At 63.3% G+C, this 56945-nt stretch carries 50 protein-coding genes (1 of these 50 running past the window's edge); 34 read left to right on the top strand and 16 right to left on the bottom strand.

Going from position 1 to position 56945, the window contains the following annotated elements; translation table 11 throughout:
- Positions 1-908, bottom strand: the 5' portion of a protein-coding gene (locus HNP98_RS10005) for a YpdA family putative bacillithiol disulfide reductase (protein WP_173809934.1). 61 nt of this gene lie to the left of the window's left edge; the window shows 908 of its 969 coding nt (coding positions 1-908); its start codon is at positions 906-908; its stop codon lies off the left edge, out of view.
- 129 nt (positions 909-1037) lie between these two features.
- On the opposite strand from HNP98_RS10005, the gene HNP98_RS10000 reads away from it, so the two are divergent.
- Positions 1038-1952 carry a class I SAM-dependent methyltransferase gene (locus tag HNP98_RS10000; protein ID WP_173809933.1) on the top strand — a complete coding sequence of 305 codons (915 nt, stop codon included), beginning with the start codon at positions 1038-1040 and terminating at the stop codon, positions 1950-1952.
- 101 nt (positions 1953-2053) lie between these two features.
- Here the strand turns inward: HNP98_RS10000 and HNP98_RS22330 are convergent, their stop codons facing one another.
- A complete protein-coding gene (locus HNP98_RS22330) occupies positions 2054-4123 on the bottom strand; it encodes an alkaline phosphatase (protein ID WP_173809932.1) in 2070 nt (689 codons plus the stop codon).
- A 194-nt stretch (positions 4124-4317) separates the two neighbouring features.
- Here HNP98_RS22330 and HNP98_RS09990 point away from each other — a divergent pair, with 194 nt between their 5' ends.
- On the top strand, positions 4318-5367 hold the full coding sequence (locus tag HNP98_RS09990; RefSeq protein ID WP_173809931.1) for a hypothetical protein: 1050 nt from the start codon (positions 4318-4320) through the stop codon (positions 5365-5367).
- A gap of 196 nt (positions 5368-5563) precedes the next feature.
- Here HNP98_RS09990 and htpG read toward each other — a convergent pair whose 3' ends face one another.
- The 5 genes from htpG to HNP98_RS09965 form a co-directional block, all read right to left on the bottom strand.
- The gene (htpG, locus tag HNP98_RS09985) at positions 5564-7399 is read right to left on the bottom strand and encodes a molecular chaperone HtpG (protein ID WP_173809930.1); all 1836 of its coding nucleotides are present in this window, start codon (positions 7397-7399) and stop codon (positions 5564-5566) included.
- Positions 7400-7488: 89 nt separating this feature from the next.
- On the bottom strand, positions 7489-7947 hold the full coding sequence (locus HNP98_RS09980) for an STAS/SEC14 domain-containing protein (protein ID WP_173809929.1): 459 nt from the start codon (positions 7945-7947) through the stop codon (positions 7489-7491).
- 166 nt (positions 7948-8113) lie between these two features.
- On the bottom strand, positions 8114-8581 hold the full coding sequence (locus HNP98_RS09975; RefSeq protein WP_173809928.1) for a hypothetical protein: 468 nt from the start codon (positions 8579-8581) through the stop codon (positions 8114-8116).
- A 244-nt stretch (positions 8582-8825) separates the two neighbouring features.
- On the bottom strand, positions 8826-9266 hold the full coding sequence (locus HNP98_RS09970; RefSeq protein WP_173809927.1) for a Fur family transcriptional regulator: 441 nt from the start codon (positions 9264-9266) through the stop codon (positions 8826-8828).
- A gap of 50 nt (positions 9267-9316) precedes the next feature.
- Entirely contained in the window at positions 9317-9805 is a 489-nt protein-coding gene (locus HNP98_RS09965) for a hypothetical protein (protein WP_173809926.1), read from the bottom strand.
- A 713-nt stretch (positions 9806-10518) separates the two neighbouring features.
- On the opposite strand from HNP98_RS09965, the gene HNP98_RS09960 reads away from it, so the two are divergent.
- Entirely contained in the window at positions 10519-10872 is a 354-nt protein-coding gene (locus HNP98_RS09960; RefSeq protein WP_173809925.1) for a hypothetical protein, read from the top strand.
- A 252-nt stretch (positions 10873-11124) separates the two neighbouring features.
- On the top strand, positions 11125-13590 hold the full coding sequence (locus HNP98_RS09955; protein ID WP_173809924.1) for a TonB-dependent receptor: 2466 nt from the start codon (positions 11125-11127) through the stop codon (positions 13588-13590).
- Here HNP98_RS09955 and HNP98_RS09950 read toward each other — a convergent pair.
- Positions 13583-14044 (bottom strand): GNAT family N-acetyltransferase, encoded by a 462-nt coding sequence (locus HNP98_RS09950; protein WP_173809923.1) that lies wholly within the window; start codon positions 14042-14044, stop codon positions 13583-13585. The two genes, HNP98_RS09955 and HNP98_RS09950, sit on opposite strands and share 8 nt — an antisense overlap.
- Before the next feature lie 162 nt (positions 14045-14206).
- On the opposite strand from HNP98_RS09950, the gene HNP98_RS09945 reads away from it, so the two are divergent.
- The 4 genes from HNP98_RS09945 (at position 14207) to HNP98_RS09930 (ending at position 16682) form a co-directional block, all read left to right on the top strand.
- Positions 14207-15187, top strand: a complete 981-nt coding sequence (locus HNP98_RS09945; RefSeq protein WP_173809922.1) for a cation diffusion facilitator family transporter — start codon at positions 14207-14209, stop codon at positions 15185-15187.
- A gap of 200 nt (positions 15188-15387) precedes the next feature.
- On the top strand, positions 15388-15816 hold the full coding sequence (locus HNP98_RS09940; protein ID WP_173809921.1) for a hypothetical protein: 429 nt from the start codon (positions 15388-15390) through the stop codon (positions 15814-15816).
- 91 nt (positions 15817-15907) lie between these two features.
- Positions 15908-16348 (top strand): DUF6526 family protein, encoded by a 441-nt coding sequence (locus HNP98_RS09935; RefSeq protein ID WP_173809920.1) that lies wholly within the window; start codon positions 15908-15910, stop codon positions 16346-16348.
- Positions 16349-16379: 31 nt separating this feature from the next.
- On the top strand, positions 16380-16682 hold the full coding sequence (locus tag HNP98_RS09930; RefSeq protein WP_173809919.1) for a DUF4286 family protein: 303 nt from the start codon (positions 16380-16382) through the stop codon (positions 16680-16682).
- 125 nt (positions 16683-16807) lie between these two features.
- On the opposite strand, the gene HNP98_RS09925 is transcribed toward HNP98_RS09930, so the two are convergent.
- Positions 16808-17239: a hypothetical protein gene (locus HNP98_RS09925; RefSeq protein WP_173809918.1), complete on the bottom strand. Its 432-nt coding sequence runs from the start codon at positions 17237-17239 to the stop codon at positions 16808-16810.
- A 156-nt stretch (positions 17240-17395) separates the two neighbouring features.
- Here HNP98_RS09925 and HNP98_RS09920 point away from each other — a divergent pair, with 156 nt between their 5' ends.
- The 3 genes from HNP98_RS09920 to HNP98_RS09910 all read left to right on the top strand — a co-directional run bounded on the left by HNP98_RS09920 (position 17396) and on the right by HNP98_RS09910 (position 22579).
- Positions 17396-19441, top strand: coding sequence for a M13 family metallopeptidase (locus HNP98_RS09920; protein WP_173810064.1), 2046 nt, complete (start codon positions 17396-17398; stop codon positions 19439-19441).
- Between the two features lie 112 nt (positions 19442-19553).
- Positions 19554-20945, top strand: coding sequence for a magnesium transporter (gene mgtE / locus HNP98_RS09915; RefSeq protein ID WP_173809917.1), 1392 nt, complete (start codon positions 19554-19556; stop codon positions 20943-20945).
- A 221-nt stretch (positions 20946-21166) separates the two neighbouring features.
- Positions 21167-22579, top strand: a complete 1413-nt coding sequence (locus HNP98_RS09910; protein ID WP_217425721.1) for a carbohydrate porin — start codon at positions 21167-21169, stop codon at positions 22577-22579.
- A 29-nt stretch (positions 22580-22608) separates the two neighbouring features.
- Here the strand turns inward: HNP98_RS09910 and HNP98_RS09905 are convergent, their stop codons facing one another.
- Positions 22609-24762, bottom strand: a complete 2154-nt coding sequence (locus tag HNP98_RS09905; RefSeq protein ID WP_173809915.1) for a hypothetical protein — start codon at positions 24760-24762, stop codon at positions 22609-22611.
- A 199-nt stretch (positions 24763-24961) separates the two neighbouring features.
- On the opposite strand from HNP98_RS09905, the gene HNP98_RS09900 reads away from it, so the two are divergent.
- The gene (locus HNP98_RS09900; RefSeq protein ID WP_173809914.1) at positions 24962-26095 is read left to right on the top strand and encodes a DUF3667 domain-containing protein; all 1134 of its coding nucleotides are present in this window, start codon (positions 24962-24964) and stop codon (positions 26093-26095) included.
- A gap of 11 nt (positions 26096-26106) precedes the next feature.
- Here the strand turns inward: HNP98_RS09900 and HNP98_RS09895 are convergent, their stop codons facing one another.
- Positions 26107-26583 (bottom strand): hypothetical protein, encoded by a 477-nt coding sequence (locus tag HNP98_RS09895; RefSeq protein ID WP_173809913.1) that lies wholly within the window; start codon positions 26581-26583, stop codon positions 26107-26109.
- Positions 26584-26859: 276 nt separating this feature from the next.
- Between HNP98_RS09895 and HNP98_RS09890 the strand changes: the two genes are divergently transcribed.
- Both HNP98_RS09890 and arfB read left to right on the top strand, forming a co-directional pair.
- Positions 26860-27807: a 3-oxoacyl-ACP synthase III family protein gene (locus HNP98_RS09890; RefSeq protein ID WP_173809912.1), complete on the top strand. Its 948-nt coding sequence runs from the start codon at positions 26860-26862 to the stop codon at positions 27805-27807.
- Between the two features lie 84 nt (positions 27808-27891).
- On the top strand, positions 27892-28305 hold the full coding sequence (gene arfB / locus HNP98_RS09885; RefSeq protein WP_317171088.1) for an alternative ribosome rescue aminoacyl-tRNA hydrolase ArfB: 414 nt from the start codon (positions 27892-27894) through the stop codon (positions 28303-28305).
- A 67-nt stretch (positions 28306-28372) separates the two neighbouring features.
- Here arfB and mgtE (HNP98_RS09880) read toward each other — a convergent pair whose 3' ends face one another.
- Entirely contained in the window at positions 28373-29734 is a 1362-nt protein-coding gene (gene mgtE / locus HNP98_RS09880) for a magnesium transporter (protein WP_317171087.1), read from the bottom strand.
- Positions 29735-29919: 185 nt separating this feature from the next.
- Here mgtE (HNP98_RS09880) and HNP98_RS09875 point away from each other — a divergent pair, with 185 nt between their 5' ends.
- Both HNP98_RS09875 and HNP98_RS09870 read left to right on the top strand, forming a co-directional pair.
- Positions 29920-30729, top strand: coding sequence for a cyanophycinase (locus tag HNP98_RS09875; RefSeq protein WP_173809911.1), 810 nt, complete (start codon positions 29920-29922; stop codon positions 30727-30729).
- A 66-nt stretch (positions 30730-30795) separates the two neighbouring features.
- Complete coding sequence (locus HNP98_RS09870) at positions 30796-31806, top strand: toxin-antitoxin system YwqK family antitoxin (RefSeq protein ID WP_173809910.1); 1011 nt, start codon at positions 30796-30798, stop codon at positions 31804-31806.
- Positions 31807-31867: 61 nt separating this feature from the next.
- Here HNP98_RS09870 and HNP98_RS09865 read toward each other — a convergent pair whose 3' ends face one another.
- The gene (locus HNP98_RS09865) at positions 31868-32227 is read right to left on the bottom strand and encodes a YraN family protein (protein WP_173809909.1); all 360 of its coding nucleotides are present in this window, start codon (positions 32225-32227) and stop codon (positions 31868-31870) included.
- 148 nt (positions 32228-32375) lie between these two features.
- On the opposite strand from HNP98_RS09865, the gene lipB reads away from it, so the two are divergent.
- The 10 genes from lipB (at position 32376) to porN (ending at position 42876) form a co-directional block, all read left to right on the top strand.
- Positions 32376-33140, top strand: coding sequence for a lipoyl(octanoyl) transferase LipB (gene lipB / locus HNP98_RS09860; RefSeq protein WP_173809908.1), 765 nt, complete (start codon positions 32376-32378; stop codon positions 33138-33140).
- A 78-nt stretch (positions 33141-33218) separates the two neighbouring features.
- Entirely contained in the window at positions 33219-33638 is a 420-nt protein-coding gene (locus HNP98_RS09855; RefSeq protein WP_173809907.1) for a hypothetical protein, read from the top strand.
- A gap of 47 nt (positions 33639-33685) precedes the next feature.
- Positions 33686-34780: an MraY family glycosyltransferase gene (locus HNP98_RS09850; protein ID WP_246275072.1), complete on the top strand. Its 1095-nt coding sequence runs from the start codon at positions 33686-33688 to the stop codon at positions 34778-34780.
- A 16-nt stretch (positions 34781-34796) separates the two neighbouring features.
- Positions 34797-35996 carry a DUF4271 domain-containing protein gene (locus tag HNP98_RS09845; RefSeq protein ID WP_173809906.1) on the top strand — a complete coding sequence of 400 codons (1200 nt, stop codon included), beginning with the start codon at positions 34797-34799 and terminating at the stop codon, positions 35994-35996.
- An 80-nt stretch (positions 35997-36076) separates the two neighbouring features.
- The gene (locus tag HNP98_RS09840) at positions 36077-36874 is read left to right on the top strand and encodes a uroporphyrinogen-III synthase (RefSeq protein WP_173809905.1); all 798 of its coding nucleotides are present in this window, start codon (positions 36077-36079) and stop codon (positions 36872-36874) included.
- Between the two features lie 185 nt (positions 36875-37059).
- On the top strand, positions 37060-38055 hold the full coding sequence (locus HNP98_RS09835) for a PorP/SprF family type IX secretion system membrane protein (protein WP_173809904.1): 996 nt from the start codon (positions 37060-37062) through the stop codon (positions 38053-38055).
- A gap of 241 nt (positions 38056-38296) precedes the next feature.
- Positions 38297-39316, top strand: coding sequence for a T9SS ring complex lipoprotein PorK/GldK (porK, locus tag HNP98_RS09830; RefSeq protein ID WP_173809903.1), 1020 nt, complete (start codon positions 38297-38299; stop codon positions 39314-39316).
- 99 nt (positions 39317-39415) lie between these two features.
- Positions 39416-40192, top strand: coding sequence for a type IX secretion system motor protein PorL/GldL (gene porL, locus HNP98_RS09825; RefSeq protein WP_246275071.1), 777 nt, complete (start codon positions 39416-39418; stop codon positions 40190-40192).
- A gap of 55 nt (positions 40193-40247) precedes the next feature.
- A complete protein-coding gene (gene porM, locus HNP98_RS09820) occupies positions 40248-41834 on the top strand; it encodes a type IX secretion system motor protein PorM/GldM (RefSeq protein ID WP_173809901.1) in 1587 nt (528 codons plus the stop codon).
- 61 nt (positions 41835-41895) lie between these two features.
- Positions 41896-42876, top strand: coding sequence for a type IX secretion system ring subunit PorN/GldN (porN, locus tag HNP98_RS09815; RefSeq protein ID WP_173809900.1), 981 nt, complete (start codon positions 41896-41898; stop codon positions 42874-42876).
- Between the two features lie 126 nt (positions 42877-43002).
- Here porN and uvrC read toward each other — a convergent pair whose 3' ends face one another.
- The 3 genes from uvrC to porW all read right to left on the bottom strand — a co-directional run bounded on the left by uvrC (position 43003) and on the right by porW (position 50606).
- Positions 43003-44814 carry an excinuclease ABC subunit UvrC gene (gene uvrC / locus HNP98_RS09810; RefSeq protein WP_173809899.1) on the bottom strand — a complete coding sequence of 604 codons (1812 nt, stop codon included), beginning with the start codon at positions 44812-44814 and terminating at the stop codon, positions 43003-43005.
- 172 nt (positions 44815-44986) lie between these two features.
- Positions 44987-47335: a penicillin-binding protein 1A gene (locus tag HNP98_RS09805; protein WP_173809898.1), complete on the bottom strand. Its 2349-nt coding sequence runs from the start codon at positions 47333-47335 to the stop codon at positions 44987-44989.
- Positions 47336-47546: 211 nt separating this feature from the next.
- Positions 47547-50606 carry a type IX secretion system periplasmic lipoprotein PorW/SprE gene (porW, locus tag HNP98_RS09800; RefSeq protein WP_173809897.1) on the bottom strand — a complete coding sequence of 1020 codons (3060 nt, stop codon included), beginning with the start codon at positions 50604-50606 and terminating at the stop codon, positions 47547-47549.
- Positions 50607-50793: 187 nt separating this feature from the next.
- Here porW and HNP98_RS09795 point away from each other — a divergent pair, with 187 nt between their 5' ends.
- The 8 genes from HNP98_RS09795 to atpG all read left to right on the top strand — a co-directional run bounded on the left by HNP98_RS09795 (position 50794) and on the right by atpG (position 56805).
- Complete coding sequence (locus HNP98_RS09795; protein ID WP_217425719.1) at positions 50794-51039, top strand: AtpZ/AtpI family protein; 246 nt, start codon at positions 50794-50796, stop codon at positions 51037-51039.
- 13 nt (positions 51040-51052) lie between these two features.
- A complete protein-coding gene (locus tag HNP98_RS09790; protein WP_173809896.1) occupies positions 51053-51460 on the top strand; it encodes a hypothetical protein in 408 nt (135 codons plus the stop codon).
- Positions 51461-51616: 156 nt separating this feature from the next.
- Positions 51617-52588, top strand: coding sequence for a F0F1 ATP synthase subunit A (gene atpB / locus HNP98_RS09785; RefSeq protein ID WP_317171086.1), 972 nt, complete (start codon positions 51617-51619; stop codon positions 52586-52588).
- A gap of 68 nt (positions 52589-52656) precedes the next feature.
- A complete protein-coding gene (gene atpE, locus HNP98_RS09780) occupies positions 52657-52917 on the top strand; it encodes an ATP synthase F0 subunit C (RefSeq protein ID WP_173809894.1) in 261 nt (86 codons plus the stop codon).
- Between the two features lie 179 nt (positions 52918-53096).
- Complete coding sequence (locus HNP98_RS09775; protein WP_173809893.1) at positions 53097-53591, top strand: F0F1 ATP synthase subunit B; 495 nt, start codon at positions 53097-53099, stop codon at positions 53589-53591.
- A gap of 83 nt (positions 53592-53674) precedes the next feature.
- On the top strand, positions 53675-54235 hold the full coding sequence (gene atpH / locus HNP98_RS09770; protein ID WP_173809892.1) for an ATP synthase F1 subunit delta: 561 nt from the start codon (positions 53675-53677) through the stop codon (positions 54233-54235).
- A gap of 9 nt (positions 54236-54244) precedes the next feature.
- Positions 54245-55825: a F0F1 ATP synthase subunit alpha gene (gene atpA / locus HNP98_RS09765; RefSeq protein WP_173809891.1), complete on the top strand. Its 1581-nt coding sequence runs from the start codon at positions 54245-54247 to the stop codon at positions 55823-55825.
- Between the two features lie 95 nt (positions 55826-55920).
- Positions 55921-56805 carry an ATP synthase F1 subunit gamma gene (gene atpG / locus HNP98_RS09760; RefSeq protein ID WP_173809890.1) on the top strand — a complete coding sequence of 295 codons (885 nt, stop codon included), beginning with the start codon at positions 55921-55923 and terminating at the stop codon, positions 56803-56805.
- Positions 56806-56945: the final 140 nt, after the last annotated feature.

Genomic DNA, 56945 nt, shown 5'->3' with positions numbered 1-56945 from the left:
TCGATGAACCAGCGGCTGGTGGCGCGGCCGCCGCACACGGTACCGGCCACGAACACGCCGGGATTCGTCGTTTCGTGGGTGGCGGGGTCGAAGAGGGGCGCGCGGGCCTCGTCGGCGGGGTCGGGCTCGATGCCGAGTCGGCCGAGCAGGGCCTCGTCGGGGTGGTAGCCGGTGAGGGCGTACACGAAATCGGTGGGCACTTCCCGGGGGCCCTCGGGCGTCAGAATTTCCACCGCGTCGGGCCGGATGGCGGCGATGGTGGTGTTGAAGTGGGCGGTGATTTTACCTTCCTTGATGCGGTTCACCAGGTCGGGCCGAATCCAGTATTTCACGGCGTCGCTCACCTCGGGGCCCCGCACGAGGAGCGTGACCTGGGCCCCGGCGCGGGTGAGCTGCAAGGCCGCTTTGGCCGACGAGTTTTTGGCCCCGATGACCACCACGCGCCGCGCCACGTGCTGGTAGGGCTCGCGGTAGTAGTGGCTCACGTGGGGCAGGTCTTCGCCCGGCACGCCCAGCGGGTTGGGCAGGTCGTAGAAGCCGGTGGCCACCACCACGTTGCGGGTTGGGATTTGCCCTTTATCAGTCGTCACCACAAAGTTGCCTTGCTCGCCGGTCAGGCTCAGCACCCGCTCGTGCAGGCGCAGGGCCAGGTTTTCGGCGCGGGCCACGCGCTGGTAGTAGTCCAGGGCGTCTTCGCGCAGGGGCTTGTAGTGGAAGGTGGGAAAAGGGTAGCCGCCGATTTCGAGCAGCTCGGGCGTGGAGAAAAACTCCATGTTGTAGGGGTAGCCCACGATGGAGTTCACCAGGGCCCCTTTTTCCACTACGGCCACTTGCAGGCCGCGGCGCTGGGCTTCAAGGGCGCAGGCCAGGCCCACGGGGCCGGCCCCAATCACGAGGACGTCAAGCATATGCGGGGGGCCAACGCGCGGTTGGCAGTTCATTAAGCGAAGTAGCGCGAACTTTGCGGCTCGCGTCCTCCGCGTGGTTGTATCGAGTGAATGTACAGCGACCCGGCCCACAAAGTTCGCGCAATTGCCATGCGTACCTGCGACTTGTGCGGCAGCCCCGATTTTAAGAAGCTGCCGTTTTACTACGAATTCGAGGGCCAGCGGCTGCAAGGCACCCGGTGCCGCCGCTGCGATTTGATGTTCCTCGACCCCCAGCCCACCCCGGCCCAGCTGGAGCGGCTCTACGGCAAGGCGTACTTCACCGAACGCCCCAACTACGACCGCACCCAGCCGGACGTGCAGTTCATCGAAGAAGGCCAGAAGAACGAAGCATTGAATCAACTCCGGCCCGACAAGTTCACCGACTACATCCTGGCCCGCTACCCGGGCCGGCCGTTCCGCTACCTCGAAGTAGGTTGCGGCCCCGGCTACACCCTCAAAAGCCTGCAAGCCCTGGGCTGGACCACCCACGGCCTCGAAATATCCGCGCACGCGGCCGAGTTTGCCCGCCGCGAGCTACACCTGCCCGTGGTGACCGGCAACATCGAAACCACCGAGGATTTCCACGCCGACCAGTTCGACCTGGCTTACATGGGCGACGTGCTGGAGCACCTGCTCTCGCCGAGTGCCACGCTGGCCAAGTTCCACCGCATCCTGGGGCCCGGCGGGCTGCTGGTGCTGGCCCTTCCCTCGGTGCTGAACCTGCCCACCGTGCGCCTGGGCTTCGCCGCCTACGGGGCCCTGGGCAAGGAGCGCAAGATGGACCTGCCGCCCTACCACCTTTTCGAGTTCACGCCCGACACCATCACCAAAATGCTGAAAAAAGAGGGATTTGAGGTGGTAGAATTGCTGAACCCGGTGAAACCCCCGAAGCACATCCGCCTGGGCGGCAGCGTGGTAGAGAAGGTGAGCAAGCTGGCCGGCCAGTACCCCACCTACTACCTGAACAAGCTGACGGGAAGGTTCGGGGACCGAATGTTCGTGGTGGCCAAGAACGTGAAGTAGGTATAGATTCCTACGGATTGGAGGCGAACTAGAATCCAACGAGGCCGTCATGCTTCGGCAAGCTCAGCATGACGGCCTCGTTGGCAGGTAAGCGTCCTGCCTTACAGCTTGATGGTTTTCTGCGAAACTACCTGGCCGTTCACCGTGACGGCGGCCACGTAGAGGCCGGTTTTCAGGCGGGAGCCGTCCACGGCCACGGCGTGGGGGCCGGTGCCGAAGGCTTTGTCGGCCACCACGGTTTGCACCTTCTGGCCGATTTCGTTGAACAGCTCCACCGTGACGGCCCCGGCGGCAACCAGGGTGAAACCCACCTGGAACCGGTCGGCAAACGGCACCGGGCTGAGCACCAGGCCCGTGGTGGCGGCCGGCAGGGCCCCGGGGCGGGCGCTGAGCGTGGTGGCGAACATCGTCAACTGCATGAAATCGGCCATGATGGGCGTAAGGGAGGTATTGTCGAGCAGGCCGCGGCCGGTGATTTGCGAGGCGTGCGTGTTGGTGTTATCCTCCGCGGCCACCCAAATGTCCTGCGGGGTGTGGTTGCCCACCGCCCCGGTCACATTGGTCCCGTTGCCGTTGGTGAGCGGGTTCGAGGCGTAGGCCACCACGATGCGCTTGGCCGTGGCCGAGGCCGGCTGGGGGTAGTCTTTGCCCTGGAAGCTGGCCAGCACGTAGTCCGGGAACCAGCCGTTGGCCCCGCCGTCGCCGCGCGAGAGGCCGGTGGGCACGGCCCCCGCGGTGGCCCCGGCGGCCTTGGTAATCTGGCCGGCGTAGGTGCGGATCTTGGTGGCGTTCTTCGCAAAATCCGCCTCGTCGTGCAGGCCCGTCACGGCGAAGCCGCCGCACTCGTGGTCGGAAGTGCTGAAAATCAGAGTTTTGCCGCTGCTGGGCGTCGCCAGCAGGGCCCGGCCCTCGGCCACGGCGTAGTCGAAGGCCAGCACTTCCTTAATCATGTAGTCGGAGCCGTACACGTTGGCGGTGCGGGCGGTAGTAGGCGTGGCCCCCACGCCGGCGTCGCCGCCGCCCACGTAAGCCGGCTTGTCGGCGTCCACGGCGTACTGGTTGGCGGCGCTGGTGCCGGCCACCACCGAGATGCCGCCGGTGTTGGAGTGCTCCAGGTGGTCGATGCGGCCGGCCTCCACCATCAGGAAGAAGCCTTTGCCGTTGCTTTTGGCCTGCAATACTTTGATGGCCATCGCCGTCATGTCGGCCAGCGAGGGCTCCCAGGCGGCGCTCGTCTGCCGGTCCTGCTCGTAGTTCACGTGCGAGGCGTTGAAGAGGCCGAGCAGCTTCTTGCCGCCGGGGCCGTACTGCGCCAGGTCGATGTTGAGCAGGGCGTCGCGGCTGTTCACGTACTGGTAGTTGCGCTGCTCCACGGCGTACTTCACCAGGTCGATGTCGTCGGCGCGGGTGCCCTTGAGGGTCACGGCCGTGCCGGCCGCGTTCAGGATGGGAGCGCCGGTGCGGTCCACCACGGCCTCGTAGGGGCTGGCAACGGTGCGGGTGTTGGGCATGAAGTGGCGGGCCCCGCCGCCGAGCAGCACGTCCAGCTCCACGCCCACTTTCTTATCGGGCAGCACCCAGTCGCGGGCGGCGGTGTAGCGGTAAGACGCCGTGGGGCTGGCGTTATAAATGGCCTCGTACTGGGCCTCGGTGGAGGCGATGTACTGGGCAGAGATGTAGTCTTCCAGGTCGCGGAACCAGATGTGGCTGGCAAACGCGGCCGGTGTGGCGTGCGTGATGCGGGCCGTGCTCACGAGGCCCACCGCGTAGCCCTGCTTTTTGGCGGCTTCCAGAATGGTTTCGAGCGGGGCCCCGCTGGCCGGGTTCAGGGCCAGCACCTCGTTGTCCTGCTTGCCGGCCTTGCCGCAGGCGTACACCGAGGCCCCGGGGGCCGAGTCCGTAATCCACGAGTTGAGCGAGTGCGTGGTGACGGTGGCGTTGTACTTCATCTTGTCCAGGTTCAGCACCTGGAAGCCGGCGTCGGTGGCGAAGCGCTTGCCGTCGCGGCCCTGGCCCAGGGCCATGCGGGTGGCCGTTTTGGGGGCCAGGCCAAAGCCGTCGCCGATGTAGAGGATGACGTTCTGGTTGGTGGAAGCGGCTTGGGCGCGTACTTCCTGCCGGGCGGCAACGGAAATCAGCAGGCCGCCAGCGAGTAAAAATTTACCGTTCATAAGTGGTTGGTGGAATGAGGGTGAGCCGGTAGCAAAATTCAGCGGCGGCCGTTAGCCCGGTATTTCCCCTTCATCACCCCTTCATTATGAATCGGAAAAACAATATTTAGTATGGTAATGGTAACATAATCTATTCCCGGCGGACCCGGCAATTATCTTTGCGGGTACGGCTAAAGTGCCGTTCAATCAGCCCCATGCCTACCCTTTTTCGCTGGTCTTTCGGCCTGTTGCTGTGCGGCTCGCTGCTGGCCCCCAACCCCTCATCGTGGGCCGGCCCCCGGCCCCGCTACGCCCTCGACGGCCACGAGCGGCCCGTGGCGCTGCTGCGCACCGGCAAGGCCACGTACCTGGTCACGCAGCGCAGCGTGTTCCGCCTCGAAGGCAAGCAACTTGTGCGCAAGTACCGGGGCAGCGCCCCGATTCAGTGCGCCGCGGCGGCCGACACCGTGCTGTGGCTCGGCACCCACCAGGGCCTGCTGGGCCTGAACACGCGCACCTTTGGGGCCCACCCGCTGGCGCTGCCCGGGCCCGAAGCCGCGCCCAACATCACGGCCGTTTTCCGGGACTTGCGCGGGGCCCTGTGGGTGGGGGCCAACGGCTACGGCGCGTTCCGCTGGGCCAACGGGGCCTTCGCGCCCGAGCTGGGCGTGGCGTCCATCAACGGCGGCGTGGCCACGACCGACAGCTCGGTGTGGGTGGCCACCAGTGTCGGCCTCAACCGCAAGCGGGGCGCGGAGTGGATTCGCTACAACGAGGAAGGCGTGGGCAACCGCGAAATCCCCGACAACATCGTGGAAAAGCTGCTGCCCGACAACGCTGGCAACCTGTGGGTGGTCATGTCCGACGCCATCTGCGTGTTCGAGGCCGGCGGCACCCGCGGCGAGGCCGAGCTGCCCACCGTCAGGTTCCTGGGCCGGCCCGGCAACGAGCTGTACGGCGTGGCCAGCGTGCGCGGCGAGGGCCGCCTGTTCGCCACGGGCATGGGCCTGCTGCTGCTGCCCAACGAGCCGGCCGACCGCCTGACCAGCTTCGACGCGCCCGCCACCGATAAAGTAGCGCCCGCGCGGCTGCTCCGGCCGGTACCGGCCCCGGCCGGTGCGGCCAACCCCGTCTTGCTTCAGGTGGACGACCACCAGCGGCTGTGGCTGGTGAGTGAAGCGGAAGTAGTTGTGCTGACAACCAAAGAGTTTCACCGGCTGGCGGCGGGCCTGGCCAAGCCGGCCGGGGGCACCGCCAAGCTGTAGTTCAAAGAAAAGAACCTAGCAAAATTGAACGTCATGCCTCGGCTGCGCTCGGCATGACGTTCAATTTTGAACTTCCCCACCTTCTGAACAACTCCAAAGCACGGAGCTGTTCAAGCAGAGAAAGGCCTGAAGCAACGCGTGCTTCAGGCCTTTCTTCATTCAAAAAACAGTGCAGCGCGAAGCGCGGCTTCCGACCCTAGAGCAGCTCGGTGCTACGCTTCACGAAGGCCGTAAGGGCCTCGCCTTTCAGCATGCCCTGGGCCAGTAAGGCCAGGTCGAAGGCTTGCTTGGCCAGCTTCTCGCCGGTTTCGCCATCGGCCAGCACGCGCTGGGCGAGGGGGTGGTTGGCGTTCACGGTCACGTCGAACGAATCGGGGAAGGCCCCGAACATCTGCATGCCGCCCCCGCCGCCGGTGCGCTGCATGTCCTTCATGCGGCGCATGAACTCGTTTTGGGTAATGACCACCGGCGCGTCCTGCGGGCTCAGGGCCGCTACTTTCACGTGCATGGCCTCGTTGTGGATGGCCGTTTTGAAGGCCTCCGCCAGCTTGGTCTGGTCGTCTTCGCTGAGCACGCTTTCGGTGGTGCCGTCCTTCTCGATGAGCTTGCCGATGGTGTCGGCGTCCACGCGCTTGAAGCTGGTTTTTTCCAGCTTTTGCTCCAGCTGGCCGATGAAGTGCGAGTCGAGCACCTGGTCGAGGTTCAGCACGTCGTAGCCGCGCTCCTGGGCGGCGGCCACGTAGCCGTGCTGGGCCTCGGCATCGTTGGTGTACAGCACCACGGTATTGCCGTCCTTGTCCTGCTGATTGGCCTGGATGTGCTCGGTGTACTCGGTGATAGTGAACAGTTTGCCAGCCACATTCTTCAACAACACGAAGTCTTTGGCCCGCTCGTAAAACTTCTCATCCGACAACATGCCGTACTTCACGAACATGCCGATATCAGTCCATTTCTCCTCGTAGCCGGCGCGGCCTTTTTTGAACAGGTCGTTCAACTTATCGGCCACCTTGCGCGTCACGTAGGTGTTGATTTTGCGCACCGCCGCGTCGGCCTGCAAGAAGCTGCGCGACACGTTCAGCGGAATGTCGGGCGAGTCGAGCACGCCGTGCAGCAGCATCAGGAATTCGGGCACCACGTCCTTCACCTCGTCGGTGATGAACACCTGGCGCGAGTACAGCTGAATCTTGTTGCGCTGGAACTGCAGCTCGTCCTTCACCTTCGGGAAGTACAGGATGCCCGTCAGGTTGAACGGGTAGTCCACGTTGAGGTGAATCCAGAACAGCGGCGCGTCCATCGACATCGGGTACAGCTCCTGGTAAAACTTCAGGTAGTCATCGTCGGTCAGCTCGCTGGGCTGCTTGGTCCAGATGGGCGTGGTGTCGTTGATGAGCTGGCCTTCCAGCTCAATGGGCACCGGCAAAAATTTGCAGTACTTGGTGAGGATGGTGCGCAGCCGCTCCACTTCCAAAAACTCGTCCGAGTCGTCGGCCACGTGCAGCACCACGTCGGTGCCGCGCTCGGCCTTGGCGTGCTCGCCGGTGGGCTCGTCGAGGGTGAACTGGGTGCTGCCGTCGCAAATCCAGTGGGCCGTCAGCGTGTCCTCCTTGTACGACTGCGACCAAATCTCTACTTCCTTGGCCACCATGAAGGCGGAATAGAAGCCCAGGCCGAACTGCCCGATAATCTGGTCCTTAGCCGTAGCATCGGTTTCTTTGTACTTCTCCACAAACTCGGTGGCCCCGGAGAAGGCAATCTGGTTGATGTACTTCTTGATTTCTTCGGCGCTCATGCCCAGGCCGTGGTCCGAAACCGTGATTTTACGGGTTTCTTTGTCCACGGTCACGCGCACTTTCAGTTCGCCCAGCTCGCCCTTAAATTCGCCCTGGCGGGCCAGGCTTTGCAGCTTTTGGGTGGCATCAACGGCGTTCGAGACCAGCTCACGAAGGAAGATTTCGTGGTCGGAGTACAAGAACTTCTTGATGATGGGGAAGATGTTCTCGGTGTGGATGGAGATGGAGCCGGTTTCCTGCATGGCGATAAATAGGTTGGGTGCGTGGGAAGGCCCGCGCGTGGCGGGACCCCCGCCCGCCCCCAAAAGCTGCGCCACGCGGCCGGGCGCTGTCAGGTTGGCAGCGGGGCGGGGGGCGGGCCGGCGGCCCACTCGGCCTGCAGGCGCTGGGCCGCGGCGCGGCCCGTCAGCCAGTCGAGGGCAGCAGGCACCTCGTCGAACACCTGCACCTGGAAGCGCATCAGGTGACGGGCCACCCAAAACATGGCCTCGGTGGTCATCTGGTTGTGCAGGTGCTCGGGCCGCAGCACCAGGGCCACGCACCGCAGCGACTGGCCCGCAATGCGCGGAAACCAGTAGGTCGACATCCACAACTCGTCCTTGATGCCAATGGGCGGCAGGCCCTCAAAATCCACTAATACGTGGGTGGGCTGGTGGGCCACCACCAATTCGAGGCCGCGCTCGAGCGCGGGGCGCAGGCGGTGGTTGGCCAAATCAAGCCACTGGAACCGCAGCAGGCGCAGGCCCGCGTCGTGCTGCACCTGCAAGGCATCAAAAAGTGGGAAAAGCATAAAACGGAGCCCTGGGGGAGCGTGGGCAACCCCAAAGGAACAACCCGCGGCTCCGAAAGCCCAAGGAGCAAAACCGGAATTTTAGCGTGGCCGAGAAGAGGGCATACGGTGGCCCTGGCGGCGAGCTGGTAAACAAGTTGCCCTGCCAGGTTGTCAGCGCGAAGGGCTACGCCTGGTCATAGCCGTAGCTGGCCCGCTGCTCGGCGGCATTGCCGGTGCCCGGGGCCAATCCGGCAGGCCCGAAAGCCGCGTCCCACTCGGCGAGCAGGCCGGGCACGAGGGGCGAATAGTCGCTAATCCAGCGCAGGGCGGGTATCGACTGCGAGAAGAACTGCACGTCGAAATGGATGAACGGCCGCGCCATAAACAGCAAGCCTTCCACCACTTGGTGGTTGTAGATGCGGCGGGGCGAAAGCACGATGACCACCTGCTCCAGGGGAAGCTCGACGGCCCGGGGCATCCACTGGGTGGCCAGCCAAGCCTGGTCGTAAGGCGAAATGTCGGGCAAAGCGTCCAGTTCGAGCACGACCCGGCTCGCCGCCACGCGCCGGGCCACTTCCAGCACCCGCTCAAAAGTGCTGCGGAACCGGCTCATATCGCGGCCGGCGGCCCAGCTCACACGCAGCAAACTCAACGGCGCACTGTGTTGAATTAACAGTTCGCTGATTTCTTGGATAATCATATGATGGGTAGAGGCAGTAACGCCTAACGGCGTGATAACGGCCAACTGGCTGCAATGATACGTTCGAAAGGAGGTAAAATTGTGTGCTTTAACCGCCGGGCCCAAATACTAAAGTGCCGGTACGTTCGGATTTAGGGGGCCGGTGAATCAAGCGGAAAACCCGGCCAATGGTGCCGCTTACCCGGTGGCCGGGTTCTCAGGGAGTGGGCTGGCACAGCTGGCACGTGCCCGAAAGCAGGTAGTCGCGCCGCTCGGCCCGGAAGCCGCCGGGTAGGGCCACGGCTGGGATGGCCACCTGGCTCAGGCAATACGTGTGGGCACACACGCCGCACTTGAAATGCACGTGGTTATCGAAATGCGCGTCCGCGCTGCACTCGATGGAGCAGGCCGCGTAGCGCAGCACGTCCGAGTCGTCGATGACGCGGTGGATAAGGCCGCTCTGTTCGAAGCTTTTAAGCGTGCGGTACAGGGTGATGCGGTCGGTGCCGGGGCCCGTCTCCAACTCAATCTCGGCCCCGGTGAGGGCGTAGCCCTTGCCCGCCAAGGCGGCCAGCACGGCGCGGCGCACGGGCGTCTGGCGCAGGCCGTGGCGAACGATGGTTTGGGCGAGGCGGTCGGGGGCAACGGCGGGGGGCATGGGGCAAAAGTAAGCAGCGGGCGCGCCGGAGACCGGGGCCGGTGGGGAAACTAAGGGGTGGGCGGCCACCGGCGAAATTCTACCTGCTGGCCGATGCGCAATGAATCGGCCCACATGGGCCGTTCCAGCACCAGCTGCCGCCGGCCCAGGCGCACGATGCGCCAGCGGGCAAACGACGAACCCTCGGCCGCGCCGGGGCTCTGGGCTTCGACAACGCTTTTACCTACGGTGTAGGTGCCCGTTTCGGTACGCGCCGGCGCGCTTTTGCTTTTCTGCGCGTAGCGGTAGGTGCCGTCGGCCCGGAACTCGACGACCTGCTCCAGCGTGTGGTGCCGCAACTCAAAGTTGGTGACGGCCAGGGCCGAATCGTTCATGCGCTCCTGGAGCGCGTGCGACACCACGTGGTTGGCCACGAGGCTGATTTGCAGGGCCTGCCAATGGCCCGCCAACCGGGCGGGTGCTTGCGCCGCCGCTTCCCGGGGGCCCCCGGCCAGCGCGGCGGCCAACAAGAATCCGCGGAAGGCCGAGAGGTGCTGCATAGGGACCCATGACGCGGCCGCGCCGCAAATAGTTTGCCCGGCCTAGTAGCCGCAAGCCTGCCGGCGGCAGCGGCGCTGGTTGAGGAGGTGGGCAACAATGAGGCCGGCGGAGGCGGCGTGCTGTACCAACTGCCAGCCCAGTCAGCGCCCTTCCAACAGGCCTGCCACCACAATCCGAACGGCCCCAAAAGGGCTCTCCGCAGCCCGGCCGGCGACGGCCGGCAGCCGCCACCGGCGCCCTGCTCAACGCCAGGAAGCCCAACTCCCAGCGAGCGGCGACGGCCCTGAGGTTGCGGGTGCCCCACCAGGCCAGCAGCAGCGGGCCGGCCGCGCAGCGCACCCGCACGGCACGGCGTTCAGGGGGCCCCGCCATAATCGGCGGCCCAGCCTAGGGCGGGCCACCTGTGTGGTTCAAAATCGGGCACGGCAAATACAAAGCGGCGGGCATGGCCGCAAGGAATGAAAGCAAAGCAACAGGCGGAGGGCAAAATAATAAACGCAACTTAGTTGCAAATAGTAATTAATTTGGTTTGAATTACCGCCAACCAGCATCTAATAATTACAAGTAAAGCATTGATTGTGTTGATTTGCTGATATAAATAATTCATATGACAGTCTGGCAACCCGCGCAATTGTGCTGCATTAGCTATTTCTGTCCCTTGGGCAACCTCCGACGAGCGGCTTTCGTAAGCCGCCGCGTTGCCTGCTAACCCGTGTTGCCCGTGCTGCTGCGCCGCCAAACCCTTGCCGTCTTCCTGCTGCTCTGCTTTGTGCGGGTGCTGCTGCCGGAGGCATGGGTGCTGGCCCTGCACCCGCACCGCCACACCGCCGAGGCAGTCCCCCGGGCCCGCGCCGGGGTTGCCAAGGGCAATGCCCTGCTGAGCGGCCAGCACAAGCACTGCCACGAAGAAGCGCTCTACCGCGCAGCGTTTCAGCCGGCCGCGCCGGTGGCGGTGCCCGGGCCGGCGGGCCCGGCCGTGGTGGGCCTGCGCGCGCCGTTCGCGGCGTCGGGGTGGGCCGAGGCCGTGGCGGCGCAGCGCTGCCTGCGGGGCCCCCCGCGGGCCTAGCGCCGGGTGCCGTCTGGGTTGATTTAAGGCTTCTTCGTGGCCTGTGGCCGTTGTGGGCGGGTCGGCGGGGGCGGCCCCAGCCCACCTTTTTTTCAGGTAAAAATTTTCAGCCGCGGGGTTCCGCGGCCGGGGGTACCTTCCGTTTGGCGCTGAAGAAACCGGGGGAACGCCCTGGCCGGCAGCCGGGAACAATGCGCTGCGGAAGTGCCCCTATTTCTTGCACTGCGGCTTTGCCGTTTCCAACTTTTTGTCATGCGTCAACTGCTAATCATTGTTTCACTGGGCATACTGGCCGGGGCTGCCCGGGCCCAAACGGCCCCCGGGCCCCCCCGGGCCCGCGCCGCCGCGGCCTTCACCGGCCGCGTGACGGACGCCACCACCGGCGAGGCCGTGCCGGGGGCCACCGTGCTCTTCACCGACCTCAAGCAGGGCGCGGCCACCGACGCCGCGGGCACGTTCAGCTTTGCTGACCTGCCCCGGGGGCGCTTCGGGGTGCAGGTGCGCTCGCTGGGCTACACCACCGTGAGCCTGACGGTGGACACCGGCAGCGGCCAGCCGCTGGCCGTGAAGCTGAGCCCGGCGGCCACCGAAATCGGCCAGGTGGTGGTCACGGGCGTGTCGGCGGCCACCGAGGCCCGCCGCTCGCCCATCCCCACCACGGTGGTGGACCACACCCGCCTCAACCAAACGTCGGGCACCAACATGATTGACGCGCTGGCCCACACGCCGGGCGTGAGCCAGATTACCACCGGGGCCGCCATCAGCAAGCCCGTGGTGCGCGGGCTGGGCTACAACCGCGTGACGACCCTGAACAACGGGGCCAAGCAGGAGGGCCAGCAGTGGGGCGACGAGCACGGCATCGAAATCGACGAGTTCAGCGTGGACCGGGCCGAAATCATCAAGGGCCCCGGCTCGCTGCTCTACGGCTCCGACGCCATGGCCGGCGTCATCAACCTGCTGGCCCCCGAGCCCATTGCCGACGGCCACATCACCGGCTCGGCCACGGCCAACTACCAGACCAACAACCGCCAGCAGGGCTACTCGCTCGAAAACGCGGGCAACATCAACGGCCTGAACTGGCTGGTGCGCGGCACCCGCAAGGTGGCCGGCGACTACCAGAACCGCTACGACGGCCGCGTTTTTAACTCGGGCTTCAACGAGTGGGACGCCAACGGCTACGTGGGCCTGAACAAAAGTTGGGGCTACTCGCACCTCAACTTCAGCACCTTCAACCAGCAGCTGGGCCTGGTGGACGGCGGGCGCGACTCGCTCACGGGCCGCTTCGTGAAGGACTTCGCCATCGGCCCGACCATTGCCTCGGTGCCGGTGCCAAATACCGGCTTTAGTGGCTACGGGCTGGAAATTCCGCGCCAGCAAATCAACCACCTGCGCTTTGGCACCGACAACAGCTTCATCCTGGGCGACCAGGGGGCCCGGCTGGCCGTGCAGCTCAATTACCAGCAGAACCTGCGCCGCGAGTTCGGCAACGTGCTCGACCCGGCCGAAACCAACCTCTACTTCCAGCTGCGCACCCTCGACTACGCCCTGCGCTACTACCTGCCCGAAATCAACGGCTGGAACGTGACGGTGGGCACCAGCGGCCTGCACCAGCAGAGCCGCAACCTGGGCCAGGAGTTCCTCATCCCGGCCTACGTGATGAACGAGGCCGGCGTGTTCGGGGTGGTGAAGAAGTCGTTCGGCAACCTCGACCTGGGCGGGGGCCTGCGCTACGACGTGCGCCGCATCGGGGCCGACCCGCTGTTTCTGGACGGCGACGAGCACCCCACCGATGCCGCCACGGCCGGGGCCGAAACCAAGTTTGGGGGCTTCCGCAGCACGTTCCAGAACTACAGCGGCAGCCTCGGCGGGGCCTATAATGTGAGCGACAAGCTCACGCTGAAAGGCAACGTGTCGCGCGGGTTCCGGGCCCCCAACATCGCCGAGCTGGGCTCGAACGGCCGCCACGAGGGCACCATTCGCTACGAAATCGGCCGGCCCGACCTGAAGGCCGAAACCAGCCTGCAGCTCGACGGCGGCATCAGCTACGCCACCGACCACGTGCGCCTGAGCGTGGACGCCTTCGAGAACACCATCAGCAACTACATCTTCACGCGCCGCCTGCTGAACCACGCCGGCACCGACTCGCTGACCGCGGCTAGCCCCGGCGCGCCCAGTGTGGGCGTGTACGAGTACGGCGCGGGCCGGGCGCAGCTGGTGGGCGGCGAGGCCACCTTCGACGTGCACCCGCACCCGCTGGACTGGCTGCACTTCGAAAACTCGTTTTCGATGGTGCGGGCCCATCAAATCGGGGTGAGCGACGACCAGCGCTACCTGCCCTTCATCCCCGCCGACCGCCTGCAATCGGAGCTGCGCGGCAACTTCCGCCGCCAGGGCCAGCGCCTCACCAACAGCTACGTGCGCTTCCAGCTGGAGCACACCTTTGCCCAAAACCGCTACTTCTCCGCCTTCGACACCGAAACCGCCACGCCGGGCTACACCCTCTTCAACGCCGGCGCGGGCACCGACGTGGCCGACGCCAAGGGCCGCACGCTGTTCTCGCTCTTCATCACGGCCAACAACCTGTTCGACGTGGCCTACCAAAGCCACCTCAGCCGCCTCAAATACGCCGACATCAACTACACCACCGGCCGTATGGGCGTGTTCAACATGGGCCGCACGGTGAGCTTCAAGCTGGTGGTGCCGCTGGCGTTTAAGTAGGTATATTACTTGGGGCGGGCCCCGGGTAGGGGTTGGGGTGCGCGATTTCCAGCCACCGCTCGGCGTGTTTCAGCGGCGTGTAACCCTGTTGCTGATAGAGGCCGTGCGCGTCGAGCGTGGCCAGCAGGTGGCGGCGCAAACCTTGCAAGTCGGGGTGGGCCAGCATCGTGCTGACCAAGGCCTTGGACAGGTCCTGGCCCCGGAACTCGGGCAGCACGAACACGTCGCAGAGCCAGGCGAACGTGGCCCGGTCCGTGACGACGCGGGCGAAGCCGGCCAAGCGCCCGTCGGGGGCATAAAGGCCGAAACAGAGCGAGTGGGCCAGGGCCCGCGCCACGGTGGCGTAGGGGATGTGGCGGGCCCAGTACGACTCCTCGCTGAGGTAGCGGTGCACGGCGGCCACGTCGAGCCGGGCGGGGTCGGTGCTGATGGTGAAGCCGGGAAGCAGGGGCATGGCGAGTAGTAAGCGCGTGAGGAACAACGACGTTGCAGGTGGGGCCCGGCGGGCCGGGCGCAGCCCCCGGCCCGCAAATTTATTGGCCGCCGGCGCCGAACTTCGCCCGGGGCCCCGGTGGTTTACGGGGCGCTACCTGTTTGTACCTAGCTTTTTTGCCTCATGGGCCATTCCCACAGCCACGCCGGCCACGACCATGCCGGCCACGTGCACGCCACCCCGCCGGCCGGCGGGGCTTTCAGTGCGGCCTTTGCCATTGGCATTGGGCTCAACCTGACGTTTGTAGTGGTGGAAGTTATCGGGGGGCTGGCGGCGAACTCGGCGGCCCTGCTCTCCGACGCCGGCCACAACCTGAGCGACGTGCTGGCCCTGGCCCTGGCCTGGGGCGCGGCCTGGCTGGCGGGCCGCCCGGCCACCGCCCGCTACACCTTCGGCTACCGGGGGGCCACCATCCAAGCGGCCCTGCTGAACGCGGCGCTGCTCTACGGTGCGTTGGGCTTCGTGCTCTGGGAAACCATCGACCACCTGCGCCACCCGGCCCCCGTGAACGGGCGCGTGGTGATGCTGCTGGCCGGCCTGGGCATTGCGGTCAACGGCTTCACCGCCTGGTTGTTTCGCAGTGGGCAGAAAGGTGATGTGAACGTGCGCGGGGCTTACCTGCACATGCTCACCGATGCGCTGGTGAGCCTGGGCGTGGTGGTGGGCGGGGCCGTCACCTACTTCACCCACTGGACCTGGCTCGACCCCGTGCTCGGCCTGGGCCTGCTCGGCGTGATTGCCGTGGGCTCGTGGAGCCTGCTGCGCGACACCACACGCCTGGGCCTGCAAGCCGTGCCCGACGGCGTAGATTTTGAAGCCGTGCAGGATTTCCTGCTCCGACAGCCCGAAGTAAGCAGCGTGCACGACCTGCACATCTGGAGCCTGAGCAGCGACGGCCACGACACGGCCCTGATGGCCCACCTCGTGCGCCCCGGCGGGGCCGACGCCGCTTGGCTGGCCGAGCTGTCGGCGGGCCTGCTGCGCGAATTTCACATCCACCACAGCACCGTGCAGGTGGAGGACGGCGAACTGCCCGGCGGCTGCCACAGCGGCTGCGCCGGGGCACTGCCGGGGCCCCGTAAAGCGGCTGCCGTGGCGGTATAAGAAGCCGCGGCGCTGGTGGCCAGCTGGCGGTTATGGCGTTCGCTGGCCGGATTGTTTATTGGTTCCGTTCAGCGGCAGTGGGTGGCGTTGCGCTTTTTCTAAGCCAGCGGCTTTGTCGAACAGTTCGGTACGGTTCTTGAACTTGCGGGGCTCGGTTCCCGTATTGGAGCCACATTTAATCTTGCTGTTTTTACATTGCCATGAAAAAAATTCTTGCTCTGCTGGCCGCCGTAGTCCTCACCGGCACCGCCGCCCGCGCCCAGACCACCACGCCCGCTACCACCACTACCACCACCGAGCAAACCGTTACCCCCGCAACGCCGACGCCCCTGCCCAGCGCGGCCGATGCCAAGGATGCTTACAAGCAGCAGCAGGCCCAGACCGATAACGCCCGCCAGGCCACCCGCGACAGCAAAAACGCCTACAAGGAGCAGGAGCGCAGCCTAAAGGACCAGAAAAGCCAGATGCGCGCCCAGCGGGCCCAGGCCAAGATGGCCAAGGAGCAGATGAAGCAGCAGCAAACGGCCGAAAAAGCCGCCAAAGAGCAGGAAAAAGCCGCCAAAGAGCAGGCCAAAGCGGCCAAGCAGGCCGAAAAAGCCCAGGAGAAGGCCGCCAAAGCCGCGAACTAACCCGGCCCGGCGCCGTAAGCAAAGACCCCGGCTCCGCGCCGGGGTTTTTTATTGCCCATGCCCCGCGCTTTTGCGCTTTTCGCCCCGCCCCATGCCCGCCAAAAACCCCGCTAAATTCTACCCCTGGCACCACTTCGTGCTGCTGCCCCTGGCCCTGCTTGTGGCCGTCTACGCCGTGCAGCACTATACCAAGGTGGCCGGCGACGATGACCAGCTTGCCCGGCTCTGGTTCACGGTGGCGGCGCTGGCCGTGGTGGGCCTGGGCGTGCTCGTGATGCTGCGCCAGCACTACGCCCTCGCGCTGCAGGACCGGATTTGCCGGCTGGAAGTGCGCCAGCGCTATTTTGAGGTGAGCGGCCAGCGCTTTGCCGCACTCGAAAAAGAGCTTTCTTTGAAGCAAATTCTGAGCCTGCGCCTGGCCGGTGACGCCGAGCTGCCCGCCCTGGCCCAGGCCGCGGTTCAAGAAAAACTCTCGCCCCCAGCCATTCAGGCCCGCATCAACGACTTCCAGTTCGACGCCATGCGCGTGTGAGGCCGGGGCACCCATTTGCCGTTTTCCGCTTATGATTCTGTACAACGTGACCACCAGCCTGGAGCCCGCCGCGGCCGACGAGTGGCTGGCCTACATGCGCGAAACCCACATGCCCGAAGTGATGGCCACCGGCTGCTTCATCAAAAGCCAGCTCTGCCGCCTGCTCAACGAGGAAGACGACGGCATCACCTACGCTTCGCAGTACTACTGCATCGGCCTGGAGCAACTGGAGGCCTATCAGGAACATTTCGCCCCGGCCCTGCGGGCCCATATGGACAAGCGCTTCGCCGGCCAGTACGCCTCGTTCCGCACTACGCTCGAAGTGGTGGAATAACCACGGCGGACGAGGTGGGGCAGCTGGTTAATAGTTGAACGGCTTGCCTTTGGGTAGCCGCGCCTGGGGTTGCTCATCGAGGCAACGGACAGCGGGCCGCCCGCATCGGGTACGCGCCAGGGGCCCTACTTCAGCAGCCAGCCCAGCAGTGCCAGCCGGGCCGTCCAGGCCAGGGTGCGCAGCCAGTTGGTGCGCACCAGGCCGTCGATGGTGATGTAGTCGTAGCCATTGGCTTCCAGGCGGTTGTGGAACGGGACGGAAATGAAAAACGTGACGGCCCAGACGAACACCACCAGCCCGAGGCTCCACCAGCCGGCGCCGCGGGGCAGGGCCCCGCGCCCGGCCCAGGCCAGCCACGCCGCCAGGGCCAGCTCCAGCACCATGGGGGCCAGCACCACGTAGCTCATGCGCTGGGTGTGGGCGGCGTGGTAGCGCGGAAACTCGGCCTTGCCCACCAGCGCGAAGCCCGGGTAGTGCACCACCTGCACCGTCCAGATGAGGCCGGTGAGGTAGGCGGCCAGGGCAAAGTTGAGCAGCAGCAGTAAGCGGAGCGACACGGCAGAAACGGAAGCGACGGAAGATGCGCTGTGTACGCAAAACACCAGCGCTTCATCTAACAATAGGCAAACGTGGGGCCCCGGGGCCCGGTTTCGGCTTAACATTGCCGAACCAAAAACCGCGCCCCGCCCGGGGCCCCACGCCGCTGCCCTATGATGCACAAAAACCTCCTGGCCCTGCCGCTGCTGGCGGCCCTGGCCACCGCCTGCAACTCGTCGCCCACCGCGGCCGATGCCGCTGCCAAGCCCGATTTGCTGCGCGCTGCCCTCGACACCACGGTGGCCCCAGGCGACGACTTTTTCAGCTACGCCAACGGGACGTGGATCAAGAACCACCCGATTCCGGCGTCGGAGAGCAACGCGGGCATCGGCATTGAGGTGCAGAAAGAGATTTATGCCCGCCTGCGCGAAACCAGCATCGAGGCGGCCAAGGCCAGCGCCGCGGCCGGCAGTAACCAGCAGAAAATCGGCGACTTCTGGGCCGTGGGTATCGACTCGGTGAAAGCCGATAAGCTGGGGGCCATGCCCATCAAGGCCGAGCTGGACCGCATCGCGGCCATGAAAACGGTGGCCGAGGTGCCGGCCGTCGTCGCCCACGAAATCCAGCTGGGCGTGCGGGCCCTGATCGGGCCCCGGGTGGGCCAGGACGACAAGAACAGCGACAAGATGGCGATGTACTTGTACCAAAGCGGCCTGGGCCTGCCCAACCGCGACTACTACTTCAACACCGACAACCGCACCAAGGGCGTCCGCCGCGCCTACGTGCGCCACGTGGCCAGCACCTTTAAGCTGCTGGGCCAGGACTCGACCGCTGCCAACGCCAACGCGGCGCGGGTAATGGCCTTGGAAACGAGCCTGGCCAAGTCGTCGCGCAAGCTGGAGGCCCTGCGCGACCCCTACAAAAACTACAACAAGATGACCGTCGCGCAGCTCGGCAAGCTGACGCCGGGCATCGATTGGCAAACCTGGTTCGGCCAGCTGGGGGCCCCCCGCGTGGATACCGTGATTGTGGGCCAGCCCGAGTTTTACCAAACGGTGGGCCAGCTGCTGAAAACCAAGCCGGTAGAAGACTGGAAAGCGTACCTCACCTGGCAGGTGGCGCGCGGGTTTGCGCCCACGCTCAGCCGGCCGTTTGTGGACGAGAACTTTAAGTTTTACGGCACCACGCTGAGCGGGGCCAAGGCCATGCGCCCCCGCTGGAAGCGTGTGCTCGACATGCAGGAAAACGCCTTGGGCGACGCCCTGGGCCAGCTGTTTGTGAAGGAATACTTCAAGCCCGAGGCCAAGGCGCGCTACGACACGCTGGTGAAAAACGTGGTGGCCTCCTTCGCCGAGCACATCAAAAACGTGGATTGGATGAGCGCCCCCACCAAAGTGGTGGCCCTCGACAAGCTCCACAAAATCACGCCCAAGGTGGGCTACCCCGACAAGTGGAAAGATTATTCGGCCCTAACCATTGACCGCAGTTCGCTCACGGCCAACGTGATGCGCGCCAACGCTTGGCGCTATAACTACCAGCTGCACAAGCTGGGCAAGCCCGTGGACCGCACCGAGTGGCGCATGACGCCCCAGACGTACAACGCCTCCTACAGCACCAGCAACAACGAGATTGTGCTGCCCGCCGCCGCCTTCGCCATCCCCACGCTGCTCGACGCCGACGCCGACGACGCCCTGGTGTACGGCTACGCCGGGGCCAGCACCATCGGCCACGAACTGACCCACGGCTTCGACGACGAGGGCAGCCAGTACGATGCCCACGGCAACCTGCACGAGTGGTGGAGCAAGGCCGACCGCCAGCGCTTCAACCAGCGCGTAGCCGTGATTGTCAAGCAGTTCAACGGCTACACGCTGCTCGATTCCATGCACATCAACGGCAAGGCCACGGCCGGCGAAAACATTGCCGACCTCGGCGGCATCGTCATCGGCCTCGACGCTTTTAAGAAAACCAAGGAGTACAAAGAGGGCAAGAAAGTGGGGGGCCTCACGCCTTTGCAACGCTACTTCCTGGGCTACGCCCTGGGCTGGCAGGAGCACGACCGCGACGAAGCCCTGGCCTCGCAGCTGCTCACCGATGTGCACTCGCCGGCCCAGTACCGCGTGAACGGCCCCATGGCCGACGTGCCCGCCTTCTACGAAGCCTTTGGGGTGAAGCCGGGCCAGAAGCTGTACCTGCCCGACTCGGCGCGGGTGAAGATTTGGTAGGCAGGAACAAGCTGTTAGCCCTCAGCTGCTAGCTATTAGCTTGTTTTCAAGCAACTTAACGTTTCAGCAACAATGGCTAACAGCTAGCAGCTGATGGCTAACGGCTTACATAATGGCATTTTATACGTTTGCCACGCCCGCCGATAACGTCCGCGAGCTACTGGCCCAGCACGATTTTCGGGCCCTGAAGGGGACGCTGCAAAACTGGCCCGCGCCCGAGCTGGCCCGTTTCATCGCCGAGCTGCCGGAAGCGCAGTTCCTGGTGCTGTTCCGGCTGCTGCCGCTGGCCCAGGCGGCGGCCGTGTTCGGCTACCTGGCCCCGGCCGCCCAAAACCAGCTGCTGGGCCACCTCACGCCCGAGCAGGTCACGGACGTGCTCAACGACATGGCCCCCGACGACCGCACGGGCCTGTTCCAGCGCCTGCCGGCGGCCTTCGTCAAAACCCAAGTTGAGCGCCTCTCGCCCGACGAGCGCCGCGTGACGCTGGAGCTGATGGGCTTCCCGCACGAGAGCGTGGGCCGGCTGATGACGCCCGACTACATCGCCATCGGCGAGGACTGGACCGTGCAGCAAGTGCTCGACTACATCCGCCGGCACGGGGCCAGCGCCGAAACCGTGACCATGCTCTACGTGGTGGACGCGCAGGGCGTCATGCTCGACGACGTGCACATCCGCGAGTTTTTGGTGGCCGAGCCCACGGACTGCGTGGCGGTGGTGCGCAACAACATCTTCGTGTGCCTCGACGCGCTGCAAAGCCAGGAATCGGCCCTGGCCGACTTCCGCCGCCACCAGCGCGTGGCCCTGCCCGTGACCAACGCGGCGGGCGTGCTGCTGGGCATCGTCACGCTCGACGACATCCTGGCCCTGGGCGAGCGCGAAAACACCCGCGAAATGCAGAAGCTCGGCGGCTCCGAAGCCCTGGACGAGCCGTATTTGGAAATTCCGCTGCTGAAAATGGTGAAAAAGCGGGCCGGCTGGCTGGTGGTGCTGTTTCTGGGCGAGATGTTCACGGCCACGGCCATGGGCTTTTTCGAGGGCGAAATTGAAAAGGCGGTGGTGCTGGCCCTGTTCGTTCCACTGGTCATCAGCAGCGGGGGCAACGCCGGCTCGCAGGCCACCTCGCTAATAATCAGGGCCATGAGCCTGGGCGAGGTAACCGTGGGCCGCTGGTGGCAGGTAATGCGCCGCGAGGTGCTGGCCGGCCTGGCCCTGGGCGCGATTCTGGGCATCGTGGGCACCATCCGCATTGCGTTGTGGCAGGGCCTGCACCTGCGCGACTACGGGCCCCACTGGGTGCCGCTGGCCTTTGCGGTGGGCTTTGCGCTGGTGGGCATCGTGCTGTGGGGTTCGCTGGCCGGTTCCATGCTGCCGCTGCTGCTCAAGAAGGTCGGCTTCGACCCAGCCACCTCCTCCGCTCCCTTCGTGGCCACGCTGGTGGACGTGACGGGCCTGGTCATCTACTTCTCCGTGGCCTACCTGTTCTTGCACGGCACCATGCTGTAGCGCGGTGCCCCGCCGGCAGACCAAAAAGAGGGGGCGCTTATTTTTAGAAAAGGCAAAAATAAATTTTAGACTAGTCTAAAATTTATATACTTTTGTGCCGGTTCGCGCAATGCCGGGCCCCGTGGATGGCTTTGTACTGGGCTGACCGGTGCAAAGCGGGCCTTGGGGCCGGGTCTACCTTTGCGAAATCCTGCGCTTCAATTGGTAACCTTTTGTATTTGATGCCACGCTATTCCTCTCTGCGGCTGCCCATGCTGGCCGCCGCGGCCCTGCTGCTGGCGGGCCGCGCCCGGGCCCAGGGCCAGGTCACGCCGCCCGCGTCGGCCACACCTGGCCAACAGCCCGCCGCGGCTTCTGCCCAAGCCCCCGCCCGTCAAAAAACCGATTCGACGGCCAACTGGAGCCTGCATTTCCAGCAAACGGTCATTCAGCAGTGGCATAACGACCTGAGCCCGCGCTACGCTGGCGACCACAGCTTGCAAGCCCGCGAAAATGCCAAGCTCTCGCTCACCACCACGTTGTTTCTGGGCCGGCGGCTGTGGAAAGGCGCGGCGGTGTTTTTCAATCCTGAGGTAGCCGGCGGCAGCGGCCTGAGCGGGGCCACTGGCATCGGCGGGGCTCCCAACGGCGAGACGTTTCGCATCGGTGACCCTTCGCCGCAGGTGTACTTGGCCCGGCTGTATTTCCGCCAACTCTGGGCCCTGGGCCCCGACCGGGAAAACGACGAGGACGACCTTAACCAGCTCAAGGGCAGCCGCCCGGCCCGCTACCTGTCCCTGACGGCGGGCAAGTTCAGCATCGCCGATTACTTCGACCAGAACAGTTACTCGCACGACCCGCGCACCCAGTTTTTTAACTGGAGCCTGATGAGCGCCGGCGGCTGGGACTACCCGGCCAACGTGCGCGGCTACACCGTGGGGGGCGTGCTCGAGTACGTGACGCCCGCCCTGGCCCTGCGCGCCAGCGTCACTTCCATGCCCACCGATGCCAACGGCCCCACGCTCGACCTCCACTACGGCAAGGCCCAGGCCACGACCGTGGAAGTTACCAAGCCCTACGCGCTGCGCGGCCACCCCGGTGCGGTGCGCTTGCTGGGCTTCCGCAACCAGGCCGCGATGGGCAGCTACGCCCTGGCCGTGCGCGACGCGGGCTTTTCCGCGCCGGATGTGACGGCCGCCCGCGCCGAGCGCCGCACCAAGTACGGCTTCATCGTAAACGCGGAGCAGGAAATTAGCAAGGAAATCGGCGTGTTTGGCCGCTTCAGCTACAACGACGGCCACAACGAAACCTGGGCCTTCACCGAAATCGACCAGAGCCTGAGCGTGGGGGCTACCAGCACCGGGGCCCGTTGGCGCCGCCCCACCGACCGCCTCGGCGCGGCCCTGGTGGCCAATGGCCTCTCGGCCGACCACCGCGCCTACCTGGCGGCCGGGGGCTCGGGCTTCATCCTCGGCGACGGCCGCCTGGACTACGGCCTGGAATACATCGGCGAAGTGTACTACAGCATCGACTTCCCCCGCTACCACGCCGCCCTGAGCCCCGATTACCAGATTGTGTTCAACCCCGGCTACAACACCAGCCGCCTGCCCGGGCCCGTGCACATCGCGGCCCTGCGCGTGCACGTCGAATTCTAGGGCCCGCGGCGCTACTCAGCAACAGCAGGTTATTTGCCGGGCAGGGGCCCCTGGTCAGGCTTTTGGCCGAGTTGCTGCGCCAGCTTGGCGGGTACACCGGCGCTGTTGAGCAAGCCAATAATTAGGCCTTGCCGCCACAGCGTGAACACCGAAAAGCGCAGCTCGCGCCGCGTTGCCATGCTGCCCACTACCAGGCGGCCGCTGGGGCGGGGGTTGTTGTCGCGAACAACCAACCCGTTGACCACGCCATTTTTTACTCGGCCGAGCAGGGTCTTTTGCACTTGGCCGTTTTTGTAGCCCGGGAATGCAAACTTCAGCCCCTCGTATTCGGCCCACATGCGGCCGGTAGCCTGCCGGCGGTCGGCATTCAGCGCAAACCGAACGCGGCGCACGTGGCCGCTTTTAAAAGCGAGCAGCCGCGTGGGCACCGTCATGGGGTTGAGGATGCCGAACGGGGCCGGCCCAAAAGTGCCCCACAGGCGGTGGCGGCCCTGGGGGTCGAGCAGCGGGGCCACCAGCTGCGCTTGAATGCGGCAGCTGTCCTGCAAGTAGGCCGTGGCCGAACCGGTAAGCGGGTGCCGGAACGACTGCCTGAGCGGGTCGTTGCTGACGTTGCGCAGCGTCCCATCGATGCGGGTGATGCGCAGCCTGCCCACCAGGGGCGTGCGCGGGCTGCGGTAGTACGTGGAAACGGTGCCACCGCGCAAATCAAGCCGCCGCACGTCCACCACTATCTGGAGGTTGCGCATGGCATCGGGGGTGATGACGGACCGGTGCGGGTTGATGGGGCCGCGCCCGTCGCTGCCCAGCTGCACCCAGGGCCGCACCACCGCCAGCCGGCCCATGCGCACCTGGCTACCGCCGGAGAGGGCATAAAAATCCACTTCTTGGGCCAGCAGCGCGTCGATGCGGGCCCCTAGCTGCGATACCTGGTAGCCGCTGCGCAGGTTAAGCTGGGCGGGCGTGAATGCGGGCCGCACCTGCAGGGCGCTGAGGCGGAGCGTGCGCGCTTCGGTGTTGAGCACCAAATGCTCGGCGCTGACGGGGTACGCCGGGGCATCGAAAACGGCGGTGAGGCGGCCGGTGTGCCCGGCCCAGGCCCGGGCGTACACGATGCGCCGGTCCCCCGCCTGCCCCGCGGCCGAATCGACGCGCAAGCCCCGGGCTTCGGCAAATACGTGCCGCGCCACGGGCCGTTCCTGCACACCGGCCACGGCCAAGTACCCGTTGTCGATGGCCAACCGCCCCAAGTCGGCGCGGCTGAACAGCGGCGCCAGCAGCTGCCAGAGCGGCGGCGGGGCCTGGGCCGGCGGCCGGAAGGTCAGCCGGGGCCCCCGCAAGCGCACCGAATCGGCTTCGAAGCGGTGCTCGTGCTGCCAGGTAGCCGCCTGCAAGCCGTAGAGGGCCAACCGGGGCAGTGCCAGGGCCACCCGCACCGCTCCTGGCTTGCCCTGCCCCGGCCCGGGCGGGGCAACCCGCAGCGAATCAAGAACAAACGAGTGGTTTTGGCTCGAAAAGCTGGCCAGTTGGGCCACCAGGCGGTGCCCGCCCAGCCGCCCCGCGAGCCCGTGCAGCGTGGCTTGCCAAGCCGCCGCAAACGCTAACCGGCGCACGTCGGCCGCGCCCGCCGGGGCGAACAGCACATCGCGGGCGCTGATGTCGGCCGAAAGCAACTGCCCCACCGGGGCCCCCGCCGGCCCAAAGCTGCCGCCCGCGTGCCGCAGCAGCAAGTGGCCCAGCCGCAGCGGTTGGCGCTGGTAGAACGGGGCCCCGGGGTGGGGGGCGGGCCGCCGCGCCAAGGCCTCCACGTTTACGCGCAGCGAGTCGAGCACGAGGCTGTCGATCGGCACCGGTTGGCCCCGTAGCAGTGCCAGAAGCCCCACGCCGCTCAGGTCGAGGCGCGCCAGGCGCAGGTGCAAGCGGGGCAGGGTATCGGCCAGGGTGGGGGCAGCGGGGCGAAGGTCAAGGCCGCGCAAGCGCACGGCGCGGGCCAGCAAATCGACCCGCACGCTGCCAATGGTCAACTGGTACTGCGCGTGCGTTTGCTTGGCCACTCGCCGTTCCAAGGTGCGGCGCAGCCAGGGGGCAAGGCCCAGCCATGCGGCTACCAGGGCCCCGCCCACCAGCAGGGCTCCGCCCGCCAATAGCCAGCGCCCCCACGGGCGGGGCGGGGCAGGCGGCACAGAAATAGCCGGGGAAGCTGCTTTGCGCATGGGGCAAGATTCGGAACCCTGCTACGAAAAATGGGCCGCTGAGGGTTGCCAATGGTCTTGCCCTCGGTACTGCCGCAGCCCTGGGCCAAGTACTTGGCCGAACGATATATTTGCGCAAACGGCCCGGGACGCCCATTTTGCCGGCGGGTCGTATTTTCCGCTCGCGCCCATGGCCCACCACGCTACCAAACAGGCCGCCTGCGCCAATTGCGATTACGCCTTTGTGCCCGGCGAGCCCGACGAGTTTTGCCCGAGTTGCGGCCAGCAAAACCACGCCGTCGAAATCGGCTTTGGCCACGTGGCGGAGGAATTTTTGGAAGGTATTTTCCACTTCGACGGCAAAGTGTTCAGCACCGCCAAGCTGCTGCTGTTTCGGCCCGGCGAGCTGACGCGGCGCTTCCTGGCCGGGCACCGGGTGCCCTACGTGCCGCCCATCCGGCTGTACGTGTTCATCAGCTTCGTCTTCTTTTTGCTGCTGGGCACCCAGCTGGGGCACGAAGATGCCGGGGAGGCCGAAAAAAGGGCGGAGCCAGCGGCCACAAAAAAACTTGCCACAACCCCCGATTCCGACAGCATCTCTTTCTTTCAAGGCCCAAAGGCACAGCGCACGGCCAGGAAAAGCGTTGACCAAGCCATTACGAAGGCTTTTGCCGCCCGAGTGGACAGCCTAGCGGCCGCCCCGGCCACGCCCGGGCAACAGAAAGCCTTGAAAGCCGCGCGGCGCGAACAAGCGCGCCTGGTGGCCGCGGCCCGCGCCGGCGGGGGCTTCCAAATTGCCTTTGCGGAAATAAAACGGCTGCCCGCCCACCCCACCGATGCCCAAGTCGACTCGGTGGTGCGCAGCAAGGGGGCGGTGCCCAGTTTAATGAGCCGGCTGGCGGTGCGCCGCACGATACGCTGGCGCGATTCCACCCGCGAAGAAGTGGTGCACCAGTTGCTGCGGGGCGGCTCCATCATGCTGTTTCTGCTGATGCCACTGGCCGCGCTGCTGCTCAAAGGCGCTTACTTCCGGCAGCACCGCTACTACCTCGGCCACCTGATATTTACCGTGCACGTGCAGTGTTTCCTGTTCATCTTCCTGGGCCTGGTGATGGGCCTGGACAAACTAAACGCGCTGCCCGGGTGGCTCAGCAACCTGCTGCTGCTGGTGCCGGCGGTGTATTTCATCGTGGCGCTGCGCACCTTCTACCAGCAAAGCTGGCGCAAAACGGTGGTCAAGTCGCTGCTGCTGGGCGTGGCCTACAGCCTCACCGCACTGCTGTCGCTGCTCACGGTAGGGGCCATCGGGGTGGCGCTGTTTTAGGCCCCCGGCCGCTATTCGCCCCGCAGGCCCCGGAAGATGCCCCGGGTGCGCTCGCCAATGGTTTTGTTGCGCTGCTTGACGAACACGTAGCGGACAGAAAACGCCGTGGGGAAGCGGGCCCAGTCGCTGCTGTTGATTTCCACGCTGGGCTTGAAATCGTAGCTGAGCACGACGGGCAGGAAAGCCACTTTGTACTCGATGCCCACTATGCCGTCGAACCCGCCGTAGCGGCCCGTGTCTTTGTTGTTGCCCAGGTGGCCGCCCGCCCCGAGGTAGTAGTTCAAGCTGCGCCCTAGAATGCCGAAGTGGTACTCGGCCAGCACCGTGCCGCTCACCTCGCGGGCGGCCAGCCCGGCAATGCCCTCCAGCGTGAGGCGCGACGCCACCGCCTGCTGCACCGTGATTCCGTAGGGGCTGCCCAAGCGCAGGCCCGCGGCGGTGCGGTACTTCTGGGCCGCCGCGGGGCGGGCCCCCAGCCCCGCCAGCAACAGGAGGACGGCCCGGGCCCCCCCGCCCCCGCGCCGCCTGTTTCCGCCTGCATTTTTCAGCCCTTCAAACCCAGCTAAAGCCATAATCTTGTACCGCGGCCCGGATGAACTTCGGCCAGCAGCGGGCGTATGAACGTGCGCAGCGGGCGTTTTGATACGTTCGGGCCGGGCCGGGCAATCTCGGGCGGGGCCCGCCCCGTATTTTTGCGGGCGCTTTGCCCCGGGGCTGCTGCGTGGGGCCGCGGCCCGGGTTTTCTTTCGCTAACGGCATCATCTGTGTACTTACACCACGTGGCGGCATATCTGCCAACGGCCATCGTTACCAACGAGCATTTTACCCAACTCAACGGGTTGGCTTCCGACTGGATTATGGAGCGCACCGGCATTGCCGAGCGCCGCAAAGCGGGCCCCGACGAAAACACCAACACCATGGCCGTGGCCGCTACCCAAGCGCTGCTGGCCAAAATTCCGGGCTTCGACCCCGCCGACATTGACCTCATTGTGGTCGGTACCTATACCCCGCACGACACCATTTTTACCGCGGCCCATGCCGTGCAGCGCTACCTGGGCATCAACGACATCCCGACGGTGAGCATCTCGTCGGCCTGCTCGTCGCTACTGAACGCCGTGGAGATTGTGGAGGGCTACTTCGCCATGGGCAAGGCCCGCCGCGCCCTAGTGGTGGTGAGCGAGCACAACACGGCCTACAACAACGAGGCAGACACGATGGCCGGCCACCTGTGGGGCGACGGCGCGGCGGCCCTGCTCATCACCAAGGAGCCGCTGGGGCCCCAGCCGCTGCGCATCGCCGAGGTCATCACCGGCGGGGCGGCCCCCGTGGGCAAGGCCGACGAGGCCGTGACGCTGAAGCCGGTGGAAAAAGGCATCGTGATGCCCTACGGACGCGACGTGTTCCAGCAGGCCTGCACCTACATGACCCGCGTGACGCAAACCTTGCTCGACCGCCACCACCTCGTGGCCAACGACCTCACCTACCTCATCCCGCACCAAGCCAACCTGCGCATTTCGGTGAACGTGACCAAGCAACTGGGCCTCGACCCGGCGCGGGCCGTGAACAACATCCAGCGCCTGGGCAACACCGGTTGCGCCGGGGCCGCCATCGGCCTGGCCGAGGTATGGGACACGCTGCGCCCCGGCAACAACGTCATCATCACCGTATTCGGCGGCGGCTATTCCTACGGGGCCATGCTGCTGACGAAGTAGCATTCATTTAATAGTTATCAATTAACATTTAACAGCCGTTCGGACTGCTTAAACGGTTGTTGAATGTTAATTGATAACTGTTAAATGAAAACCATGCTGCCGCCCGCCGCCGCGTTTCTGCCCGAAATCACCTTCCAAACCAGCCGCGCCAGCGGCCCGGGCGGGCAGAACGTGAACAAGGTGGAAAGCCGCGTGGAGCTACGCTGGCACCTGCTGGATTCGCCGGTGCTAACCGACGAGCAAAAGCAGCTTATCCTGGAAAAGCTGGGGCCCCAGCTCACGGCCGAGGGCCTGTTGCTGCTCACGGCGCAGGACGACCGCAGCCAGCTCCGCAACAAAGAAATCGTGCTGGCCCGCTTCCACGCGCTGCTAATCAAAAGCCTGCACCGCCCCAAGCCGCGCCGCGCCACCAAGCCCAGCCGCGGGGCCGTGCGCAAGCGCCTGGAAGGCAAGAAGATTCAGGGCGAAAAAAAGGCCAACCGCCGCAGGCTGGAGTGAGTTGGAGGATGGGTGAATGAGTGACGGGGCGGTAATCTCATTCACCGACTCACCCCTTCACCCATCGTCAAAGCAGGGTGCCGCGCAGCACCAGCAGCGCCACCGAGAAGTAGATAATCAGGCCCGTCACGTCCACGAGCGTGGCCACGAAGGGCGCGGAGGAGGTGGCCGGGTCCAGGCCCAGCTTCTTGAGGATGAGCGGTAGCATAGAGCCCGCCAGCGAACCCCACAGCACGATGCCCACCAGCGCGAAGCCCACCGTGAGGGCCACCAGCAGCCAGTGGGGCCCGTAGATGGGCGTGATGCTCTGCCAGATGGCGATGCGCCCAAAGCCGACGATGCCCAAAATGATGCCCAGCAGCAGGCCCCCCACGATTTCGCGGCGCAGCACCTGCCACCAGTCGCTGAGCTTAAACTCGCCCAGGGCCATGGCCCGGATGATGAGCGAGGTGGCCTGCGAGCCCGAGTTGCCGCCCGAGCTGATAATCAAGGGGATGAACTGCACCAGCACGATGGCTTTTTTCAGCTCGCCTTCGAAAAACTGCATGGCCGAGGCCGTCAGCAGCTCGCCCAAAAAGAGGATGACAAGCCAGCCGGCCCGCTTTTGCACCAGCCGCAGCAGGGGCATGGTGAGGTAAGGCTCCTCCAGGGCCTCCGAGCCGCCGAATTTTTGGATGTCTTCGGTGTCTTCCTGCTCCCGAATGCTGAGGATGTCGTCGAGCGTCACGATGCCGAGCAGGATGCCCTGGTCGCTCACCACGGGCAGGGCTACCCGGTCGTTGCGCCGGAACACGTCGATGGCGTCTTCCTGGTCCTGGCCGGCCAGCAGCTGCACGAAGCGGCGGTCCATCACGTCGCGCACGCGCACGGTGGGGGCCGAAAGTAAAATTTCGCGGATGCGGATGTCGTCCGTCAGCACGCCGTGCGCGTCGGTCACGTACAGCATGTTCAGCGTTTCGGACTGCCCGCCGTGCTGGCGCACGTAGTCGAGCACCTGCTGCACGGTCCAGTTCTCGCGGATGGCGATGTAGTCGGGCGTCATCAGCCGGCCCACCGAGTACTCGGGGTAGCCGAGCAGCTCCAGCGTCACCTTGCGCTCGGGCTCCGAAAGGCTCTGAATCAGCTCGGCCACGAAGTTGGCGGGCAGGAATTCGAGCAGCGTGGTGCGGTCGTCCGGCGACATCTCGTTGAGGATGTCGGCCATTTTATCCTGGGCCAGGTTGTCGAGGAAGTGCCGCTGCACGTCCAGGTCGAGGTACTCAAATACTTCCGTGGCCAGGCTCAGGGGCAGCAGGCGGAAGATGATGAGCTGCTCCCGCTCGTCCTCGTTCTCGATGAGCGTGACGAGCTCGGCGGGTTGGAAGTTGCGGAGTAGCTGTTTGAGCTTGAAGAATTCACCCTCCTGAATCAGGGCTGTGATGGTTTCCACGGATGGCGACAAAGGCATCATGGCAGGACGGGCGGTAGTGCTTCGCTAGGCTAGCAGGGTTTATGACAAGATTGGGCCACGAAATTACGTCAATTCCGGGCCCAGGCCGTATGCCCAGCGCGGCCCGGGCCCGTCGTCTGGTCAAAACCGCCCATCTTGCCGCTCCAAATCTGCCCCGCTGCTCCATGTCCCGCCCTGTTTCCGTACTCCGCGCCACCCTGGTCCTCTACGGCGGTGGCGGCGACGAGGCCCTGGTGGCGCTGCTGGCCGGCCTGCTGCCCCGCCCCGACGCCCGCATCGAGGTGCTCACCACCGCCACCACCGCCAACCCGGCCCGCACGGCCGCGTCCTACGCCCGCTCGTGGCAGGCGCGGGGCTGTGCCGACGTGGGCCACCTCGAAATCGACGAAACCCACCCCGCCGACGCCCCCGCCACCCTGGCCCGCCTGCGCCGGGCCGACCTGCTGTTCCTGAGCGGCGGCAACCAGGAGCGCCTGACGGACTTCCTGGAAAACTCGGAATTCCTGGCCCTGCTGAAGGAGCGGTGCCGCACCGACGCCGGCTTCGTGCTGGCCGGTACCAGCGCCGGGGCCGCCGCCCTGGCCGAGTTCATGCTCGTGGACGGGCGCGGCTGGCGCAGCCTGCTGCCCGGGGGCATCGGGGTGCGGCCCGGCCTGGGGCTGCTGGCCGGCGTGGTGCTCGACCAGCACTTTGCCGAGCGCCACCGCTACCCGCGCCTATTGCACGCCGTGCTGGCCCATCCCGCGTGCCTGGCCCTGGGCCTGAGCGAAGAAACCGGCCTGCTGCTGCGCCCCGGCCAGCCCGCCGAAGTGTTCGGCGACGAGGTCATCTTCGCCTTCGATGCCGCCCACGCCCAGCACATTAGCCTGGTGGGCCCCGGGGCCCGGCAGCCCATCAGCGGCCACGGCGTGCTGACGCACCTGCTCGTGGCCGGCCAGCGGCTCGACCTGGCCACCCGGCAAGTGGTGGGGTAGGGGCCCCGGCCGCGCACGAAACCCCGTACTTTTGCGTTGATACCGCGAAAAACTCACGTGTCGCTCATGCCTACTTTTCGTTGGGGAGCCCAACTACTGGTGCTGCTGGCGCTGGCCGGGGCCTGCACCCGCAAAACCGTTTCCTTCAATTCCCGGCCCGACCAAGCCCAGGCAATCGCCGCGGCCGATACCCTCACCCACACCGCCGACTCGCTCCGGGGCCGGCCCTCGCTGAGCACGGCCCGGCGCGTGGCCATGGGCAAGGCCGAGGTGCGGGCCGCCAAGGAAAAAGAAAAGGAGGCCCAACGCAAGCCCAGCAAGCGCAAAAAAATATTCCTGGGCGAGCGCATCAAGCGCGGCTTTGCCAAGTCGGGCGGCAAGGGCCGCAACCAGGCCATCGAGGTGTTCTACTACCTGAAATATTTCCAGCAGCCCAACCTGCAGGCCCCGGCCCGCTACTACTACGACCCGAAGAAGCACAAAATCTTCAAAGCCGCCGCCGGCGAGCTGGACCCCAGCGCCAAAATCCTGCACGGGCCTTATAAAAAGCTGCAAAACAATAAAGTGCTTGAAACCGGCTTCTACGCCTTGGGTGTGAAGCACTTGCGCTGGGAGCGCTACGACCGCAACGGCACGCTGCTCAGCAAAACGCACTACGAGATGGGTTTCCCGCGCGACGCCAACATCACGTACTTCGACGCCGGCCGCACCCAGCTGAAGGAAGTAGTGCCCTACGTGAACGGTAAGCTGGAAGGCGATTACGCCAGCTACACCGCCACCGGCCAGCGCGAATGGACCGGCCAGTTTGAAAACGGCCGCCGCGTGGGCGTCTGGACCAATTTCTGGGCCGTGAAGAAAAACTTCCGCCACTACGAGTACCAGTACCCCGAAAGCGGCTACGACCCCGAAGTAGAGGTCCCCGAGCTACTCAAAGAGTTCACCCGCAACGGGGTGGAAGTGTACGACAAGGAAAAAAACATCGACAAGCGCGGCGAGCCCGAGCCGTCGCCCACGGCCCCCGGCCGCGTGCCCCCGGCGCGGGGCCACGTGCTGCCCAAGCGGGCCCAGGCCCGGTAGCGGCCCCCAGCCGCGACCAAGCACCGCCGGGCCACGCCCCCTTGGTGCGAACTATTAACCTCTAGTAAAATGCGTCCTCGAACGCCTCGACCAAGAAGCTGCCGTCGCGGCGCAGGGTGAGGGCCAGGATGTCGAAACGGATGTCGCCGCGCCAGTCCAGTTCCTCTTGCAAGTGGGTGGCAGCCAGGCGGAACAACTCCTTTTTGCGAGCCGAAACGAAGGTTTCGGGTGGCCCGTACTGGCCGCCGGAGCGAGTTTTCACCTCTGCAAATACCAGCAAGGCGGTGCCTTGGCGCAGTACCAAGTCCACTTCGGCGCGGCCGTGGCGGTAGCCGCGGGCCAGCACCTCGTAGCCGCGGGCCAGGTAGAACGCGGCGGCGGCGGCTTCGCCGGCCTGGCCCAGGGCGTGGGGGGCGTGCATGAAAGAAGAAAAGGGGAAACGGGGACGGCCGGCGGGAACCCGCCCAAGCCTAAACCCCTTTGTACCTTTGCGGCCCGGGGGCGGGGCGAAGGTAGGGCCGGGCCGCCGCGCCCCGCCATTGGCCAACACTATCCGCTGCACCCGCCTGATGACCAACGCTCCTGCCCTAACCGATGCCGCCGCGCCGCGCCTCGCCGCCCCCAACCGGGTGCTGGCCGTGCGGCGGCTGGGCCTGGTGCCCTACGAGCCGGCCTGGGCGTTGCAGGAAGAGCTGCTGGCCGCCACGGTGGCCATCAAAACCGGCAACCGGCAGGCCCAAGCTGCCGGCACGGCCCCCGCGCCCACGCCCAACCACCTGCTGCTGTGCCAGCACCCGCACACCTACACGCTGGGCAAGAGCGGCAAGCCCGAGCACCTGCTGCTCGACGCCGCCGGCCTGGCCCGCCACGGGGCCACTTACCACCGCATCAACCGGGGCGGCGACATTACTTACCACGGCCCCGGCCAGCTCGTGGGCTACCCCATCCTCGACCTCGACAACTTCCGCCCCGACATTCACTGGTACCTGCGCACACTGGAGGAAGCCGTGCTGCTGACCCTGGCCGGCTACGGCCTGCGGGCCGGCCGCATCGCGGGCCTCACCGGGGTGTGGCTGGGTTGGGAGGAAGGGGCGTCTAACCCGCGCAAAATCTGCGCGTTGGGCGTGAAGTGCAGCCGCTGGGTGACCATGCACGGCTTTGCCCTCAACGTGAACCCCGACCTCGGCTACTTCGGCCACATCGTGCCCTGCGGCATCGCCGACAAAGCCGTGACCTCGCTGGCCCAGGAGCTGGGCCGCCCCGTGCCGGTCGAGGAAGTGCAGGAGCGCCTTCTGCCGCACCTGCTCCAACTTCTCGGTGCCACCACTGCTTAAGCCGCCGTTTTTTCTCGCACGAGCGGGCCCCCAATCATCCGTTGCCATCCGTTAAAATCTATTAAATCCGCGGCTCTTTTGAAGCAAGATATTCACTTTGACCCTGTAGAAGGTGTTTCGGTGGCCATTATACCGGCCGAAGACGGAGCCCTCACGCCCGCGGGGCAGCCCGTGTGGCAGGTGTACCTGCTCAACCACAACGCCTACCCGCTCCGCAGCGTCATCGTGAATGCCCACGGCTACGGCCAGCAGCCCGACGGCGAGGCGGTGCGCACCTCCACGTTGCGCTACCTGTTCGAGGAGGTGCCGCCCCGCACGGCCGTGCCCGTCGAGCCCCTCGACCCTGCCCTGTTCCACCTCAACAACCAGTACTGGGTAAGCTACTACCGCGGCGAACAGATTTTTGACAAGAAATATATTTTCGTGCCCGACTCCATCGTGCCCGAGAACTTCATCCACATCTCGCTGCTCGACCGGGCCGGCGTGTTGCACGGCTAGCGGCCTCCAGCCACCGGCCGGCCGCCTTACCCTATGTCCTATTCTTTATGAACCCGATTAGTATTCAGCTGGCGCTGTCGGCGGGGTGGGCCTTTTTGGTGGCGCTGTTCGCCGTGCCGTCCATCATCCACATCGCCCACCTCAAAAACATGCTCGATACGCCCAACGGGCGCACCGTGCACTCGTCGCTGACGCCGCGCCTGGGCGGGGTGGCGGTATTTGCGGGGTTCATGTCGGCCCTTACCATCTTCGCCCCCCTGCAAAACGGCGTGAAAGAGCTGCTGGCGGGCTGCATCATCCTGTTCTTCGTGGGCCTGAAAGACGACCTCGTGGGCATGTCGGTGTTCAAGAAATTTGTGGGCCAGCTGCTGGCCACGGGCATCGTGATGATTATGGCCGATGTGCGCATCACCAGCTTCCAAGGCATTTTGGGGGTTTACATGCTGCCAGTGGGTATCAGCTACGCCTTCACGCTGGCCACCATCGTGGGCATCACCAACGCCATCAACCTCATCGACGGCCTCGACGGCCTAGCCGGCTCCATCGTGCTCATCATCATGGGCACGTTTGGCTTCTATTTCTACCGCTACGGGGGCGAAAATTTTAGCAACTACGCCTTCGTGGCGGTGTGCCTAATGGGGGGTATGGTCGGCTTTTTGCGCTATAATTTCCACCGGGCTCCCATTTTCATGGGCGATACCGGCTCGCTCGTTTGCGGATTTATTGTGTCGGTGCTGGCCATTCAGTTCATTGAGCTGGGCGGGCAGCCGGGCACGCAGTTGCCGTTCAGCGCCACGCCGGCCGTGGCGCTGGGCGTCTTGTTCGTGCCGCTGTTCGATACGCTGCGCGTGTTTGTGATTCGCATGGCGGCCGGCCAGTCGCCCTTCGCTCCCGACCGCAACCACATCCACCACCGCCTGCTGGGCATGGGCTTCTCCCAAATCAGCACCGTGCTGCTGCTAGGGGCCCTCAACCTGCTGGTCATCTTGTTCGTGATTCATTTTGCGGACCTCGGCAACTTGGCCCTCATCGGCATCCTGGTAGGGTTTTCGGTGCTGCTGAGCGTGTTCATTGGCGTGTACCAGAGCCGCCTGCGCCGCGAAACCGTGGCGGCCCCGCCCCGTCCCCAAACCCACCCTTAACCCCCCGGCCCACGTGATGGCGGTGCTGCTCTTCGTTGCTGGCTGGTGGGCCCCGGGGCGGGCGTGGGCCTGGCTCGGGCTCGTCGTACTGCTGTTGGGGGCCCTGGGCAGCCGGGCCGCCGAGTACCAGCCCCTGCCACCGGCCGCGCCCACGGGCATCACCGCCGACTGGCTCATTCACGACGTGGGCCGCAACCGGCTCATTTTGTATCTGCCCGGCTACCACGCCCCCGCTCACGCCTACTACCAGTACGTGCGCCTGCGCCGCGGCCAGCCATTTCCAGTGGCCTTCGCGGCCCAACGCGGCCTGAGCCTGTTTCTAGATAACCAGCTGGTGTTCACGGCCGGACGTACCGGGTCGTATGCCTTTGACCTGGCGCAGCGGCTGCCCCCGGGCCAAGCCCTCGGCACCCACCTGCTGGGCGTGTGGCAGCCCGGCGGCAGCCCGGCGCTTGCCTCGTTCACTTCAGCGCCGGCCGCCACCCCCGATGCCACCCCCGATACCGTGGCCGAGATTGCCCAGGTGCGCCAGCCCGTCCCCCTCGGGCAAAACGTGCTGCTGGGGTTTTTGCTGGCGCTGGGCCTGCTCTACGGCGGGGTGCGGGCCACGTACCAGCCCGGCCTGGCCCGCATGTTCCGGTTCGATGAGCTGTTCGGCAACACCTCCGACCAAGGGACATTTCTGGCGCGACCGGCCTTTTCGGTGCTCAACGCTGTGCTGGTACTGTTGTTCGGCGTGTCTTTCGCCCTGCTGCTCACGGCTTTGCACACCGGGCTCGAAAACCTGCCCCTGGTGGGCCAGCTGGTGGTGGTGCCCGAGCGGGCCGTGGTGGCGCGCGTGCTACTCTATGCGGTCCTCATCGCCGGCTTTGTGCTGGGCAAGTATCTGTATGTGTCGTTGCTGGCCTACACATTCGACTTGCGCGAGCTGGCCGCCGTGCAGTACCGGGAATTTTTACGCAGCACCCTGCTGGCCGGCTTGTTCCTGCCCTTTGTGCTGCTGCTCTACCTGGGCCTGAACGGCCGCCACCCCGCCGCCGTGCACGCCGTGGCCGCGGTCGTTATTGCTTTGGTGCTGGTGGGGGCCGTGCTGCGGGTGCTCTACACCGTGCACCAACGCGCGTCGCTGCTTAATCTTCATTTGTTTGCGTACCTTTGTGCTACCGAAATACTGCCCCTGCTGGTTCTACTAAGGCTGTTGGTGTTTTCTACCTAGTTATTCCCGGGTGGCCTAAGCCCGGTCTTTGCCCAGATTTCTTTCCCCTATCGTTCTAGCAGTACTCCTATTTTCCTTGTATGGCCGAGAGTGCAGACACGCCGGGTGCCGGCCGGCACGCCAAGCGCATCCAAAGCATTTTGGTAACCCAGCCGAAGCCCACCAACGAAACGTCCCCTTACTCGGCCCTGGCTGAGAAATACGGTGTTCGGGTTGATTTCCGAGAGTTTATCGAAGTGCAGCCGGTTTCTTACAAAGATTTTCGGCGCGACAAAATCAACATTGCGGAGTTCACCGCGGTAATCTTCACCAGCCGCAACGCCGTTGACCACTTCTTCCGCATTTGCCAGGAAGCCAAGCTCGAAATGCCGGCCGAAATGAAGTATTTCTGCATTTCGGAGCAGACGGCCAACTACTTGCAGAAGTACATCGTGCTGCGCAAGCGCAAGCTGTTCGTGGGGTTGCGCACCGCTGCTGATTTGTTTGATGTCATCAAAAAACACAAGGGCGAGAATTTTCTCTACCCCTGCTCCGACATCCGCAAAGACGACCTGCCCGTGTTCATGCGGGCCAACAACCTCAAGTTTACCGAGGCCGTCATCTACCGCACGGTGGCCAGTGACCTGTCTGACTTATCGGATGTGAAGTACGATTGCCTGGCGTTTTTCAGCCCCTCGGGCATCAGCTCGCTGTTTGTCAACTTCCCCGATTTTGTGCAGGATGGTACCCGCATCGCGGCCTTTGGCCCCACCACGGCCAAGGCTGTGCGCGACGCTAACCTAGAACTGGATATTGAAGCTCCTATGCCTAATGCGCCGTCGATGGCCGGGGCCATCGAGGCGTACATCCGCCGCAATCAGCTGGCCGCGCAGGCGTAGCCAACGGGCCTTTAGCTAATCAGTAATTACATCCCTTTCGGACGCCGGAAACTTTGTTTTCGGCGTTCTTTGTTTGGGCGGGTAGCCTGCTAGTAGCCCACGATTTAGTACTACATTTGAAAGGGCATCACATAGCCCTTTTGGACTGCCCTGGCTGCTTCCTTTCTCTCCTGGTTTTTCGCAACATGAAAACAAGCGTACTTGCTCTTCTTCTGTTGGCCGGTGGCGCGGCTCCGGTCTTGGCGCAGCAGCAGCCGCAGTTCACGCACTACGGCTTTAATGGGATGTACCTCAACCCGGCCTACGCGGGTATTAAAGGGCAGGGTGAAATCAACGTTATCGGCCGTTACCAATACTACAACCTTGGCAATACCCGGGGCGATGCCAATGGGTCGCCCCGCACGGGCTTGCTTACGGCTTCGCTGCCCATACCAGCCCTCAGCGGCGGCGTTGGCTTGACGGTGAGCTACGACCAAGCTGGGGAAGTAAAAGTAACCAATTCTACGCTCTCGTATTCGCAGCACATAAAGCTGGGAGCTGGCAAGCTGGGCATTGGTATTCAAGGCACCTATACCTACTTAAGTGCGGGCACGTTCGTGGCCATCGACCCCACCGACCCGTATATTCCCTACAATGGTTCGGACCGTAAGTTTGATGCCGGCGCAGGCATTTGGTATGAGTCACCCAAGTTTTACGCTGGGCTGAGTGTCAACAACCTGCTTCGCTCCACTTATCATTTTTCCAATCAGTACGGCAACGCAATTCCTTCGTACTTAGGAGAAAATCACGCTTATTTCACGGCAGGATACAATATCGAAGCGTCGTCTTCCGTTGTCGTCACGCCTACAGTATTGGTCAAGGCCGTCTTGCCTGGCAGTTTTAGCTCGGGCGACAAGCTGAGCAACTCGAAAAATTATTCTTTCGAGGGCGGCGTTCGCGCCACACTCGACGATAAATATTGGATAGGTGCAAACTATCGCCAGCAAGAATCCGTTTCGGGCTTAGTAGGTGTAAGCTTTGCTAAAGACAACGCTGTACGCCTAGGCCTAGCTTACGATTTTATTGCATTTAACCAAGATGCTCGGGCCACCAGCTCGTATGAAATTCTGCTCTCGTACCGTTTGCCCAAACCCGGATTGCTCATTCGGCCAGCCATCCGCACGCCTCGCTACAGTTTCTAGCCCATTGCCTTATTGCTAAAAACGCTGTTTTTCAACTGTTAAGGCATATTACGTCCTTGCTTTTGCCTGCCAAGCACTCGTGCCTGCCATTCTACCAATTCGTTTGGGTTGTTTCGCCTGCCTTTGCAGCCCTTGTGGCAGCGATAAAAAAATATTGTGCAATTGTGCTGGAAATTGTATATTTGCCAGCCGAACAACATAACCCGATAGCTCTGCCAATTTAAAACATTGCTTTACTCCCATGAATAAGTTACTCGCATTATCTTTATTCGCGCTTTCTGGGGCCCTTTTAGGGGGGTGCAGCTTCAGTAAAAGCAACGAAGGTGAATTGGTCGGCGCGCAGGACCGGCCTTATTATAATCCTCAAGAAGTACCTTTTGGAATGGTACCCTGCCCGGGCGGAACGTTTCACATGGGCCAGACTGATCAGGACATTTCCGCGTCGATGGTCAACATGAACAAGCAGGTGACCATCGCCGGCTTCTACATGGACGAGACAGAAATCACCAACAACAAGTACCGGCAGTTCATCGAAGCCATCAAGCAGGACTCGCTGGATGTGCTGGGTGAAGAGTACGTGATGACGGAATTGTACCCTGACACGACGGTGTGGGTGCGCGACTTCACTTACCACATGGGCGACCCCTTGCTGGAGTACTACTACACCCACCCCGCTTTCGACGACTATCCGGTAGTGGGCGTGGACTGGTTCGCCGCTAAATACTTTTGTAACTGGCGCACCAAGTACCGTAACGCCACCCGCGAGGAGCGCGGCGATGCTGCCGACCCCAACTTCCGCTTGCCCTCAGAAGCTGAGTGGGAATACGCCGCTCGCGGCGGCCGCGAAGGTGCTACGTATCCTTGGGGTGGGCCGTACCTGCGCAATACCAAGGGCTGCATGTTGGCCAACTTCAAGCCAGGTCGGGGCGACTATGTTAGCGACGGCTATGCTTACACTTCGGAGGTAGGTTCATTCTTCCCTAATGATTTCGGCCTGTATGATATGGCTGGCAACGTAGCCGAGTGGTGCGACGATGCTTACATGGAAGCCTCCGTGCCCGTGGTGTGGGACTTGAACCCGACCAACCCCGACGACAACGAACCCCGCAAAGTGGTGCGCGGCGGCTCGTGGAAAGACATTGCCTACTTCCTCGAAACCGGCACCCGCAACTTCGAATACCAGGATTCGGCCCGCTCTTACATCGGTTTCCGTTGCTCGATGATCCAAATCGGCATGGGCACCAACCGCAAACTCAACTAATAAAAACCAGCTAACCAACTCACAACCAATTTTTTCACAATCTACCTCTAAAAATTTACTAAGATGGCCGCTAAAAAAAGTTTCCTATATGATGACGTGATGCCTAAGGTATATGGCATCGGTGCCGCCGTAGTTATTGTTGGTGCCCTATTTAAAATCGAACACTTTAAAGGTGCTGACATCATGCTGATGGTAGGCTTGGGCACCGAAGCCGTTATCTTCTTCCTAAGCGCTTTCCAGCCCCATTCTTCCGACCACGATTGGTCGCTGGTGTACCCGGAACTGAGCGAGGGCTACGACCCCAGCACGAATGACAACCGCTTCCGCGACAGCAAGAGCCAAGTAAATGGCTTGACCGGTAAGCTGGATGAAATGCTGAAAAATGCTAACGTCACCCCCGAGGCCCTCACCAACCTAGGCCAGGGCTTGAATCGTCTCAGCACCACCACCGCGCAACTCGGCCAACTCGGCGACGCGACCAACGTGACCGACGAGTACACCAAGAAAGTGCGTACCGCGGCCGATTCGCTCGATAAAATCAATGTGGCTTACTCGAATACCGCCGCGGCCATCACCTCGCTGGCCGATGCCACGGGCGACGCCAAGGAGTACCACCAGCAAGTGCAAAACGTGACCAAAAACCTCGGGGCCCTGAATGCGGTGTACGAGATGGAGTTGCAGGACGCCAACACGCATCTTAAGTCCATGAATCAGTTCTACGGTACGCTGGGCAAGGCGATGGACAACATGACCCAGGCCGGCAAAGACACCGAGCAATTTCAGAAGCAAGTAGCGGACCTGACCGGCAACCTGACTTCGCTCAACCGTGTGTACGGCAACATGTTGAACGCTATGCGCGCTCCGGCCCAGGGCTAATCCGGCAAGTTTACTTTATACGATTCCTATTATCCATTTTTAAAGGAAACCCATAATGGCGGGCGCAAACGAAACACCGCGGCAGAAAATGATTGGCATGATGTACCTCGTACTGACAGCATTGCTGGCACTACAGGTAAACTCAGCCATCCTGCTGAAATTTAAATTTATCGACGACAGCTTGATTGGTGTGAACGATAAAACTTCGGTCGCGGCTGATGGCACCGTAAAGGGTATCCAGGATGCCGTGGTTAAAAACCAAAACCAGGCCCGCGATAAAACGGTGCTCGCCCAAAGCGAAGAAATCCGCGCGAAGACCAAAACTACGGTAGCCTACCTGCGCGACTTGCGCGACAAGCTGCTAGCTGCTTCGGAGAACGTTAAAGGTTCGGCAGAAATTAAAAACATGAGCGCCGAGGACAAGGTGGCCATCACGATGATCGGGAGCAAGAAGGAAGGTTTGGCTTACCCAATGAAGGCCACGCTGAACGACTACGCCAGCTACATCAAAACCTACGTGCCCTCGGCCCAGCCGTTGGCAATGGACGGCAGCGAAGACCCGCTGGTGAAAACCATGCCCGAGCAGCGCAACAAAGATTTCGCGGAGTTAAACTTCGAGAACACGCCACTAGTAGCCGCGTTGGCCGTGCTGTCGCAGAAAGAAACCGAAGTGCTGAAATACGAAGCCGATGCCCTTTCGGCCCAGGCCCAGAAAGTAGGTGCCAAAACCATCGTATTCGACAAAATCGGGGCTTTTGCTTCGGCCGAGTCGAACACCGTGGCCGCCGGTACTAAGTACAATGCTGAACTGTTTTTGACTGCTGCGGCTACCAGTATCCACCCGTCGATGACGTTGAATGGCGGTTCATTGGCAGTGGGCCCCGACGGGCACGGTAAAGTATCGTTTGTGGCCCGCCCGGGTAGCTTCGATGCCGCTGGCAATGCCAAGGCTTCGTGGACTGGCTCGATTCGTTTCAACCAGAACGGCCGCGATACCACGTTCAAAGTATTGGTTCCTTACACCGTCACCAAGCCGGTGATGCAGATTCAGTCGGCTTCGGTGCAGGCGCTTTACTTCAAGTGCGGTAACAAGTTGAGCGTGCAGGTTCCCGCCTTGGGGGCCCAGTACAAGCCTAGCTTCTCGGCTTCGGGGGCTGCTACCATTCAGGGCAGCAAGCTGGGTGATGTAACGCTGGTACCTAACTCGAAAGAGGTGACCCTGAACGTGAGCAGCGGCGGCAACGCCATTGGTTCGCAGACTTTTCAGGTGCGCCCCATCCCCAAGCCGGAGATTAAGTGCTTTGTCGGCGGCCGCGAGGCTAACGAAAAGCAAGGTACCCCCGGTACTGCCGTGCGTTCGCTGTCGCTGAAAGCCATTCCAGACGCTGGTTTCGCAACCTTTCTGCCCGAAGACGCGCGCTACCGCGTGTCGAACTATGAGGTGACACTGGTACGGGGCAAGCGTCCGGCCCTTCCCCCCAAAACTGTGTCGGGTCCCGAGGCCAACCTGAGCGATGTGGTCAATGCTTACCGTGAGGGCGACCGTCTTTACATCGAAGTGAAAGGCGTACAGCGCCAGAACTTCCAAGGCAATGTGGAGCCGGTGAGCGTATCGCGCACTTTCAACATCCCGCTGCTGTAATACTAAACTATCTGGGTCCGGCGTTGACCGGCTGTCTTATCCCCGCATATTCCGAGTTTTTATGAAAGCTACCCAAACGCTGGCCATCCTGGCCGCTGGCCTCACCATTAGCACTGCTGCCTTGGCTCAGGAGCAAGCCACTACGGCCAGCAGTACGGGCTCGCGCCGGCCGATTCCGTTATCCGACCAGATGTTTCGCAAAAGCATTTGGCGTGCCATCGACTTGCGCGAGAAGCAGAACAAGCCGATGTTTTCGGAAGGCAAGGAAATTACCCGCGTCGTTATCGATGCGGTGAAGCGGGGCGAAATTCAGGCGTACAGAAATGACTCGTTGACGTCAACGTTTACTCCGGCCGAGGTTTCGTCCAACATGTCGTATGCTGACAAATCTAATGAGTTGAGCGCTGATGAAAAAGCCGCTGGCTTCAGTGAAAGCGACTTGGGCGGCGGTGCAGCGGCCGACGATGGTTGGGGCGCCCCGGTCAAAAAGAAGTCAACTGCCGCCACCCGTCGGCCTAAGATGGTCAACGGTAAAGTTTTGAAAGACAGACGGGGTAAGGTAATCTATGAGACGGTGCCTGCCATAGCTGCTGCTCCCGTAGTGAAAAAGTCTGACAGCTTCGAGTACCGCCCCAAGGATTTGTACCAATTGGAGTTGAAAGAGGACATGATTTTCGACAAGAAACGGTCGCGCATGTACCACGACATCAAAACCATCTCAATTTTGGTGCCCTCTACGCTTACCCAAAATGCCTCGGGTATTGAGAAAACTGTGGGCGTTTTCAAGTACAGCGATTTGGTAAAAGTGTTCCGCGCCAATCCGCAGAATGCCATCTGGTTCAATGCCCAGAACGATGCCCAACACAAAAACCTGGCTGATGCTTTTGAGCTTTGGCTGTTCAACTCCTATATCACCAAAGTATCGAACGCTGGCGATTCCCGCCTCGACGACATCTACGGCGGGCAGCAGCAAGGCATTCTAGCCGCGCAGCAAACGGCCGCCGATTTGGTTGAGTACGAATACAACCTGTGGTCTTTTTAAGGCTGTAGATTTAACGGATTTCAACGGGTCAGACGAATTTTTGAGGTTTAGCTTGTTGCTTTGATGAACACAAGAAAGACCCCGGCTGGATAGCCGGGGTCTTTCTTGTGTTGGTGGAGGGCTAAACTACTCAGCGGGCTCGGCTTCCTGTTGGGCGAAGTAGGCTTGGAGTACCTTGGTTTTGGCTCTGCCTACTTCAGCAATTAGTTCGGCTTCGCTCAACTCGCGGATTTTCTTGACAGACTTAAACTTGCTTAGAAGTTTGTCAGCGGTGATGGGCCCCAGACCTTTTACTTCGGTTAGCTCGGTTTTGAGGGTGCCCGCGTCGCGCAGCGAGCGGTGGAAAGTGATGCCGAAGCGGTGTACCTCGTCGCGCATCCGCTGGAAGAGGCGCAGCGACTCGCTCTTTTTGTCTATGTAGAGGGGCAGCGGGTCGTTAGGCACGTAAATCTCCTCCAGTCGCTTGGCGATGCCGATAACGGGGATTTGGCCCCAGAGATTCAGGTCTTTCAACGCTTTTACGGCCATGCTGAGCTGGCCCTTGCCGCCGTCCACAATCACGAGCTGGGGCAGGCTGGCCCCCTCGTCGGTGAGGCGGCGGTAGCGGCGGTGCACCACCTCGTACATGGACTGGAAGTCGTCGGGGCCCACCACGGTTTTGATGTGGTAGTGGCGGTAGTCCTTCTTGCTGGGCTTGGCGTTGCGGAAGCACACCATGGCCGCCACCGGGTTGTCGCCCTGGAAGTTCGAGTTGTCGAAGCATTCGATGTGCTTGGGCAAGTCCTTGAGGCGCAGGTCTTTTTTGATGGTTTCCATGATGCGCACCTCGTTGAGGTCCTTGCTGCGCTCGTTCATGCTTTCCTTCTCCTTGCGCACGTACAGCACGTTTTTCAGGCCCAGCTCCAGCAGTTTGCGCTTATCGCCAATTTGCGGCACCGTGAGCGTGACGCCCGGCAGCGGCAAGTCGAGGGGCACGTTGGACAGGATTTCGCGGGCCTCGCTCTCAAACTCCTGCCGCAGCTGCATGGCCAGCGGGGCCAGGATTTCGGCGTCGGGCTCGTCGAGCTTTTTGGTCACCTCCAAGCTCTGGGTGAGGATGATGGAGCCGTTCATCACCTTCATGTAAGAAATGAAGGCGGCTTTCTCGTTGGAAGCAATGGCAAACACGTCGATGTTAGTCAGGGTGTCGCTTACGATGGTACTTTTAGCTTGGAAGGCATCTAGCTTGTCGAGCTTCACCTTGAACTGGTGGGCCAGCTCGTACTGCATCTCCTGCGCTGCCCGGGTCATCTGCTCGCGGAAGTACTGCTTGGGAATGCGCAAATCGCCGTTCAGGATTTGCCGAATCTGGGCGATGTAGCCGTTGTAAGTCGCCTCGTCCTCCTTGTCCTCGCAGGGCCCCTTGCAGTTGCCCAGGTGGTACTCCAGGCACACCTTGAACTTGCCGGCGGCCACGTTTTGAGGGGCTAGGTTATACGTGCAGGTGCGCAACGGGTACAGGGCCCGAATCAGCTCCAACAGCACGTTCATGGCCGTGCCGGTGGCGTAGGGCCCGTAGTAGCGCGAGCCATCGTTAATCTTTTGGCGGGTGGGCAGCAGGCGCGGAAACCGCTCGTTGGTGAGGCAGAGGTAGGGGTAGGTTTTGCCGTCCTTCAGCAGGATGTTGTACTTGGGCTGGTGCTGCTTGATGAGGTTGTTTTCCAGCAAAAAAGCATCCGACTCCGAATCTACAATCGTAAATTCCAGCCGCTTGATGTTCTTCACCAGCTGCTGGGTTTTCTTGTTGTGGTCCTGCTTGCTGAAGTAGCTGCTCACCCGCTTGCGCAAGTCAATGGCCTTGCCCACGTAGATGATGCCTTCGTCGTCAAAATATTTGTATACCCCCGGCCGGTGGGGCAGGCGGTTAATTTGTTCTTGCAGTTGGGGAGAAGCGGCCACGGGTATCACAGATTTAAAGTACTTCGCTGGGGCCTGTTCTTCACAGCAAGACAAAGCCAGCCAGTAGTAACAGGAAGGGAACGGCAAAAGTCACCAGTTTTTGCCGTTCCCGCCTTTTTGCTCGTTGCTGCCCCGGAGCAGCGAAAGCCAACGAATCTGCAAAGGCTATGCGTTAAATGTCCTGCTTGTCGGGGCCGTCCAGCACGGGCGGGGCCATTTTCTGGTTGTCGGGAATGGTGTCGCGCTGCGTCACGCCGTTGTATTTCGAGCAGTCCAGCTCGATGCTAAGCGGCTTGCTGGGGAGCGGAAACGGCTCTTTGTTGATGGCCAGTTCTTTGTCGGCGTACACTTTTTTCATGAAGATGCCGTAGAGCGGCAGCGCCAGGCGGGCCCCCTGGCCGTAGGCCCCGGTGCGAAAGTGGATGCTGCGGTCTTCACCGCCCACCCACATACCGCAGACGAGGTCGGGCGTGAGGCCCATGAACCAGGCGTCGGAGTAGTTGGAGGTGGTGCCGGTTTTGGCCCCGATTTCGTAAGGGAACTTGAAGCCCGTATGCAGGATGGTGCTGGTGCCACCGGGCTCGGTGGTGCTGGCTTGCAGCATGTTGGTCATGATGTAGGCCGTTTCCTCGCTCAGTACTTCCTTGGTCTGGGGCTGGAAGTCGCGCAGCACGTTGCCGTTTTTGTCCTCGATGCGCGTCACCATCAGCGGGGCCGTCCACACGCCCTTGTTCACGAAGGTGGAGTACACCCCGCACAGCTCGAAGATGCTGCAATCGGAGGCCCCGAAGCCCACCGAGGGCACCGCGTCAACCGGCGAGGTGATGCCCAGGCGCTTGGCGTAGCCCACGATGATGTCGGGCGTGAGCTTGTACACCAGCCACGCCGTGATGGAGTTCATGGAGCGGGCCAGGGCCTGGCGCAGCGTGAAAGTGCGCCCCGAGTAGCCGCCCTCGAAGTTCTGGGGCGTGTAGGGGGCCCGCCCGGCCACGGCCGGAAAGGTGGTGGGCACGTCGGGCCGCGGGTAGCACGGCGAGTAGCCCTGGTCGATGGCCGCCGTGTACACAATCGGCTTGAAGGTGGAGCCCGGCTGGCGCTTGCCCTGCCGCACGTGGTCGAACTGGAAAAACTTGAAGTTGGCCCCCCCCACCCAGGCCTTCACCTGCCCGTTCAGCGGGTTCATGGCCATGAAGCCGGCCTGCAGGTAGCGCTTGTAATAGGCCAGCGAGTCGAGCGGCGAGAAGTTCATCTCTTTCTCGCCCTGCCAAGTAAACACTGGCATCTTGTATTTCTTGCGCAGGTAGTAGTTCACCGAGTCGCGGTTGCCGTCGTAGATGTTCATCAGCGACTTGTAGCGCTCGGTGCGGCGCATGGCGATGTTCAGGAAGTTGGGAATGACCTTGCCGTTCTCGTCGCGCCAGGGCAGCTGGCCCTTCCAGTGGGCCGTGAACCACTTCTGCTGCAAGGCCAAGTGCTCGCTTACCGCCTGCTCGGCGTACTTCTGCATCCGCGAATCGATGGTGGTGTAGATTTTTAAGCCGTCGGCGTACAGGTCGTGGTCGGTTTCCTTGGCCCAGGCCAGCAGCGACTTGGCCACCTCGGTGCGGAAGTAGGGGGCTAGTCCCTTGCTGGCGTTTTCTACGTTGTAGTGCAGCACGATGGGCTGGGCCGTGTCGGGGGCCAGCTCGGCGGCGGGGATGTAGTGGGCCTTGGCCATCTGGCGCAGCACCCAGTTGCGGCGGCGGCGCGAGCGGTCGGGGTGCACCTTGGGGCTGAAGCGGCCGGGCGCGTTCACGATGCCCACCAGCGTGGCGGCTTCGGGCGTGGTCAGCTCGCGCGGGGCCTTGTTGAAAAACGTCTTGGCCGCCGTGTTGATGCCGTAGGCGTTCGAGCCGTACTCCACCGTGTTCAGGTACATGCGCAGGATTTCGCGCTTCGTGTAGTTGCGCTCCAGCCGGATGGCCAGCAGCCACTCCTTGGTTTTGGCCACCAGAATGCCCACCTTACCGCTGCCGTTCAGCAGGCCGTCGTTCAGGGTGTTGGGCTGGTCGGGACGGGTTTTGAAGAGCACCTTGGCCACCTGCTGCGTGAGCGTGGAGCCCCCGCCGCCGCGCCCCAGCGCCACCACGGCCCGCGAAATGCTGCGCGGGTCGATGCCCGAGTGCTGCTCGAAGCGCACGTCTTCGGTGGCCACCAGGGCGTCAATCAGGTTCTGGGGCAGGTCCTTGTACTCGGCGGGCGTGCGGTTTTCGCGGAAGTACTTGCCCAGCAGCACGCCGTCGGCCGAGTAGATTTCCGAGGCCAGCTCGGAGCGCGGGTTTTCGAGCGACTTCAGGTTGGGCATCCGCCCGAACAGGTTCAGAAAGTTGCTGTTCACGGCCAGCACGTAGCCCCCGGTAGCCAGCACCCCGCCCACGAACAGTACCCACAGCGTGCGCACGAAAGCCGTGTAGCGCCCCGGCCGGGTGGGCACGGGGCGGCCCGGGGGCCGGCGGGGCGGGGCGGTAGAGTAGTCAGGCATAAACAAATAAAAGCAAATTCAACAGGCAAAAATAAAGCCCACGGCGCGGGCCGCGGGCCTTCAACAAAAAAAGGGCCGCAACCCCGGGCTGCCTGCTTTTCGCCGGCTGCCCGATAATCGCCAGGGTCCCCAGGAAGCCAGAGCAACAATTCAACGATTAGCGGGCAGCCGGCGAAAAGCCGGCAGCCCGCCGCTACCGCCGCCCGGGGCCTTACTTGTACACTTTCTGAAAAAAGGCCAGGTAGCCGGCCAAGTCGCCGGAGCTTTGCAGCAGCGCCAGGTTGTCGAGGCTAATGACCAGCGCCTGGTAGCCCTGCCCGTGCAGCCGGCCCAGCGGCGACTGGGGCCCGCGCAGCTTGGTGGCGTAGCTCTGGGCCACCCGGGCCCCCGGCAGCGTCCGAATCACCAGCAGCTGCTGCTGGCCGGCGAGCGAGTCGGCCTGCACCTGCAGGTTCACGTCGCGGAACCAGCGGTGGTTGTAAGTCGCCAGCTGCTGGTCAAGGTCGGCCAGCGGCGGTGTGCTTTTGGCGTACACCAGCACCACGGCGTGCGCCCCGCTAAGTTGCGTAGTGTAAGCCGTAGTAGGGGCCGCCGGCGGGGTAGGAGCGGGGGCCCCCGCCACCGGCGCAGTAGCGGGCGTTGCGGCCGGTGCGGGCGCACCTGCTCCCGCCGCCGGCGTGCCAGCGGCCGCCGCCCCAGGAGCCGCCGCGACCGGCGACGCTTTCGCCGGCCGGTTTTTGCCACCATTGGGAACCCCCGAACTCGGGAGTACCGGGGCCGGCGCGGGAGAACCCGGAGCTGGTTTGGATGCCGCCGGAGCCGGAGCGGGCGTCGGTTCGGGCGGCGCGGCCGCGGCCGGCGATTCATCCGCACCATAGTACACGCGGAGCCGGTTGTTAATCTCGCCGGGGCGGAAAATGGAAATGACCGGCCGGTCGGTTGAGGCGAGGGCCCCGGTTATCTGGCCGGCGTCCTGCTTCTTGTAGGTGCTGGCCAGGGCCTGGGCTTCGGGCACCAGCGGGCTGTTGGGGTAGTCTTTGTAAAACTGCTCCACCATGCCGCGGGCCGTGAGCGGAGGCTGGGTGCGCACTACAAGCAACGTTCTCAAGTAGGCCACCCGGTCGCTCAGGTCGCTCTTGGGGTACTGGCGCTGGGTGCGGGCCAGCACGGCGGTGGCCTTGCGGAAATCCTGGTTTTTGTAAAGCGCAAATGCTGAATCGACGCGGGCCGCCACGGCGTTGTGCAGGGCCAGTTCGTGCTCGCGGTATAGCGGGTCGGCTATCAGCTTGGCATAAAGCGACTGCGGAAACTCGCGCTGCAAGGCGGCCGCGTACTCGGCCGCCTTGGGCGCGTCGGGCAGGGCCTTGTAGTGCAGGTACAGCAGGTAGTAGGCGTCGGGCGCGTGGGGGCCCCGGGGGTAGCGCTTCACCTGCTGGGCGAAGGCGGCCATGCCCCGGTCGCGCTCCTTCAGCTGCTCTTTGTAGATGCCGCCCAGCGCGTACAGCGCCGCTTCCACCAGCTCGTTCGAGGCTTGCAGCTTCGCGGGCGTGGTGGGCAAAGCCTGCCGGTATTTTTCCATCAGGGTCAGTTTGGCGGCGGCCGGGTCCACGGCGGCGGGCCCGGCCGCCGCCCCGTCCAGGGCCCCCGTCGGGTTCACGCGGGTGCCCCCGTTGCCGGTGATGCTCACCGGCACGTCGCCGTTGGCGGCAGTGTTGGCCGAGGCGCTAGGCTGGCTGTTCGTTCGCCAGTTGTCTTGCTGGCGGCGGTCGCCCCAGCGCCGGATAAAGTCGGAGCGGGCCAGGCCTAGCGTGGCGGGGTTGTCGAAGTACCACTGGGCCCCCGTGCCGGCCGCGGTGGGGTCGAAGGCCAGCGGGTCTTGCACGGGCTGGCCGTTGGCCCCCACGCTCAGCGGGCTGTTGGTGAGCGCGGGCCGCCCGGCCAGCTCGGCCGCCCGGGCCTGGTTTTTGGCAGCCAGGGCCTGCTGGGCGGCGGCTTTTTCTTGGGCCACCAGTTCGGCCGTAGCGTACTGGTCGAGGCGCTGGTTCAGGGTAGCATCGTCGAGCCGGGCCAGGGCCTGGAGGCTGTCCTGCGTCTCCACGATGGTGTACTGTTTGGCAAATTCCTTCAGAATATCGGCCCGTTCCTTGATGGCGGCGTAGCTGCGGGCCGTGATGGCCAGGTTCTGCACCGTGCTGTCGTAGTAGGCCGCTGCCAGGGGAAATTTTTCTAGGTTTTCGTAGTAGATGCGCCCCGCCAGCAAATAGGTGTAGCTCTTCTGCGAGCGGTTGGTGGTGCTCACCTTGGCCGAGGTGCGCAGCTGGGCCAGGGCCTCGGGGTAGTTCTTCTGGCGGTAGGCCACCCGCGCCATCTCGTAGTAAATCTTGTCGCGGTACTCCTTGTTTTTCGGGTCTTTCAGCAGCCCGGCGAAGTACTTGTCGAGCCGTGCTTTGTTGGCCTCGTCCAGGCCCGAGACCTGGGCCAGCAGCAGCTTGGCAAAAAAGTCTAGTTCGTAGGGCGGGTTGTGCTTCAGAATGGCGTCGAGCTGCTCCACGGCCTTTTTGTCTTCGCCCTGCTCCTGGTACAGCTGGGCCAGCAGGTAGCGGGTGCGCGAGCGCTCGTTTTTGACTTCAATCAGCGGAATGGCCTGTTCAATTTGCGGAATGGCCAGCGCGGGCTGCTCGGTGCGCAGGTAGTAGTCGGCCCGGGTCAGGAACAGCTCGCGGGCGTCGGCGGGGAGGCCCGTTTCTTTGTCCAGCAGGTCCGACACCGCCTTGGCGCTTTCCAGCTCGCCGGTGGCCAAAAAGGTGCGCATCAGGCCAATCAGGCTCTCGTGCTGGGCGTTGGGGTCCTTGCTGGTCGAGTTCACGTACTTGAACGTCAGCGTTGCGTCGCTGAACTGCATTGAGTAGAACCGCGCCCAGCCCACCAGCAGGTAAGCGTCGTCGGTCCAGTCCGAGCCCGGCCGGTTCTGAATCGGCATCGACGCCTTTTTAATGATGTCGTTCAAGTCGGTGCGGGTGGCCCGCACGCTGGCGCTGTCCAGCGTCGGGAACAGGGGCAGGCGCTGGTTGTAGTCGTTCACCCGCCCGGCGTACAGCTTGGTTTCGGTGGCCCGCAGCTTCTCGCGGGCCAGAAAGAAAGCGTTGTCGCGGGCCGCCACGTTGTTCAGGGCGTGGCCCACCGGGCCCTTGTCGGCCGCGCAGCCGCTCAGTAGCCCCAGCAACAGCCCGGCCCCGGCCAGCCAACGAAAATGCAGCGAGGAAATAGTCAAAGCCAAAAAATGAAGAATAAAAGCCGGCCGCCGGGGCCCGAACGCCGGTGGCGGCCCAAAATGTTCGCCCGGTGAGGCCCGGCCGCCGGCCTACCAACGGCCGGGCCCGGGTAAAATTACGTTTCGCCGCCCCAAACCCCCGCCGGTCTGCGCCGTAGCTTTGCACCCCGTCCTTCACGCCCCGCTCATGCTCCCCCCGCCCGACCCCGCCTCCGACCCCACCCCGTCCGGGGCCGACCGGATGCGGGCCGTGGCCAAGTACTCCGGCATCGCTTTCCAGATGCTGGCCACCATCGGCCTCAGCGCCTGGGCCGGCATCTGGCTCGACGGCCATTTCCACACCAAAACGCCGTGGTTCACCATCGGGCTGATGCTGCTGGGGGTGCTGGTGGCCCTCTACCAAGTCATCCGCTCCCTCACCAAAAGCGCGTAGCGCTGGCCCCGCCATGCCCTCCTTCCTGCGGCCGTTCATCGCCTTCTGCTGCGTGCTGAGCCTTGGCCTCTACGGGCTGTACGCCGCCTTTGGCCCCGCCGTGGTGCACCCGCTGGCCCCGTACCTGCTGGCCGGCCTGGCGGCGCTCACCCTCTTCGGCCTGGCCCTTACGGCCCGCGCCATGCGCCGCGACCCCGACAACATTCTGGGCGCCTATTTTGGGTCGGTGGCGCTCCGGCTGGTGGCCGGTTTGGGGGCCGTGCTCACGTACTTATACAACGGTGGGGCCCACGCCGGCCGGGCCACTTATACCTTTCTCGGGGCCTTCTTCATCTTGTACTTTCTCTTTGCTGGCTTTGAAATTTGGGCTATTTTGACTAACTTGCGGCCGTTTTCCAAAAAACAAGTGCCGGAGCAATAGTTAGTTAGTTCGGTTTTTGGTTTTAACCTCGTTTGAATGAAGCGTTTACTATCGATCCTCTTTTTCTTTCTAACCTTACCGGTTTTTGCCGGCGAGCCCGCCCAAAGCGGCGAGGCACCCAAGGCATTTAATGCCGGGGAAGTTATTTTGCACCACGTGGCCGATTCGCACGAATGGCACTGGTTCTCGACCGATAACGGCAACTTCGTAAGCTACTTCCCCGTCGTCGCCTACCAGCCCGGCAAAGGCCTGTCGGTGTTCTTCTCGGACAAAATAGCCGAAGGCAAAAGCTACAAAAACTTCAAGCTCGACGATGAACGCCTGACCACCTTGGATGGCAGCAAGGTGTACGATTTCTCCATTACCAAAAACGTGGCTGCGCTGGCCATGAGCAGCTTGGTGCTCGTGTTGGTGTTTGCCTCGGTGGCCCGCGGCTACCGCCGCCGCGTGGGCCGGGCCCCCACCGGCCTGCAATCCTTTCTGGAGCCGTTCGTGGTGTTCATCCGCGATGAAGTAGGCAAAAAAAGCATTGGCCCCAAATACGAGCGCTACATGCCCTATTTGCTCACCGTCTTCTTTTTCATTTGGTTCAATAACCTGCTGGGCCTCACGCCGGGCGCGGCCAACCTCACCGGCAACATCGCCGTGACGATGATGCTGGCCCTGCTCACGCTGGTCATCACGTTGTTCAGCGGTAATAAGAACTATTGGGGGCACATTTTCGCGCCTCCCGGGGTGCCGTGGGCGCTGTACATCATCATGGTGCCGGTTGAGCTGGTCGGGATTATTGTCAAGCCTTTTTCGCTCATGGTGCGGCTATTCGCCAACATCACGGCTGGCCACATCATCATCCTAAGCTTCATCAGCCTCATTTTCATCTTCCGCTCGGCCACGGCGGGCTTGTTGTCGGTGCCGTTCGGTTTGTTTATCAGCGTGCTGGAGCTGCTGGTGGCCATTTTGCAAGCCTACATCTTTACCCTGCTCACCGCCATGTACATCGGGAGCGCCGTGGAAGACCACCACGAAACGGCCGACGGGGCGCACGCCGACGACTTCGGTACGGTTGAGCAGCGCCAGGGCGGTTCCAACTTCGCCCACTTGGCGCAGTCCGACGTAGCAGCGCACTAGACGAGCTAGGCGACAGACTGGGGTGTATTTATTCGTTTTCTTTTTTCAAAACCATTTTTTTCTTTACCATGCTTCTTTCGTTGTTCCTGCAAGTTGTTAATTCGGTTGGTTTGGCCGTAATGGGTGCCGGCATTGGTGCTGGCCTTGCTATCATAGGCGCCGGCCTGGGCATTGGCCGCATCGGTGGCAGCGCAATGGATGCCATTGGGCGCCAGCCGGAGGCTTCGGGCAAAATCCAAACCGCCATGCTTATTGTAGCGGCTCTAATCGAAGGCGCGGCGCTGTTTGCCGTTGTGGTCTGCTTGCTCATCGCCCTGAACCTGAAATAATCGCGTTGACGAGCCCGGCCGGCTGGCCTTCGCTTCGCCCCGGCGAGCCGGGGGCCAGCCGCGCCGGGTTTTCAATCGTTGCGGCAGCGGGCACACCCGCCGGGCAGCGCCAACGGCGCGGACCCCAAACGCCAAGTGTTCCTTGCTTTTGTTATTCAGGCTGTTAAACTACTGTTTTTATGTCGCTTATCACCCCCGAATTTGGTTTGCTGTTCTGGCAAACCCTAATCTTCCTGCTTCTCTTTTTGCTGCTGGCCAAGTTTGCCTGGAAGCCCATTTTGGGGTCGCTGAAGGAGCGTGAGGATAGCATCGAAAGCGCTTTGCGCATGGCCGACCAAGCCAAAATTGAGATGCAACAGCTAAAAGCCGGCAACGAAAAGCTGCTGGCCGACGCCCGCCTTGAGCGCGACCGGATGATGCAGGAGGCCACCAACATGGCCAACCAGCACCGCGAAGTAGAAAAGGCCCGCGCCACCAGCGAAGCCAACTACATCGTGCAGCAGGCCCGCGAAGCCATCCAGACCGAGAAAAATGCGGCCTTAGCCGAGGTGAAAAACACCGCGGCTCAGCTCTCGCTTGATATCGCTGAGCGTATCCTTCGCCGCGAACTTGCCGACCCTGCTGCCCAAACGCAGCTGGTGGATTCCTACCTGAAAGAAGTAAAATTAAACTAAGCCGTGAGCTCTTGGCAGTGGGCTGCTCTCCTTTCGGGGGCAACGCCGGCGGCCAGGAGCCAACCGCTAATAGCGAACCAACAATGGCTGACCAACGAGTAGCGGCCCGCTACGCCAAGTCGCTTCTTGACCTCGGGCAGGAGCAGGGCGTGCTGGAAGCAGTGAAGCAGGACATGGACCTGCTGGGCCAAGTGGTGGGCGATAGCCGCGAACTGCGCCTGCTGTTGCGTAATCCCATCGTGAAGCACGACAAGAAGCTGGCTATCCTCACTGCACTCTTCCAAGGCAAGGTGTCGGACCTAACCATGCGCTTCATGCTGCTGCTGACCCAGAAAAACCGGGAAAGTGCGCTCGAAAGCGTGGCCACCGAATTCAACGTGCAGTACAACGCGCTGCGCGGCATCCAGACCGCCGAAGTAACGTCGGCCCTGCCCCTAACGCCCGTGCTGCGCCTGGAGATGAAACAGCTGGTGACGCGCCAAACCGGCCGCGCCGAAGTGGAACTGGCCGAGAAAGTCGACGCCGACCTGATTGGCGGTTTCGTGCTGCGCGTGGGCGACGTGCAGCTCGACGAATCCGTGCGGTCGAGCTTGCGGAAGATGCGCGTTGCGCTGCAAGAAAATTCATATCAAAATAAATTGTAAATCAGCATCATGGCAGAAGTACATCCGGACGAAGTATCCGCAATCCTGCGGCAGCAACTGTCCAATTTCAAGTCCGAAGCCGAGCTGGAAGAAGTCGGTACCGTGTTGCAGGTCGGCGACGGCGTGGCCCGCATCTACGGGTTGACCAAGGCACAATCGGGCGAGTTGCTGGAGTTTGAGAACGGGCTTCAGGCCCTCGTGCTGAACCTGGAAGAAGACAACGTGGGGGCCGTAATGCTCGGCGACTACAGCGAAATTCGCGAAGGGGCCACCGTGCGCCGCACCAACAAAATTGCTTCCATTAAGGTGGGCGATGGCATCGTGGGCCGTGTGGTGAACACCCTCGGCCAGCCCATCGACGGCCGGGGCCCCATCCAGGGCCAGCTGTACGAAATGCCGCTGGAGCGCAAGGCCCCCGGCGTGATTTTCCGCCAGCCGGTGACCGAGCCGCTGCAAACCGGCATCAAGAGCATCGACGCCATGATTCCGATTGGCCGGGGCCAGCGCGAGCTGATCATCGGCGACCGCCAGACCGGCAAGTCGGCCGTGGCCATCGACACCATCATCAACCAGCGCGAATTTTTTGACCGGGGCGAGCCCGTGTTCTGCATCTACGTGGCCGTGGGCCAGAAGGCCTCGACGGTGGCCCAAGTGGTAAACTCGTTGACCAAGGGCGGCGCGATGGACTACACCGTGGTGGTATCGGCCTCGGCCGGCGACCCCGCGCCGCTGCAGTTCTACGCGCCCTTCACCGGGGCCGCCATCGGCGAGTACTTCCGCGACACGGGCCGCCCGGCCCTGGTGGTGTACGACGACCTGAGCAAGCAGGCCGTGGCCTACCGCGAAGTATCGCTGCTGCTCCGCCGCCCTCCCGGGCGCGAAGCCTACCCCGGCGACGTATTTTACCTGCACAGCCGCTTGCTGGAGCGGGCTGCTAAAATCAACGCCTCGGACACGATTGCCCGCGACATGAACGACTTGCCCGAGAGCCTCAAGGGCATCGTGAAAGGCGGCGGCTCGCTGACGGCCCTGCCCATCATCGAGACGCAGGCCGGCGACGTATCGGCGTACATTCCGACCAACGTGATTTCGATTACGGACGGTCAGATTTTCCTCGAAACCAACCTCTTCAACTCGGGGGTGCGGCCGGCCATCAACGTGGGCATCTCGGTGAGCCGCGTGGGTGGCAACGCCCAAATTAAGTCGATGAAGAAGGTATCGGGTACGCTGAAGCTCGACCAGGCCCAGTTCCGCGAACTGGAAGCTTTCGCCAAGTTCGGCTCCGACCTCGATGCTTCGACCAAGCTCACGATTGAGCGGGGCCGCCGCAACCTGGAAATCCTTAAGCAAGCACAGTTTTCGCCGGTGCGCGTGGAAGACCAAGTGGCCATCATCTACGCCGCCACCAATGGCCTGCTCGACAACGTGCCCGTGAACCGGGTGCGCGAATTCGAAAAGGAGTACACCCAAACCATGACCTCGCGCTACCCCGACGTGCTGAAGGCGCTGAAAGCCGGCAAGCTCGAGGACGCCGGCATCAAAGCCATGCGTGAAGTGGCCAAAGACGTATCGGCGAGCTACGCAAAATAAATGGTTGAATGGTTGCCTGGTTAAGTTGTTGACCGTTCAACACGCCGCACGGTCAACAACTTAACCAGGCAACCATTCAACAATTAAGCTAAAAAATGGCCAGTTTAAAAGAAGTCCGTTCGCGCATCCAGTCGGTAAGCAGCACGCAGCAAATCACCAAAGCCATGAAGATGGTGGCGGCGGCCAAGCTGCGCCGGGCCCAGGACAACATTGTGCGCATGCGGCCCTACGCCCAGCGCCTGAACGCCATTCTAGCCAACCTGACCCGCTCGACCGATGACGACGAAGTGAGCGAATACGGCCAGGTGCGCGAAGTGCGCAAGGTGCTGGTCGTCGCCATCACGTCGGACCGGGGCCTGGCGGGGGCGTTTAACTCTAACGTGTTCAAGGGCGTGGCGGCGCTGGTAGCCGAGCGCTACGCCAACTTGCCGACGGCCAGTATTTCGGTGATGGCCATTGGTAAGAAAGCCAACGATTATTACGCCCGGCGCGGCCAACTGGTAGGCAATTACACCCACGTATTTGCCCAACTGTCGTTCGATACGGTACGGGTGGCGGCGGAAGAGGCCATGGCCGGCTTCCGCGACGGCTTGTACGACGAGGTGGTGATGGTGTACAACGAGTTCCGCAACGTGGCCACCCAAGTGGTGCAGGCCCAGCAGCTGCTGCCGCTGGTGCCCGCCGAGGCCCCGGCCGAAGCCAAAGCGACGAGCAACGTGGACTACATCTTCGAGCCCAGCAAGGAGGAAATCGTGCGCACGCTCATCCCGCAGTCGCTAAAAATTCAACTTTACAAAGCCGTGCTCGAGAGTAATGCTTCGGAGCACGGGGCCCGGATGACGGCCATGGACAAAGCCACGGAAAACGCCGGCGAGTTATTGAAAGCACTGAAGCTAACCTATAACCGGACGCGCCAGGCAGCCATTACGACCGAGATCCTCGAAATCGTGGGCGGAGCCGAAGCCTTGGCGGCTGGGTAGATACATCACGGCCGGCCGCGGGGGGGGGGGGGGGGGGGGGCCGGGGGGGGGGGGGGGGGGGGGGTGGGGGGGGGGGGGGGGGGGGGGGCGGCAAGTCAATCACCGCCATCGTGAGGCGGCTGAGGCAGACCAAGGCCCCG

This window comes from Hymenobacter caeli (assembly GCF_013294115.1).
Lineage (GTDB): Bacteria > Bacteroidota > Bacteroidia > Cytophagales > Hymenobacteraceae > Hymenobacter > Hymenobacter caeli.
The sequence above is the reverse complement of the archived record's forward strand: the minus strand, read 5'-3'. Positions and strand labels throughout refer to the sequence as shown.

What these genes read in the sequence shown, in the direction of transcription:
- porK (WP_173809903.1), top strand. Translation starts at nt 38,297, where the DNA reads ATGAATAAGTTACTCGCATTATCTTTATTCGCGCTTTCTGGGGCCCTT.
- HNP98_RS09850 (WP_246275072.1), top strand. Translation starts at nt 33,686, where the DNA reads ATGAACCCGATTAGTATTCAGCTGGCGCTGTCGGCGGGGTGGGCCTTT.
- HNP98_RS09900 (WP_173809914.1), top strand. Translation starts at nt 24,962, where the DNA reads ATGGCCCACCACGCTACCAAACAGGCCGCCTGCGCCAATTGCGATTAC.
- HNP98_RS22330 (WP_173809932.1), bottom strand. Translation starts at nt 4,123, where the DNA reads ATGAACGGTAAATTTTTACTCGCTGGCGGCCTGCTGATTTCCGTTGCC.
- HNP98_RS09795 (WP_217425719.1), top strand. Translation starts at nt 50,794, where the DNA reads ATGCTCCCCCCGCCCGACCCCGCCTCCGACCCCACCCCGTCCGGGGCC.
- HNP98_RS09920 (WP_173810064.1), top strand. Translation starts at nt 17,396, where the DNA reads ATGCACAAAAACCTCCTGGCCCTGCCGCTGCTGGCGGCCCTGGCCACC.
- HNP98_RS09930 (WP_173809919.1), top strand. Translation starts at nt 16,380, where the DNA reads ATGATTCTGTACAACGTGACCACCAGCCTGGAGCCCGCCGCGGCCGAC.
- HNP98_RS09990 (WP_173809931.1), top strand. Translation starts at nt 4,318, where the DNA reads ATGCCTACCCTTTTTCGCTGGTCTTTCGGCCTGTTGCTGTGCGGCTCG.
- HNP98_RS09775 (WP_173809893.1), top strand. Translation starts at nt 53,097, where the DNA reads ATGTCGCTTATCACCCCCGAATTTGGTTTGCTGTTCTGGCAAACCCTA.
- atpA (WP_173809891.1), top strand. Translation starts at nt 54,245, where the DNA reads ATGGCAGAAGTACATCCGGACGAAGTATCCGCAATCCTGCGGCAGCAA.
- porL (WP_246275071.1), top strand. Translation starts at nt 39,416, where the DNA reads ATGCCTAAGGTATATGGCATCGGTGCCGCCGTAGTTATTGTTGGTGCC.
- HNP98_RS09790 (WP_173809896.1), top strand. Translation starts at nt 51,053, where the DNA reads ATGCCCTCCTTCCTGCGGCCGTTCATCGCCTTCTGCTGCGTGCTGAGC.
- HNP98_RS09940 (WP_173809921.1), top strand. Translation starts at nt 15,388, where the DNA reads ATGAAAAAAATTCTTGCTCTGCTGGCCGCCGTAGTCCTCACCGGCACC.
- mgtE (WP_173809917.1), top strand. Translation starts at nt 19,554, where the DNA reads ATGGCATTTTATACGTTTGCCACGCCCGCCGATAACGTCCGCGAGCTA.
- htpG (WP_173809930.1), bottom strand. Translation starts at nt 7,399, where the DNA reads ATGCAGGAAACCGGCTCCATCTCCATCCACACCGAGAACATCTTCCCC.
- HNP98_RS09865 (WP_173809909.1), bottom strand. Translation starts at nt 32,227, where the DNA reads ATGCACGCCCCCCACGCCCTGGGCCAGGCCGGCGAAGCCGCCGCCGCC.
- HNP98_RS09935 (WP_173809920.1), top strand. Translation starts at nt 15,908, where the DNA reads ATGCCCGCCAAAAACCCCGCTAAATTCTACCCCTGGCACCACTTCGTG.
- HNP98_RS09870 (WP_173809910.1), top strand. Translation starts at nt 30,796, where the DNA reads ATGCCTACTTTTCGTTGGGGAGCCCAACTACTGGTGCTGCTGGCGCTG.
- HNP98_RS09845 (WP_173809906.1), top strand. Translation starts at nt 34,797, where the DNA reads ATGGCGGTGCTGCTCTTCGTTGCTGGCTGGTGGGCCCCGGGGCGGGCG.
- HNP98_RS10000 (WP_173809933.1), top strand. Translation starts at nt 1,038, where the DNA reads ATGCGTACCTGCGACTTGTGCGGCAGCCCCGATTTTAAGAAGCTGCCG.
- atpG (WP_173809890.1), top strand. Translation starts at nt 55,921, where the DNA reads ATGGCCAGTTTAAAAGAAGTCCGTTCGCGCATCCAGTCGGTAAGCAGC.
- HNP98_RS09955 (WP_173809924.1), top strand. Translation starts at nt 11,125, where the DNA reads ATGCGTCAACTGCTAATCATTGTTTCACTGGGCATACTGGCCGGGGCT.
- HNP98_RS09805 (WP_173809898.1), bottom strand. Translation starts at nt 47,335, where the DNA reads ATGCCTGACTACTCTACCGCCCCGCCCCGCCGGCCCCCGGGCCGCCCC.
- arfB (WP_317171088.1), top strand. Translation starts at nt 27,892, where the DNA reads ATGAAAACCATGCTGCCGCCCGCCGCCGCGTTTCTGCCCGAAATCACC.
- HNP98_RS09950 (WP_173809923.1), bottom strand. Translation starts at nt 14,044, where the DNA reads ATGCCCCTGCTTCCCGGCTTCACCATCAGCACCGACCCCGCCCGGCTC.
- lipB (WP_173809908.1), top strand. Translation starts at nt 32,376, where the DNA reads ATGACCAACGCTCCTGCCCTAACCGATGCCGCCGCGCCGCGCCTCGCC.
- atpE (WP_173809894.1), top strand. Translation starts at nt 52,657, where the DNA reads ATGCTTCTTTCGTTGTTCCTGCAAGTTGTTAATTCGGTTGGTTTGGCC.
- HNP98_RS09980 (WP_173809929.1), bottom strand. Translation starts at nt 7,947, where the DNA reads ATGCTTTTCCCACTTTTTGATGCCTTGCAGGTGCAGCACGACGCGGGC.
- HNP98_RS09970 (WP_173809927.1), bottom strand. Translation starts at nt 9,266, where the DNA reads ATGCCCCCCGCCGTTGCCCCCGACCGCCTCGCCCAAACCATCGTTCGC.
- HNP98_RS09965 (WP_173809926.1), bottom strand. Translation starts at nt 9,805, where the DNA reads ATGCAGCACCTCTCGGCCTTCCGCGGATTCTTGTTGGCCGCCGCGCTG.
- HNP98_RS09910 (WP_217425721.1), top strand. Translation starts at nt 21,167, where the DNA reads ATGCCACGCTATTCCTCTCTGCGGCTGCCCATGCTGGCCGCCGCGGCC.
- HNP98_RS09875 (WP_173809911.1), top strand. Translation starts at nt 29,920, where the DNA reads ATGTCCCGCCCTGTTTCCGTACTCCGCGCCACCCTGGTCCTCTACGGC.
- atpH (WP_173809892.1), top strand. Translation starts at nt 53,675, where the DNA reads ATGGCTGACCAACGAGTAGCGGCCCGCTACGCCAAGTCGCTTCTTGAC.
- HNP98_RS09835 (WP_173809904.1), top strand. Translation starts at nt 37,060, where the DNA reads ATGAAAACAAGCGTACTTGCTCTTCTTCTGTTGGCCGGTGGCGCGGCT.
- HNP98_RS09840 (WP_173809905.1), top strand. Translation starts at nt 36,077, where the DNA reads ATGGCCGAGAGTGCAGACACGCCGGGTGCCGGCCGGCACGCCAAGCGC.
- porM (WP_173809901.1), top strand. Translation starts at nt 40,248, where the DNA reads ATGGCGGGCGCAAACGAAACACCGCGGCAGAAAATGATTGGCATGATG.
- porN (WP_173809900.1), top strand. Translation starts at nt 41,896, where the DNA reads ATGAAAGCTACCCAAACGCTGGCCATCCTGGCCGCTGGCCTCACCATT.
- HNP98_RS09945 (WP_173809922.1), top strand. Translation starts at nt 14,207, where the DNA reads ATGGGCCATTCCCACAGCCACGCCGGCCACGACCATGCCGGCCACGTG.